Source organism: Streptomyces sp. RKAG293, from assembly GCF_023701745.1.
GTDB lineage: Bacteria > Actinomycetota > Actinomycetes > Streptomycetales > Streptomycetaceae > Actinacidiphila.
This window is the reverse complement of record NZ_JAJOZB010000001.1, coordinates 9,075,201-9,119,197: the sequence shown is the minus strand read 5'-3', so window position 1 is coordinate 9,119,197 and position 43,997 is coordinate 9,075,201. Positions and strand designations below refer to the sequence as shown.

The 43,997-nt window shown below is 69.1% G+C and carries 39 protein-coding genes and 6 pseudogenes (1 of these 45 only partly in view); 22 read left to right on the top strand and 23 right to left on the bottom strand.

What is annotated here, in order from left to right; all coding sequences use genetic code 11:
* Positions 1 to 171: 171 nt before the first annotated feature.
* Positions 172 to 545 (bottom strand): annotated as a pseudogene (locus LNW72_RS42220) (BTAD domain-containing putative transcriptional regulator).
* 986 nt (positions 546 to 1,531) lie between these two features.
* Between LNW72_RS42220 and LNW72_RS40190 the strand changes: the two are divergent.
* From LNW72_RS40190 to LNW72_RS40170, 5 genes and pseudogenes are all read left to right on the top strand, one after another.
* A pseudogene (locus LNW72_RS40190) lies at positions 1,532 to 2,357 on the top strand (2-amino-3,7-dideoxy-D-threo-hept-6-ulosonate synthase).
* Positions 2,354 to 3,456, top strand: a pseudogene (locus tag LNW72_RS40185) (3-dehydroquinate synthase II family protein). The pseudogenes LNW72_RS40190 and LNW72_RS40185 overlap by 4 nt, the downstream one beginning before the upstream one ends.
* Positions 3,457 to 3,836: 380 nt before the next feature.
* Positions 3,837 to 6,041, top strand: coding sequence for an FAD/NAD(P)-binding domain-containing protein (locus LNW72_RS40180; protein ID WP_250979957.1), 2,205 nt, complete (start codon positions 3,837 to 3,839; stop codon positions 6,039 to 6,041).
* Positions 6,042 to 6,410: 369 nt separating this feature from the next.
* Positions 6,411 to 7,802 (top strand): 3-carboxy-cis,cis-muconate cycloisomerase, encoded by a 1,392-nt coding sequence (pcaB, locus tag LNW72_RS40175; protein WP_374117102.1) that lies wholly within the window; start codon positions 6,411 to 6,413, stop codon positions 7,800 to 7,802.
* A 15-nt stretch (positions 7,803 to 7,817) separates the two neighbouring features.
* On the top strand, positions 7,818 to 8,237 hold the full coding sequence (locus tag LNW72_RS40170; RefSeq protein WP_250973508.1) for a hypothetical protein: 420 nt from the start codon (positions 7,818 to 7,820) through the stop codon (positions 8,235 to 8,237).
* 884 nt (positions 8,238 to 9,121) lie between these two features.
* On the opposite strand, the gene LNW72_RS40165 is transcribed toward LNW72_RS40170, so the two are convergent.
* Together LNW72_RS40165 and LNW72_RS40160 are read right to left on the bottom strand one after the other, a co-directional pair.
* Positions 9,122 to 9,466, bottom strand: coding sequence for a VOC family protein (locus LNW72_RS40165; RefSeq protein WP_250973509.1), 345 nt, complete (start codon positions 9,464 to 9,466; stop codon positions 9,122 to 9,124).
* Positions 9,411 to 9,824 carry an immunity 21 family protein gene (locus LNW72_RS40160; protein WP_250979967.1) on the bottom strand — a complete coding sequence of 138 codons (414 nt, stop codon included), beginning with the start codon at positions 9,822 to 9,824 and terminating at the stop codon, positions 9,411 to 9,413. Before LNW72_RS40160 ends, LNW72_RS40165 begins: the two co-directional genes overlap by 56 nt.
* 181 nt (positions 9,825 to 10,005) lie before the next feature.
* On the opposite strand from LNW72_RS40160, the gene LNW72_RS40155 reads away from it, so the two are divergent.
* The gene (locus LNW72_RS40155) at positions 10,006 to 10,476 is read left to right on the top strand and encodes a nuclear transport factor 2 family protein (RefSeq protein ID WP_250973510.1); all 471 of its coding nucleotides are present in this window, start codon (positions 10,006 to 10,008) and stop codon (positions 10,474 to 10,476) included.
* Between the two features lie 99 nt (positions 10,477 to 10,575).
* Here the strand turns inward: LNW72_RS40155 and LNW72_RS40150 are convergent, their stop codons facing one another.
* Positions 10,576 to 11,139, bottom strand: coding sequence for an NAD(P)H-dependent oxidoreductase (locus LNW72_RS40150; RefSeq protein WP_250973511.1), 564 nt, complete (start codon positions 11,137 to 11,139; stop codon positions 10,576 to 10,578).
* Positions 11,140 to 11,337: 198 nt separating this feature from the next.
* Here LNW72_RS40150 and LNW72_RS40145 point away from each other — a divergent pair, with 198 nt between their 5' ends.
* The gene (locus tag LNW72_RS40145) at positions 11,338 to 12,729 is read left to right on the top strand and encodes an IS1380 family transposase (protein WP_250979956.1); all 1,392 of its coding nucleotides are present in this window, start codon (positions 11,338 to 11,340) and stop codon (positions 12,727 to 12,729) included.
* A 583-nt stretch (positions 12,730 to 13,312) separates the two neighbouring features.
* On the opposite strand, the gene LNW72_RS40140 is transcribed toward LNW72_RS40145, so the two are convergent.
* Positions 13,313 to 13,828 (bottom strand): hypothetical protein, encoded by a 516-nt coding sequence (locus LNW72_RS40140; RefSeq protein ID WP_250979955.1) that lies wholly within the window; start codon positions 13,826 to 13,828, stop codon positions 13,313 to 13,315.
* Positions 13,829 to 14,185: 357 nt separating this feature from the next.
* Positions 14,186 to 15,538 carry a transposase gene (locus LNW72_RS40135; protein ID WP_250979954.1) on the bottom strand — a complete coding sequence of 451 codons (1,353 nt, stop codon included), beginning with the start codon at positions 15,536 to 15,538 and terminating at the stop codon, positions 14,186 to 14,188.
* 8 nt (positions 15,539 to 15,546) lie between these two features.
* Between LNW72_RS40135 and LNW72_RS40130 the strand changes: the two are divergent.
* A pseudogene (locus LNW72_RS40130) lies at positions 15,547 to 15,945 on the top strand (NADPH:quinone reductase); the annotation flags it as partial.
* 432 nt (positions 15,946 to 16,377) lie between these two features.
* Here LNW72_RS40130 and LNW72_RS40120 read toward each other — a convergent pair.
* Positions 16,378 to 17,568, bottom strand: coding sequence for an IS110 family transposase (locus LNW72_RS40120; protein ID WP_250980485.1), 1,191 nt, complete (start codon positions 17,566 to 17,568; stop codon positions 16,378 to 16,380).
* Positions 17,569 to 17,875: 307 nt separating this feature from the next.
* On the opposite strand from LNW72_RS40120, the gene LNW72_RS40115 reads away from it, so the two are divergent.
* Positions 17,876 to 18,139 carry a zinc-binding dehydrogenase gene (locus LNW72_RS40115; protein ID WP_250979953.1) on the top strand — a complete coding sequence of 88 codons (264 nt, stop codon included), beginning with the start codon at positions 17,876 to 17,878 and terminating at the stop codon, positions 18,137 to 18,139.
* Here the strand turns inward: LNW72_RS40115 and LNW72_RS40110 are convergent.
* Positions 18,102 to 18,560, bottom strand: a complete 459-nt coding sequence (locus tag LNW72_RS40110; RefSeq protein ID WP_250979952.1) for an SRPBCC family protein — start codon at positions 18,558 to 18,560, stop codon at positions 18,102 to 18,104. The genes LNW72_RS40115 and LNW72_RS40110 overlap by 38 nt on opposite strands.
* 611 nt (positions 18,561 to 19,171) lie before the next feature.
* Between LNW72_RS40110 and LNW72_RS40105 the strand changes: the two genes are divergently transcribed.
* Positions 19,172 to 19,321, top strand: a complete 150-nt coding sequence (locus LNW72_RS40105) for a hypothetical protein (protein WP_250979951.1) — start codon at positions 19,172 to 19,174, stop codon at positions 19,319 to 19,321.
* Between the two features lie 445 nt (positions 19,322 to 19,766).
* Here the strand turns inward: LNW72_RS40105 and LNW72_RS40100 are convergent, their stop codons facing one another.
* Positions 19,767 to 20,372, bottom strand: coding sequence for a dihydrofolate reductase family protein (locus LNW72_RS40100; RefSeq protein WP_250979950.1), 606 nt, complete (start codon positions 20,370 to 20,372; stop codon positions 19,767 to 19,769).
* A gap of 104 nt (positions 20,373 to 20,476) precedes the next feature.
* On the opposite strand from LNW72_RS40100, the gene LNW72_RS40095 reads away from it, so the two are divergent.
* Positions 20,477 to 20,929, top strand: coding sequence for a class I SAM-dependent methyltransferase (locus tag LNW72_RS40095; protein WP_250979949.1), 453 nt, complete (start codon positions 20,477 to 20,479; stop codon positions 20,927 to 20,929).
* A gap of 140 nt (positions 20,930 to 21,069) precedes the next feature.
* Positions 21,070 to 21,666: pseudogene (locus tag LNW72_RS40090) on the top strand (2-dehydropantoate 2-reductase N-terminal domain-containing protein); the annotation flags it as partial.
* 195 nt (positions 21,667 to 21,861) lie between these two features.
* On the opposite strand, the gene LNW72_RS41910 reads toward LNW72_RS40090, so the two are convergent.
* The 3 genes from LNW72_RS41910 to LNW72_RS40075 all read right to left on the bottom strand — a co-directional run bounded on the left by LNW72_RS41910 (position 21,862) and on the right by LNW72_RS40075 (position 25,135).
* Complete coding sequence (locus LNW72_RS41910) at positions 21,862 to 22,239, bottom strand: arabinofuranosidase catalytic domain-containing protein (protein WP_374117385.1); 378 nt, start codon at positions 22,237 to 22,239, stop codon at positions 21,862 to 21,864.
* A 102-nt stretch (positions 22,240 to 22,341) separates the two neighbouring features.
* The gene (locus tag LNW72_RS40080; protein WP_250979948.1) at positions 22,342 to 23,511 is read right to left on the bottom strand and encodes a glycoside hydrolase family 75 protein; all 1,170 of its coding nucleotides are present in this window, start codon (positions 23,509 to 23,511) and stop codon (positions 22,342 to 22,344) included.
* A 241-nt stretch (positions 23,512 to 23,752) separates the two neighbouring features.
* Positions 23,753 to 25,135, bottom strand: coding sequence for a CBM35 domain-containing protein (locus LNW72_RS40075; RefSeq protein ID WP_250979947.1), 1,383 nt, complete (start codon positions 25,133 to 25,135; stop codon positions 23,753 to 23,755).
* A gap of 815 nt (positions 25,136 to 25,950) precedes the next feature.
* On the opposite strand from LNW72_RS40075, the gene LNW72_RS40070 reads away from it, so the two are divergent.
* Positions 25,951 to 28,383 (top strand): CBM35 domain-containing protein, encoded by a 2,433-nt coding sequence (locus LNW72_RS40070; protein WP_250979946.1) that lies wholly within the window; start codon positions 25,951 to 25,953, stop codon positions 28,381 to 28,383.
* 375 nt (positions 28,384 to 28,758) lie between these two features.
* Here the strand turns inward: LNW72_RS40070 and LNW72_RS40065 are convergent, their stop codons facing one another.
* From LNW72_RS40065 to LNW72_RS40055, 3 genes are all read right to left on the bottom strand, one after another.
* Positions 28,759 to 29,457, bottom strand: coding sequence for an SDR family oxidoreductase (locus tag LNW72_RS40065; RefSeq protein WP_250979945.1), 699 nt, complete (start codon positions 29,455 to 29,457; stop codon positions 28,759 to 28,761).
* Positions 29,458 to 29,944: 487 nt separating this feature from the next.
* Complete coding sequence (locus LNW72_RS40060) at positions 29,945 to 30,301, bottom strand: DUF1036 domain-containing protein (RefSeq protein ID WP_250979944.1); 357 nt, start codon at positions 30,299 to 30,301, stop codon at positions 29,945 to 29,947.
* Positions 30,302 to 30,303: 2 nt separating this feature from the next.
* On the bottom strand, positions 30,304 to 30,507 hold the full coding sequence (locus tag LNW72_RS40055) for a hypothetical protein (protein ID WP_250979943.1): 204 nt from the start codon (positions 30,505 to 30,507) through the stop codon (positions 30,304 to 30,306).
* Positions 30,508 to 31,067: 560 nt separating this feature from the next.
* On the opposite strand from LNW72_RS40055, the gene LNW72_RS40050 reads away from it, so the two are divergent.
* The 3 genes from LNW72_RS40050 to LNW72_RS40040 all read left to right on the top strand — a co-directional run bounded on the left by LNW72_RS40050 (position 31,068) and on the right by LNW72_RS40040 (position 32,840).
* The gene (locus LNW72_RS40050; protein ID WP_250979942.1) at positions 31,068 to 31,565 is read left to right on the top strand and encodes a pyridoxamine 5'-phosphate oxidase family protein; all 498 of its coding nucleotides are present in this window, start codon (positions 31,068 to 31,070) and stop codon (positions 31,563 to 31,565) included.
* Positions 31,566 to 31,839: 274 nt separating this feature from the next.
* On the top strand, positions 31,840 to 32,568 hold the full coding sequence (locus tag LNW72_RS40045) for a PIG-L deacetylase family protein (RefSeq protein ID WP_250979941.1): 729 nt from the start codon (positions 31,840 to 31,842) through the stop codon (positions 32,566 to 32,568).
* A 92-nt stretch (positions 32,569 to 32,660) separates the two neighbouring features.
* Positions 32,661 to 32,840, top strand: a complete 180-nt coding sequence (locus LNW72_RS40040; protein WP_250979940.1) for a sporulation initiation factor Spo0A C-terminal domain-containing protein — start codon at positions 32,661 to 32,663, stop codon at positions 32,838 to 32,840.
* A gap of 142 nt (positions 32,841 to 32,982) precedes the next feature.
* Here LNW72_RS40040 and LNW72_RS40035 read toward each other — a convergent pair whose 3' ends face one another.
* Together LNW72_RS40035 and LNW72_RS40030 are read right to left on the bottom strand one after the other, a co-directional pair.
* A complete protein-coding gene (locus tag LNW72_RS40035) occupies positions 32,983 to 33,330 on the bottom strand; it encodes a transposase (RefSeq protein ID WP_250979939.1) in 348 nt (115 codons plus the stop codon).
* A gap of 83 nt (positions 33,331 to 33,413) precedes the next feature.
* Positions 33,414 to 34,109 (bottom strand): DUF899 family protein, encoded by a 696-nt coding sequence (locus tag LNW72_RS40030; RefSeq protein WP_250979938.1) that lies wholly within the window; start codon positions 34,107 to 34,109, stop codon positions 33,414 to 33,416.
* A gap of 298 nt (positions 34,110 to 34,407) precedes the next feature.
* Between LNW72_RS40030 and LNW72_RS40025 the strand changes: the two genes are divergently transcribed.
* Positions 34,408 to 34,821 (top strand): hypothetical protein, encoded by a 414-nt coding sequence (locus tag LNW72_RS40025; protein ID WP_250979937.1) that lies wholly within the window; start codon positions 34,408 to 34,410, stop codon positions 34,819 to 34,821.
* A 524-nt stretch (positions 34,822 to 35,345) separates the two neighbouring features.
* Positions 35,346 to 36,332, top strand: a complete 987-nt coding sequence (locus LNW72_RS40015) for an aldo/keto reductase (RefSeq protein WP_250979936.1) — start codon at positions 35,346 to 35,348, stop codon at positions 36,330 to 36,332.
* A 514-nt stretch (positions 36,333 to 36,846) separates the two neighbouring features.
* Here LNW72_RS40015 and LNW72_RS40010 read toward each other — a convergent pair.
* The gene (locus LNW72_RS40010; protein WP_250979935.1) at positions 36,847 to 37,215 is read right to left on the bottom strand and encodes a VOC family protein; all 369 of its coding nucleotides are present in this window, start codon (positions 37,213 to 37,215) and stop codon (positions 36,847 to 36,849) included.
* A 118-nt stretch (positions 37,216 to 37,333) separates the two neighbouring features.
* Complete coding sequence (locus LNW72_RS40005) at positions 37,334 to 37,492, bottom strand: hypothetical protein (protein WP_250979934.1); 159 nt, start codon at positions 37,490 to 37,492, stop codon at positions 37,334 to 37,336.
* Between the two features lie 274 nt (positions 37,493 to 37,766).
* Here LNW72_RS40005 and LNW72_RS40000 point away from each other — a divergent pair, with 274 nt between their 5' ends.
* Together LNW72_RS40000 and LNW72_RS39995 are read left to right on the top strand one after the other, a co-directional pair.
* Positions 37,767 to 38,021, top strand: a complete 255-nt coding sequence (locus LNW72_RS40000) for a hypothetical protein (RefSeq protein WP_250979933.1) — start codon at positions 37,767 to 37,769, stop codon at positions 38,019 to 38,021.
* Between the two features lie 544 nt (positions 38,022 to 38,565).
* Positions 38,566 to 38,968 (top strand): annotated as a pseudogene (locus LNW72_RS39995) (transposase); the annotation flags it as partial.
* 99 nt (positions 38,969 to 39,067) lie between these two features.
* Here LNW72_RS39995 and LNW72_RS39990 read toward each other — a convergent pair.
* The gene (locus LNW72_RS39990) at positions 39,068 to 39,223 is read right to left on the bottom strand and encodes a hypothetical protein (protein WP_250979932.1); all 156 of its coding nucleotides are present in this window, start codon (positions 39,221 to 39,223) and stop codon (positions 39,068 to 39,070) included.
* A gap of 204 nt (positions 39,224 to 39,427) precedes the next feature.
* On the opposite strand from LNW72_RS39990, the gene LNW72_RS39985 reads away from it, so the two are divergent.
* Together LNW72_RS39985 and LNW72_RS41475 are read left to right on the top strand one after the other, a co-directional pair.
* Positions 39,428 to 41,188, top strand: a complete 1,761-nt coding sequence (locus LNW72_RS39985) for a S8 family serine peptidase (RefSeq protein ID WP_250980483.1) — start codon at positions 39,428 to 39,430, stop codon at positions 41,186 to 41,188.
* 90 nt (positions 41,189 to 41,278) lie between these two features.
* Positions 41,279 to 41,719, top strand: coding sequence for a DUF6194 family protein (locus LNW72_RS41475; RefSeq protein WP_285369910.1), 441 nt, complete (start codon positions 41,279 to 41,281; stop codon positions 41,717 to 41,719).
* A gap of 85 nt (positions 41,720 to 41,804) precedes the next feature.
* Here the strand turns inward: LNW72_RS41475 and LNW72_RS39975 are convergent, their stop codons facing one another.
* The 3 genes from LNW72_RS39975 to lanKC form a co-directional block, all read right to left on the bottom strand.
* Positions 41,805 to 43,085, bottom strand: a complete 1,281-nt coding sequence (locus tag LNW72_RS39975; RefSeq protein ID WP_250979931.1) for an MFS transporter — start codon at positions 43,083 to 43,085, stop codon at positions 41,805 to 41,807.
* A 93-nt stretch (positions 43,086 to 43,178) separates the two neighbouring features.
* Entirely contained in the window at positions 43,179 to 43,301 is a 123-nt protein-coding gene (locus tag LNW72_RS39970) for a class III lanthipeptide (protein ID WP_250979930.1), read from the bottom strand.
* A 73-nt stretch (positions 43,302 to 43,374) separates the two neighbouring features.
* Positions 43,375 to 43,997, bottom strand: the final stretch of a protein-coding gene (gene lanKC / locus LNW72_RS39965) for a class III lanthionine synthetase LanKC (RefSeq protein ID WP_250979929.1). 2,056 nt of this gene lie beyond the right edge of the window; 623 of the gene's 2,679 nt are visible here — the last part of the coding sequence; the start codon falls outside the window, past its right edge; the stop codon is at positions 43,375 to 43,377.

The window sequence follows — 43,997 nt, the reverse complement described above, 5'->3', positions numbered from 1 at the left end:
GCCGTGCCTGAGGTGCTTGCCGTGCCGGGTGTGCGGCGCAGGTGCGGTGGCTGTTGTCAGTGAGGTGACTGTCGCCGGTGCGACGCCTGCGCCGGCACGGCCGGTGCCGCCCGCGCGGTGGGGCGGGCCGGCACGGCAGGTGTCGCCCGCGCGGTGGGCGGGCGGGGCGGGTCAGATGTCGCCGGTGTGCGATTTCAGGATGGCCAGTTGGAGTTGCTGGAGCGGGTAGCCCGGGTCCGATCCCGATCTCCGCCGCGAGCCGGACCCGCAGGTCGCTGAAGACCTCAGCGCCTCCGCGCGGCGTCCGCTCAGCGCCAGGGCCCGCATGTACTGGCGTGCAGCCCTCGTGGAGCTGATGCTCGCTGGTGAGCCGACCAGTTGGGCCGTGACCTCACGGTGCATCCCCTTCCTGATGCGTGCTTCGCTCAGTACGCCGATGGCGCCCAGCCGGGACTCCTCCAGCAGGCGGCGTTTGGCCTCGATGACCGGGCCGCCGGCACGTCCGCCAGGGCGTCGCCCCGCCATAGCTCCAGGGCCTGTTCCATGAGCTGGATGCCCGAGCGGTCGTCGCCGGCGGCGATCGCCTTGCCGCCGCGGTCGGTCAGGCCTGGAAGTCCAGCCAGTCCACCGGGCCGCACGCGCTGGTGAAGCTGTATCCGCCGGCCCGGGTCACCAGCGTGTCGCGGCGATGTCGGCCGACGGTCTGCCGGTGAGCTGCGCGAGGAGCTTGCGGCAGTTGAGGATGTAGGTCTGCAGGTCCGCAGCCCGGTCGCCGGTGGCCGCTCGTTCCACAGATCGCGCATCAGCGCGGGCACCGGGACCACCTGGTCGGTGTGCAGCAGCAGCATGGCCAGCACCGTGCGGACCTTCGGGGCGACCGCGACGTCGGCGGCCGATCCGGCGACCGCGATGCGCAGCGGGCCCAGCACCCCGAATTGCACGGGGCTACTTTCCTTATCCTTCTCATACAAGAAGCCGCGCTGCGGCAATTTGTCCGTCGGATGCTTGGAAACGTACACAGATACCCCCGTGGTGTGGACGCCCAGGCCGATCCGGCCGTCCGAAACTCAACGTGGTTTCAACATACGCATCGAATTCTCGATTCCTAGGGCGAAATTCGGCCATGTATACGTGAGGGAACTCGCGGCGAGGTCGAAGTCCGGTCGCGTGGAATTTCTCTTCAGTTGCACACGGCCGCGGACGGTTCCGCGCACCGGTAATTCTCTTCAGTTGCACACCGGTTGCCCACCGGGGGCGTGTCGAATTTTTACTATACGTTTCCCGTGGGGATGGTAGCGCAGTTCCTCCGCCCCCCACGGGGGTTCAGGAATTTCGCCTTCCGGGCTGCTCCGGGCGGCGCTCCGGCGTCCTGGTCTGGTGTTTGAACGTTTGTCGGGCGTTTCTTGTACAGCGCTTGCGAGGCTTCGGAACGTGCCGGGGGGAGAAATCGCTCCGCGGTGTAGCGGATGAGTTACGCCGTTGCGGCCCATTCGTCCTGCAGGACCCCCGAGCTCCCGACAAGGAGTGCCTGATGGTGCGATCCGCTCTTCCCGGTACCTCATTGCGATTGGCCAGACTGTCCGGACACGGGGATGGCCGCCTCCTCCTCGTTCCCCTCGATCATTCCGTTTCCGACGGGCCGATCGCCACGCCCGGCGGATTCGACAACCTGGTGCGTGACATCGTCGCCGGCGGGGCGGACGGAATCGTGGTGCACAAAGGGCGGGCCCGGCAGATCGACCCCCAGCTGCTGGCGTCGTGTTCGCTGCTGGTGCACCTGAGCGCCAGTACCGCCCACGGCCCGGACACCGATGCCAAGGTTCTGGTCGGCGACGTCGAGGAGGCGTTGCGGCTGGGGGCGGACGCGGTGAGCGTCCACGTCAACATCGGGTCCGTCACCGAGGGCGCCCAGCTCGCCGACCTGGGGCGGTGGCGGCCGCGTGCGGCCGGTGGGGCATGCCGCTGCTCGCGATGATCTACCCGCGCGGGCCGCGGATCACCGCACCCATCGCGCCGCAGCTGGTGGCGCATGTGGCGAACATCGCCGCGGACCTGGGCGCGGACCTGGTCAAGACGGTGTTCGCCGGATCCGTCGAACAGATGGCCGAGGCGGTTGCGGCCTGCCCGGTCCCGGTGCTGGTCGCCGGCGGCCCGGACACCCGCCAGAGCCTTCCCGACTTCGCCCGCACCGCGCTGGGGGCCGGCTGCCAGGGCCTGGCCGTGGGACGGCGGATCTTCACCGCCCCCTCGCCCGCGCAGGCGGTGCGCGAACTCGCCGACATCCTCCACCCCCGCTGACCGCGACGCTCCCCCTCCCTCTTCCCCTCCCGTCCTCACGATTGACAGGTGTGCTGTGAAGCTCAGTTGGATCGACATCCGCACCGTCGGCTCCGCGAAGCAGGCCATCCTCCAGGAGGCGCTGCACGCCCGGGTGGACGGCATCGTGGCCGACCGGCCCGACGACCTCGCCGGCCTGCCGCCCACCGTCCAGAAGATTCTCTTCCCGCAGGGCGGGGCGCTGCCCGAGGACTTCGGCGCCGCCGACATCGTCGTGGTCGACCCGGCCAAGCACGGCGAGCCCGCCGAACTGGCCGCCCGCCACCCCCAGATCGAGTTCGGCGCTTCGTGGAGATCACCGACGCGGCCACGCTGGAGGACGCCTGCCGCAGCGGGCGCACCGAGAAGTGGAGCGTGCTGCTGTTCCGGGACCCGACGAAGATCCCGCTGGAGATCGTGATCGCGGCCGCCGCGGCGGCCGAGGGCAGCCTGATCACCGTCGCGGCGGACGCCGAGGAGGCGGCGATCATCTTCGGGGTGCTGGAACTCGGCTCGGACGGGGTGATGATGGCACCGTCCCGGGTCGGGGATGCCACCGCGCTCAAGGCCGCGGCCCGCACCACCGTCCCCGACCTGGACCTCGTCGAGCTGGAGATCACCGCGACCGCGCATGTGGGGATGGGCGAGCGGGCCTGCGTGGACACCGCCACCTACTTCCGCCAGGACGAGGGCATCCTGGTCGGCTCGCACTCCAAGGGCATGATCCTGTGCGTCAGCGAGACGCACCCGCTGCCCTACATGCCCACCCGCCCGTTCCGCGTCAACGCCGGCGCCATCCACTCCTACACGCTGGCCGCCGACGAACGCACCAGCTACCTCAGCGAGCTGAAGGCCGGCAGCAAGGTCACCGCCGTCGACATCCACGGCAGGACCCGGCTGGTGACCGTGGGCCGCGTCAAGATCGAGACACGCCCGCTGCTGTCCGTCGACGCCGTCGCACCCGACGGCCGCACGGCCAACCTGATCCTGCAGGACGACTGGCACGTGCGGGTCCTGGGCCCCGGCGGCACCGTCCTGAACAGCACCGAACTCAAGCCCGGCGACAAGGTACTGGGCTACCTGCCGCTGCAGGACCGCCATGTCGGCTACCCCATCAACGAGTTCTGCCTCGAGAAGTGATCCCCCGCGGTCCGGGGCCGGGGGCAAGCCCGCCCCGCCCCGGACCGCGCCCGGCCCGAAGGGAGGACGCCCCGTGAGCGCGACCCAGTTCACCGTCCGCGTGGATACCCCCGTGAGCCCGCACCGGTTCACCGTCCGGGTGATGCCCCCGTGAGCGCGACCCCGTTCACCGTCCGGGTGGATACCCCCATGAACGCGACCCCGTTCACCGTCCGCGGGATGCCTCATGAGCGCGCACCGGTTCACCGTCCGCGGGGATGCCCCGTAAACGCGCACCGGTTCACCGTCCGCGGGGTCGGCGCCGTGAGCGCGCACCGGTTCACCGTCCGGGTGGATGCCCCCGTGAGCGCGACCCCGTTCACCGTCCGCGGGGATGCCTCATGAGCGCGCACCGGTTCACCGTCTGCGTGGTCGGCGCCGGACCACGCGGCCTGTCCGTACTGGAACGGCTGTGCGCCAACGAGCGGGCATCGGCCGCGAAGACGGCGCTGAGCGTGCACGTCGTCGACCCGGCCCGGCCCGGCGCCGGCCAGGTCTGGCGCACCGACCAGCCCCGTGACCTGCTGATGAACACCGTCGCCTCGCAGGTCACCCTCTACACCGACGACTCCGTGGAGATGGCCGGGCCGGTCACCACCGGCCCCAGCCTCCTGGACTGGGCCCGCCGCCTGGCCGCCCTGGACCGCCTGCAGGAGATCCAGGGCGGGTACGACGACCGCACGCTGGCCGAGGCCCGCGCCCTGGGCGCCGACTCCTACCCCACCCGCGCCCTGTACGGGTGCTACCTCGAGGACGCGTTCCGCCGGGTGGTGGCCGCCGCGCCCGCGCACCTGAGCGTGACCGTGCACCGCTCGCGCGCGGTGGCCCTGGACGACGTCGGCGGCGAGCACGGCGGTCTGCAGCAGCTGACGCTGGCCGACGGCACCCGCCTGCCGCACTGCGACGCGGTCGTGCTGACCCTCGGCCATCTGCGCTCCACGCGAACCGAGGCCATCGCCCGGCAGGCGGAGCAGCTGCGGCTGACGCACCTGGCGCCGGCCAACCCCGCCGACGTCGACCTGTCCGTGCTGGCCCCCGGTCAGCCGGTGCTGCTGCGCGGTCTGGGGCTGAACTTCTTCGATTACATGGCGCTGCTGACCACCGGCCGCGGCGGGGTCTTCGAAGACCACCGCACCCACCTGCGCTACCGGCCCTCCGGCCGCGAACCGCACCTGATCGCGGGCTCGCGCCGCGGCGTGCCCTACCACGCGCGCGGCCAGAACCAGAAAGGTGTCACCGGCCGCCACACCCCCCGGCTGCTGACCCCGCACAGGATCGGGGAGCTGACGTGGCGTCACCAGCACGAGGACCGGCTGGAGTTCCTCGCGAGCCTGTGGCCGCTGATCGCCCAGGAGGTGGAGAGCGTCTACTACGAGACGCTCCTTCGCGCCCAGGGCCGCACCGCGCACGCCGCCGGCCTGGTCACCGCCTACCTGCGGGCCGCCGACGGACCCGAGCGCTGCGCGGTCCTGGACCGGTTCGCCGTCGCACCCCGCGACCGCTGGAGCTGGGAGAGCATCGCCCACCCCTTCGGCACCGACACCTTCAGCGGCCCCGCCGCGTTCCGCGAGCGCCTGTTGGCCCACCTGGCCGACGACATCCGCCGGGCGCGGGCCGGCAACGTGCGCGACCCGCACAAGGCGGCGCTGGACGTGCTGCGTGACCTGCGCAACGAGATCCGGCTCGTGGTGGACCACGCCGGCCTGGACGGCGACTCCCACCGCGACGAACTCGACGGCTGGTACACCGGCCTCAACGCGTTTGTGTCGATCGGGCCGCCCGTCTCCCGCATCGAGGAGATGACCGCCCTGATCGACGCCGGCGTCCTCGACATCGTCGGCAGCAACATCCGCGTCACCCTCGACCCCACCGGGCCCGCGTTCCTCGCCCACTCCCCCGCCGTGCCCGGCGCCGTCCACCGGGCCACCGCCCTGATCGAGGCCCGCCTCCCGGAACCCGACCTGCGCCACACCGCCGACCCGTTGCTGCGGCACCTGCTGGCCACCGGACAGTGCCGGCCCTTCCGCATCCCCGCCGCCTGCGGGCGCCTCTACGAAACCGGCGGCCTGGACGTCACCCGCCGCCCCTACCGGCTCGTCGACGCCCAAGGCCGCCCGCATCCGCGGCGCTTCGCGTTCGGCGTGCCCACCGAAGCCGTCCACTGGGCCACCGCCGCGGGCGTGCGCCCCGGCGTCAACTCCGTCACCCTCGGCGACTCCGACGCCGTCGCCCGCGCCGTGCTGGCCCTGTCCCCGGCCCGCCCCCACACCCACGACCACGACCCGCTGCCCGACCACGCTCCCGCGAACGGACGGCGCACCAACCACGCTCCTGCGGACGGCCAACTCACCGAACACGCTCCCGCGGAGGGACGGCGCACCGACCACGCTCCCGCGAACGGCCGGCTCAGCGACGGCGCTCCCGCGGAGGGACGGCTCAGCGACCACGCCTCCGCGAACGGACGGCGCACCGACCATGCTCCTGCGGAGGGACAGCTCACCGAGAGCACTCCCGCGGACGGACGGCTCACCGAGGTGACGACATGACCCGGCACCCGCACCCTCGACCACCGGCGGCGCCCACCGGGCCGGACACCCCGCAACCCGCATCCGGGACGGCAGCCGCGCCGGGTGCCGCGCCGAGCACGGCAGACGGCCGCAAGGCCGCGCCCGGATCGGGGCGGCGTCCGGAGCAGTGGCCGCAACGGGGCGGTGCCGGCAACGGCAGCCGCGGCGGGTGCCGCGCCGAGCACGGCAGACGGCCGCAAGGCCGCGCCCGGATCGGGGGCGGCGTCCGGGGTGGTGGCCGGGGCCGTGTCCGCAGCAGCGCCTGCGGCGGCGTTGGTCGTAGGGTCGGGGCAGGTGGCGCCCGTGGCGGCGGCGGACCCCGGAGAGCCGCCGGGGTTGGATGCGGGGTTGCTGTCTCCCGTCCGGGCGGGCACTCCCGCCGAGGCCGCGGTGTGCGACACCGCCTGGCTGCAGGCGATGCTCGACGCCGAAGCCGCCCTCGCCCGCGCCCAGGCCACCACCGGCACCCTGCCCGCGACAGCGGCGAAGACCATCACCGACGTCGCGCACGCCGACCGCTTCGACCTGACCGCCCTGGCCCGCGGCTCCCGGCTCAGCGCCAACCCCGTCGTGGGGCTGGTCAACGCACTGACCGCGCTGGTCGCCGCGCAGGACCCCGCCGCGGCCGAGTACGTCCACCACGGCTCCACCAGTCAGGACATCCTCGACACCGCGGCCATGCTCGTCGCCGACCGCACCCTGCGGATCATCCGCGGCGACCTCACCCGCGTCATCGACGCCCTGACCGCCCTGGCCCGCGAACACCGCGACACCCCCATGGCCGGGCGCACCCTGGCCCTGCACGCCGCACCCACCACCTTCGGCCTCAAAGCCGCCGGCTGGCGCCACCTGGTCAGCGATGCCCGGCTGCGCGTGGACCGGCTCCTCGACGGCAACCTGCCCTTCAGCCTCGGCGGCGCGGCCGGGACCCTGGCCGGATACCTTCCGCCCGGCCCCCGCCCCGCACCCGACGACCCGCTCAACCAGCTGGACCGGCTGGCCGACGCGTACGCCGGGGAGACCGGCCTGGCCCGGCCCGTCCTGCCCTGGCACACCCTGCGCACCCCCCTCGCCGACCTCGCCGCGGCCCTGGCCTTCACCACCGGCTCCCTCGGCAAGATCGCCATCGACGTGCAGGGCCTGACCAGGACCGAGGTGGCCGAGGTCACCGAACCCGCCGCCGCCGGGCGCGGCGCCTCCTCCGCGATGCCCCACAAACGCAACCCGGTCCTGGCGACGTTGATCCGCTCCGCGGCCCTGCAGGTCCCGGTGATCGCGGCCGGCCTGACCCAGTGCCTGGTCTCGGAGGACGAACGCTCCGCCGGGGCCTGGCACGCCGAATGGGCCCTGCTGCGCGAATGCCTGAGACTGGCCGGCGGAGCCGCGCACACCGCCGCCGAACTCACCGCGGGCCTGGTCGTCGACCCCGCCCGCATGCACACCAACCTGCACCTGACCGGCGGCCGGATCGTTTCGGAACGCCTGACCCGGACCCTGGCCCCACACCTGGGCGCCCGCACCGCGAAGGACCTCATCACCCGGGCCTGCCACACCGCCGAGAGCACCGGTACTCCGTTGGGCGCGATCCTGGCCGGCGCCCCCGAACTCCACGGCCTGCTCGACGCCGCCGACCTCGCGGACCTCCTCGACCCCACCACCTACACCGGAGCCGCCGCCGCCCTGGTCGACGCCGCCCTCACCACCCCACCCCCGCGCCCCGTCACCGGACCCACGCCCTGAGGGGAATCTGCCGCCATGGACGCCACACCCAGCCCCCCGCGCGGACGCCCGGCCCTGCACAGCCAAGGACTGGCCCTGCGCTTCGCCCTGATCATCGGCGACACCCTCCTCGCCGACGCCCTCCACGTGTCCTGCCTGCTCGACACCATCGCCGTGCACTTCCCCGAGACCCGCATCCTGATCGGCCTGACCCGGCTGCCCCCCGGCCTCGACGCCAGCGTCCTGTTGGAATACCGCGCCGAACACCACCCCACCGCCGCCACCGGCCCCCGCCCCGACACCCGATGGCAACGCGTCCTGCCCGGCCGCCCCGGCAGCCCCCAACAACGCGAACACCTCCTACGCGAGATCCTCTCCGCCCGCACCCCCACCCCCCACCGCATCCTCCTGCCCCCCGCACCGACCGCACTACGCCTCCGCGCAGCCGCGATCTAACACCCACCACCCACCCCCAAGCACCGGACCTGGCACCGCTCCGGGCGGTAGGCGGGGTGGCGGTCCTGGATCCGGCCGTGGCGCCGGTCTTGGCGGCAGGACGGGGTTCCGGTCATGGCGGGAGGCGGGGTGCCAGTCATGGCGGGAGGACGGGGTGCCGGTCCGGACGCCGGTCGTGGATCCGGTGGTGGCGCCGGTCGTCGGGGGCAGGCGGGGTGCCCGGCGCACGACCGCGCAAGGACACGCATCGCACTGGCAGGGGCCGGCCGAGCGGGAGTCCGCGGATTCCACGGCCGCGTAGCCCCGGCGGATTCCACGGCTCCGTAATCCCGCGCCGGCAGGCCGGTCAGGCCGGTCAGGCCGGTCAGGCCGGTCAGGCCGGTCAGGCCGAGCGTTGAGCAGGCCGAGCAGGTCGAGCAGGGTCGGCCGCCCGGCCCGGCCGCCCCCACGACATCACCGCCGCCCGCCGCGACCGCATCCTGGCCCACCCGCATGCGGCCGGCCCCGGCGCCCTGGCCGGCCCGGGCTTCCTCGGCCTGGACGACGCCGGGGACGATCCGGTGGTCGTCACCGGCTTCCCGGCCACCCGCACCCACCGGCCCGCATCCGCCCAGGCAGAGGCCAACCGGGTCCTGGCCGCCGGACGCGTCCACGTCGAACGCGGCTGTGCCCACCGACCTCGCCACCGCCACTCGACGCGTTGGCAACGTGAGGGATCTAGCGGATCCTCACCAAGCCCCGTACCGGTCCCGCCCGCGCCACCCACCGGCTGCGCGCGCTGCTCGTCCGGACGAACATCGAGGCCACTGCCGACCATCGACCTCTACCGCAGGCAGTAGCCCACGAGCAGCACACGCCCCTGAACCAGCGTCACCGGAGCAGCGTCACCGGGCCGGGATCGGCTGCGTAAGGTTGACCGGGTTGCCGTCGGGGTCCTGGATGTGGGCGACGCGCTGTCCCCACGGCATGTCGTTGGGGCCGGAGCGGACCGAGCCGCCCAGCGCCTCTACCCGGCCGAGCGTCTCGTCGACGTCATCGACACCGATGCTGAGCAGGATCCGCGACGCCGCCGAAGTCCCCGCGTCCGCCTTCGCCACCAGCCCGAGGTCGGTGTCACCGATACGCAAACCGAGGTAGAAGGCCGGGCCTTCCGCCGGGACCCGGAAGACCTCCTCAGCGCCGAACAATTGCGTATAGAAGCCGACCAGAACGTCCTGGTCGGCAGTCATGATCACTGGCTGAACCCGGATGCACCGGTTGATGCCTGCTGAGCGTGGGACGCGGAAACAAAGAGATGCCTTGTGACCTGCGAGGATGGGACTTCTCTAGGGTTCCATCCGGCAAGTACAGCAAGGCATCTCTCACGTGCAATCCTCCCATGCCCCCGCAGCGGTCCTGGCGGCGTTCGATGACCCGACCCTGGTCGCCTACGGCAGTCTGGAGCCGCTGGTACGCCTGGCCGAGCGGTGCGGTCTGCCCGGCCTGGTCGGTGTCCATGAGCACCGCCGGGCTGTCCGTCTCCCAGGTTCCGCACTCCTGCTGCCCGCTCGCTGGGTCTGCGAGGACATCCTCGGCAGCCGCGAACAGGTCTGCCTCAGAATCGGCGGCGACCCAAGGGAGGAGGCCCGATATTCAGGGCAGTAACAGCTGCGAGCAGGCTCGTCGGCCTGGACAAGGGCTTGTGCGCTTTCCTCGCCTACGCGAGCCGGCGTGCGAGCACCTGGCCCCGCAGCGCTTTGCCTTAACGCCTGCGTCAAGGCTTATCTTCGTGGAAGCCGCTGCCACACACCCGTGGCAGTTGCTCCCTCGCAGAACGGAACAAACAATCATGCCCACTGCTGATCTCGGTGACCGTGCAGCGCTGGTCGAGCACGACCAGCGCTTCTTCAACGCGCTGGTCTCCGCCGACACCGCCTGCCTGGGCGAACTGCTGGCAGACGACTTCATCCTGGTCAGCATCGAGGACGGTTCGGTCGTCCCCCGATTCGCCCTGCTCGCTGCGGTCTCGTCCGGAACCGTCACATTTCCCGCCGTCGAGTCCTTCCCCGAGGAGGCTGTTGTCCGTCGCCACGGCGACGTTGGCATCGTGGTTGGGCGGACCAACATGAACTTCGCCAACTCTGATGGCACCACCTTCACCGCCGGAAGCCGCTACACCCACGTCTTCACAGCGGACTCTGCTGCAGGATGGCGCCTGGTCTCTGCCCAAGGCACCCGGATCACGTCCGCCGACGCGTGAAAGTGCAGCGGAGGTGGCCTGGCCGAACCTCGGCTGCGAGGGCAGGGCGGCGCCGCCGCAATCCGGCTATGACCGCAGACATGAATGACCTAACCGGCCCTATGCCTGCTCGGGCTTTGTCGCCGGTCCACGGGGACCTGCCAACAGGCCGAGCACGTGGGTGATCCGCTTGCGCGCCTCCGAATCGGCAATGACTCCGTCCGAGTCAGCCATCCTGTGGTCCACCGGAATTTTCGCGCACGCCTCCTCCACGATGTACGCGCCGGTGTAGCCGAGCACCGTCCGCAGCGTGGCCTCCGCACCCAGGCCACGGCCAGGAGCAGCCGCGTTCACCCAGGCCACGGGCTTGTCGCAGATCTCAGTACCGCCGACCGTCCAGTCCAGCAGGTTCTTGAACGAGCCCGGCAAAGTGCCTGCGTACTCCGGGGTGCAGATCAAGACCGCAGTTGCCTCGGCGATCGCCGCGCGCAACTCGGCCACCGAAGGCGGCAGCGGATCGGTGTCATCATCGGGATTGAAGTGCGGAAGCCTCCCCAGGCCGTCATAGAAGGCCGTGCGCAGATGCGACGGCGCCACGGCCTGTGCCGTGCGCAGCACAGTCTCGTTGGAGGAACCAGCACGCAGGCTTCCGGATAGCAAGAGAATCACAGGCGGCGTAGACATTCACCCAACCTACCGACCCGATGCCGTGAACCGAGCAAACAGCGAGTTCATGATTCGCCATGGACGTGGTCTGAACCCGGACGCACCGGTTGATCATGCCTGCTGAGCGTGGAACCCGGAAACAAAGAGATGCCTTGTGACCTGCGAGGATGGGACTCCCCTAGGGTTCCATCCGGCAAGTACAGCAAGGCATCTCTCGTGCAATCCTCCCATGCCCCCGCAGCGGTCCTGGCGGCGTTCGATGACCCGACCCTGGTCGCCTACGGCGGCCTGGAGCCGCTGCTGCGCCTGGCCGATCGGTGCGGGCTGCCCGGCCTGGTCGGCGAGCGAGTGCGTCTGCCCGTCACCGCCGACGGGGTGGGCGCGTTCCCGGCCGCGAAGGTGATGGCCCTGGTCGCGGGGATGGCGGCGGGTGCGGACAGCATCTCGGACATGGGCCGGTTGCGCCACGGGGCAATGGACCGCGTCTTCGGCGGCGTGCGCGCGCCCTCAACCCTCGGCTCGTTCCTGCGCGCGTTCACCCACGGACACGTGAAGCAACTGCACGCTGTCGGCCGCCGACTGCTGCCCCAACTCGCGTCCCACACCCCGTTGCTGCCCGGCGCGGCAACGGTGGCCTACCTGGACATCGACGACACGATCCGCCGCACCTACGGCTATGCCAAGCAGGGCGCGGGCTACGGGTACTCCAAGGTCAAGGGCCTGAACGCGCTCCTGGCCGTGCTCTCCACCCCACTCGCGGCCCCCGTCATCGCCGCCACCCGCCTGCGCAAAGGAGCCAGTGGTTCGGTGCGCGGGGCCGCCTCGTTCGTCGCCGAGGCCCTGCGCACCGTCCGCGCCAGCGGCGCGACCGGCCTGCTGGTGCTGCGGGCAGACTCCGCGTTCTACGCCAGCGAGGTCATCGCCGCCTGCCGCGCGCTGGGCGCCCGGTTCTCGGTCACCGCCCGGATGAACGCCTCGATCAAGAAGGCGATCACCGGCATCGACGAGGACGCGTGGACGGCGATCCGCTACCCGAAGGCGCTCTGGGACACCGAGGGGCAGTGCTGGGTCTCGGACGCGGAGATCGCCGAGGTCCGCGACTACACCGCGTTCACGTCCAAGCCGAAGAAGCAGCAGGTCACCGCCCGCCTGCTCGTGCGCCGGGTCAAGCGCCTCAACGCTGACGCCCAAGTCCAGGGCCAGGGCGAGCTGTTCAGTACCTACCGCTACCACTGCGCGTTCACCGACTCGCCCCTGTCGCTGGTCGACGCCGAAAGAGATCACCGCCGACACGCCATCGTGGAACAGGTGATCGCGGACCTGAAAAGCGGGCCGCTGGCCCACCTGCCCTCGGGCGACTTCCAGGCCAACGCCGCCTGGCTCGCCCTGGCCGCGATCACCCACAACCTGATGCGCGCCCTGGGCACCCTGGCCTCCACCTTCCACGCCAGAGCCACCACCGCCACACTGCGCGACCAGCTCATACGTGTGCCGGCCCGGATCGCACGCGGAGCACGACGGCTGACGCTCCACCTGCCCGTGAACTGGCCCTGGGCCGACGCCTGGTCGCAGATGTTCGCGGTGCTGCACGCGCCTCCACACCGCTGACGACCCATCCGAACCGCCCGCAAGGGCCCGAGACCTGTGGACATGTGGAAAAGCTGGGCAGACCAGCGGCTACCCCACACCCTCCTGCAACCGCCGGGCCAGCAACCGGCCACAAGACCCCGAAACGATCACTCGGAAATCAGACCGGTGCATCCGGGCTCAGTCACAGTCGCGCGGGGAGCCTTCTTGAGGGTCCGTCATGACCATGGCCGCTGTCACAAACAGTTCTCAGAAGTACCCCGAACGCACCTTTGAGTGAGAACGGTTTCTGCGAACCGAACCGGGGCTTCGCGGCCTGCGCGCGACCCTTTCTGATCTTGCTCCGGGAAAGGACCGTTTGTGAGAGCTGGCGCTCTCACAGCACAGCATGATCGCCGTCTCTCTCACCGGTGAAGTCCTTGGACGGCCGGGGAACCTTCGGCGCGATGCGCAATCCTGTCCGCCCCCGTCGTCGTCCTTGTCCAGCTCCGGCGCGGGCTGGACAAGGACGAGACCGACGCCGAGTGAACCGAGGCCGTCAGTCAACGGCACCAGAGCCGTGTCGTCAGCGTTGGCCGGAACGGTCGCACCGGCTCACGTGCGTCTAGGGGAACGGGATGAAGTGCCAGCGTTGGTGGGCGCGGCCTCGGGGCAGCATGCCGATTCGGGGCTCCGTGTCGCGGTCCATGATCGTGAGTACCGAGTCGGGCTTCTCCGTATGGAAGAGGTATCCATCGTCGGCCTGCCAGGTCGACACATCGCTGCGTCCCACGCCCCACATGTGCAGGGAGTCGTGTTCGGTTTCCCATTCCGTCTCAACCTGCAGGGCGAAGTGGCCCATGCTGGCCGCCTTCATGCGGCTGACGAGGTAGTTGTTGGGGGGACGATATTCCAGGTGGCTGGTGTCGAAGTACCAGCCCTGGAAGGCGTTGCCCGAGGGGGGCTTGGGGGTCTCCAGCCGTACGACCGGTGGTTCCGTGGTGCTGTACTCGATGGTTCCTCCTCCTGGGCCCAGTGATTGGGTGGAACTGGTCCCGCCGGGATTGGCGGCCAGACACAGCATCGCGTCCCTGTTCAGGAGGTAGAACTCTCCCTCGGGAAATCCGTTGGCCATACTCACCTTCCACTTCCTATGCGCTGGGATGGAACAGCGAAGAGGGCACGTCCGATCGAGCCGCCCGGCAACACGGGTCCCCGGCATGCAAACAACGGGATGCCATGACGGACGGGACCTTCCTGCGGAAGCTCCCGCCTGGACGGTACGACGCCCCGACACGCGATTCCCGCCGAAAGATCGAAAAGGAGCAGGATGGACGGCGGCCTGGGACAATGCCTCGCGGCAATCACGTCCAACTGTCGAGAAAGCGCCTGCCCTGGTGCGCCGGCCGGCTGAGCAGGCTCGTCCGCCCGCATCGTTCGGCACCGACCGCGCCACCAGAGAGCCCGGGATGCTTCGGCGTCCCGGGCAACGTCGTCTTCACGCGGGAATTGCAGCTGCCTCATCCTTCGGGACACGGGGGCCGAGCGCCGCCGCCCGGAGGGTCAGGTCCAGATCGAGGTGGCTGTTCATGTCCAGCTCGAAGCGGCCGTACGGATTCACGTGCGTCCAGAACAGCGGGGACAGCGCCCTCCGGTCCACATCGGTCAACCTGTCCGCCCACTTCGGATCGGCCAGGACCTCCTGCAGCAGCAGCGTGTTGACGTGCACCAACGCGGACTGGAGCAGGTGCAGCGCGAGCATGCTGACCTCCTGGGACTCCACATCCGCGCCAGCCAGGTCGCCGTCCTTGCCGTAGAAGAGGTCCTTGTTCGCTGAGTTCCAGTTCTCCACGACCTGGAGCCCTTCATGGATCTCGCGCCGCATCTCGACGTCCGCGAGGTAGCCGCACACGAACGAGGTCCGTACCGCCCGCCCGAGTTCCTCGATGGCCTGGTACGTCGGGTGTTTGGGACCGCCCCGGGTGAAGCAGCGCAGGACCTGCTCGGCCTCGGCGGTGCCCAGGCGCAGGGCGGTGGTGTACTTCACGATCCGGTCGTGCTGCTGGGAGATCAGCTCCCAGTTGATCGTCTTGGTGGACAGCACCGGCGCGAGGTGGGGCCAGTTCTCGTCCTGCCCGGCCGCCGGCCGGTAGAGCTTCGCGGAGCCGATGTTCTTCAGCCGGGGCATCAGCTTGAAGTCGAGCATGTGGGCGAAGGCGAAGCCGACAATGGAAGCGCCGTGGGTATCGGTGTATTGCCGGTCCACCTCCATGTCGGTGCAGTGCCGCAGCACGCCCTCGATCATTGAGGCGACCTCGGAGGCCGAACAGCTCTTGAGCTGGGAGTAGATGCAGACCGACTTCCGCTCCACATGCCAATAGATCATCACCCCGGGGCCGCGGTAGCGCTGGTGCCACTCGGTCATCAGGTTCGAGGACCAGGCGCCGAACTTGCGGCTATCGGAGGCACACGCGGTGCCGGCGCCCCACAACATCTCGTCCCGGACGGCGAAGGTGGCGTTCACCAGCTTGCGCAGGGCGCCGCGCATGTTGGCCCGGTTGACAAACAGGTGCCGCACCCGCCGCAGGGTCGCCTCGGACTCGCCGTGCTTGCCGGTCACCGCGACCAGCTTGATGCCCATGTTCGTGCCCAGCCCGAACAGCACCAGCAGCAGGCGGCGCCGCAGCACGTCCTTGGACAGGTTCTCCCTGGTGGCCACCGAGGTGAACTCGGCGATGAAGTCGGTGTCGAACTCGGCGTACTTCAAAATGATCAGGAGGTCGATGGTGCCCCAGCGCCGCTCGATCTCGCCCTTGATGGCGACCAGGGAATCCGGCTCCTCCTGCTTCACCCGCGGGCATCGCCCTGGACACCGGCGACCCCGCCGCAGCCATCCGCTCGTACGCGCCGCGGGGTGTCGACCGGATCATCGAGGTCGCGCTGTCCGACAACGCCGATCTCGACAACGCCGTCGCCGCCAACAACGCTGTCATCGCCGCCTATGCCACCCGCGCGGACCGCACTGAGATCCCTTTCTGGCCTCTGCTGTTCAACAACGTCACCCTGCGGCTGCTCGGCAGCAACGACTTCCCCGCTGAGGCCAAGCGCCAGGCCGCCCGCGACCTCAGCTCCGCCGCCGCCGGCGCCCTTACTGTCGCCGTCGGCGACTGTTACCCGCTGGACGACATCGCCAAGGCCCACGATCACGTCGACGCTGGCAGTGGCCACGGCCGCATCCTGGTCACCATCCCCTGCTAGCGCGGGTCGTAGTCCATGAGCACGAGACGGTCCCGTTCCAGCCACGACTCGAAGCCGACGTGCTGCCCGGTCGTCGCCGCCCAGCGCCCATCCGGTGGCCACCGAAACGGCCGTACAGGACGAGCGTCCTCGAACCTGACCGACACGCAGTCCAACAACAGCCGTCGTCGACCCTCGCGCCTGCCCTCCACGCATCACACCACGGCGTACGGCACGGCTCTGTTGGCCTCAGCCGATACCGGCATACGGCACCCCCAGCCTGCTCACCCCGCACGACTGGATTCACCGTCAGAGAAGTCAAAACGGCTGGCTTCGATGTCAAACGACTCGATCGGATGACAAAGGACAGGTGAGTTCTGGGGTCTGGCACAGATCTTGGGTGTTCCGTCTCAGTGAATCGTGACCGTTCTCATCGATTCCTAATGCTGTTTGTCAAGCCGCAAGGGCCGTCGGCGGCGTGAGTTCGTAGCACCGTCCGTCGCGCAGGAGGGCCCAGAGAACGTTGACGCGGCGACGTGCGAGAGCGAGGACGGCCTGGGCGTGGCGCTTGCCCTCGGCTCGTTTGCGGTCGTAGAACCGGCGGGACTCCTCGCACGTTCGGATGCTGAACAAGGTGGAGGTGTAGAAGACGCGTTGGAGGCGGCGGTTGTATCGCTGGGGGCGCCGCAGGTTGCCGCTGATCTTTCCGGAGTCCCGCGGTGCCGGCGCGACGCCGCCGAAGCCGGCGAGCCGGTCGGGAGTGCCGAAGACGGCCATGTCGCCGCCGGTGGCGGCCAGGAACTCGGCACCGAGGATGACACCCAGGCCGGGCATGCTGGTGATCACTGCGAACTGGTGGTGCTCGCGAAACCTGACCTCGATGAGCTTGTCGATCTCTGCGACCTGCTGGTTGAGACCCATCACCTCCGACGCCAGCGTGTGCACCATCCGGGCCGTCAGCCTCTCGCCCGGCAGGCTGGTGTGCTGGCGCTCGGCAGCCTCGACGGCTTCCTCGGCCAGCTGGTCGGCGCGGTAGACCTTGCGGTTACGCAGCCATGTTTCCAGCCTCTTGCGACCGATCCGGCGGAGTGCCGCCGGCGTCTGGTAGCCGGTCAGCAAGACGAGCGGCCCGGTGTTGGTGAGGTCGAGCACGCGCTCCAGGCCGGGAAAGATGCCGGTGAGCTGGGCGCCGAGCCGGTTGACGGTGCGGGTGCGGTCGGCGACCAGGTCCATGCGACGCCCGGTGAGGATCTTCAGATCGATGGCGGTCTCGTCACCAGCTCGTAAGGGGTGCAGGTCGCGGCGGATGCGGGCCTGGTCGGCGATGACGGCTGCGTCCTTGGCGTCGGTCTTGCCCTCGCCGCGGTAGCCCTCGGAGGCGCGGTGGATCGCCCTGCCGGAGAGGTAAAGCACCGGTTGGTCGTGGTTGAGGAGTATCGCGATGGCAAGCGCGGCTCCGCCGTCGGCCAGGTCGATGCCCCAGGTCACCTCGTCGCCCAGGGCCAGGACGTCGGCGAGCAGTTCGAGGAGTTCGGGTTCGTCGTTGACGACGCGTCGGGACAGCAGCCGATGGCCGCTCCCGTCGATCGCGACGCAGTGGTGATGGGCCTTGCCTGCGTCGATGCCGGCCCAGATCGCTGCCAGTGGTGCCTCCGTGCGGTGGGTGCTGATGCCTCCCGACGGACGACTTCGCTGTCGATTCCCTACGGAGCGATCATTCGCAATTCCTAATTGGCAGCCGAGTCGTCGTGGGACGTCGGGCGGCCAATCGAAGTGGAAGCCGCCACTCTTGGCTGTGATCCGCACAGATGCCTGTTCGAAACGGTGCTCTCGTTCCTGAGCCGCAAGGTTCGCTGGGCCGTCAGGAAGGCCGACGTGCACTGCTCGTTCTTCTTCATGCGCGCCAGCGGTGAACAACTAGCCCACCTCGCAGGCCGTCAGGAAGGCCGACGTGCACTGCTCGTTCTTCTTCATGCGCGCCAGCGGTGAACAACTAGCCCACCTCGCCGACCTGTACAACACCGGTGCACTCCATCCGGTCACCGACACCGTGTTCGCATTTGCCGAGACACCTCAGGCGATGGCGCCAAACTGGTCATCAGCCGCCCACCTACCCAGCAAGCAAGTCGGCCAGATCCTCACCCGACAGGACAGGCGTAACTTCTGCCGCAGGGGCGTCAGCGCGGGTCGATTGCTGCTTCGGCTGCTGCTTTGATCCGGGAGCCGTATTTGTCGGCGTCCTTGCGAGCAGCGGCGAGCGCGAGGCCGACGAGGAGCTTGCCCACCCCGTGGCCTTCCAGGACGTTGAAGATGCGGACCCGGGTTCGGCCGCCGGGCAGCGGCTCCAGATCGTAGCCGCCTTCGCGTGCCGTCACGTTGTTCTTCGACACCTCAGCCCACCGGATTTTCACCGGGGCTTCGAGGGCGGTGATGCGGAATTCTCTGGCGGTCTTCATTCCGGCGTCCTTGACGGTGCTCCGAAACATCGTGCCCTCGGCGGTCAGGGTGTCGGGGAACCGTTCGATCTTGAGCACACGGGGGCTGAACTGCGGATCGTTGCGTCCGTCGGCGAGGTAGGCGAAAACCCTTTCGATGGACCTGTCGACCTCGACCGTCGCTTCGAATTGTCCTGACATGACACTCCTGATCGGTCGACTCGGAGCTCGTCCGGCCGTCTCCTTTGGTAGACGGCCGCCGTACTGCGAGGCTGTGTGGCACGTGCCCCGCGCACGCGCGGAGCAGGGTGTCGTAGCGGCAGTGTGATCCTATGCAGTCACCGGGTATCTCGCGCGGTGATCAGCGCGGCCGCGAGTGAGCGGCCGTGCGAGGACAGGAAGCCGCCCTTATACGTGGGTGCGGCCTGGTCTCGGAGTGGCAGGTGGCCAGCGTGGCGTCGAGGTCCAGGACGCAGTACCTGCGCGCCGATGTCGGGGCCACTTCCGCAGCGAAGAACTACGCCAAAAGATGCCTTCCCGCGCGACCGGGGGTGGTCCGCCGGGTCAAGGCCCTGGCCCCCGCCTGCTCCTACACCCATACGAATGTTGCGAACTGGACCGTCAGGGCGCTGATCCCCCGTACTCGGACCCGGCCTGTCTTGCCATTGCGCTGGGCAAATGCCTGGTGCGGCAGGTCTCCATCGCCGAGGTGGGCATGAGCGCGATGCCCGCGCCGGACCCCGAAGTCGGCTTGGATTTCCCCCGATACCCATGCCTCCGCCCGGTGAGCCACCGCCGAGCACGGGAGCACCGTGGACCGCCGAACCTTCGTTCACAGCAGGCCGTTCGCGATCGGCGCGTTCGCGACCCCGACCCGCTGGCTCGCCAACCCCGCCGACCCCGGCCCCGCCGCCCGGATCAGCCGCCGCCCGACGAACGTCACGTCGGCCGCGCCGACCTGACCGACCTGCGGGAAGCCGCAGAGGAAGCCCGCCGAATGTGCCCTCACCGCACCGGGCGAGCAGCCCCGGGCCGCTGCGCGCCGACTGATGAACATGATCTGGATCAGCCTCGACACCGGAACCCTCAGCTCGCCAGGTGTCGCCCTCACTCGCCAGCTGAAGCGCTCAGGCACAGAAGGTGTGACTGAGCGCTTCAGCTGGCCCCAGGACAGGTAGAGCCCTCAGCTCGCGAGCCTCTGCCCAGCGTCCAGCGGCGCATCCATATCCGGAAGGTGGAACTTTGCGGAGACTGCGGCCTGGGAGGGCGTATGTGGGCTGACCTGCGACAGTTCAGGGCCAGGTGGGCCGGGCGTCCTGACGTTGGCCGATCGCCCCCTCCTAAGGTCTTGCCCCGCGCCCGTCGGCGCCGGCCTGGCAACCGTCCAGGCCGGCGGATGGGGCGAGGTCACGCGGGGACGCCGAGCGGCGGTTGCTCGAGCACGCGGGGCTTGTACTCGACCAGCTGGATGCGGCCGTCGAAGGTGCGGTGCTCGATCATCTCGAGGGCAACGTCCGGATAGCCGTCGTAGATGCGTTCTTCGCCCGTGGCCCCGGTGATCACCGGGAACATCACGACCCGGAAGCGGTCGACGAGTCCGGCTCGTAGCAGGGACCGGCACAGGCTGAGGCTGCCGATCGTGCTGAGGAGCCCCGAGCCACTCGACTTCATGGCGCGGACCGCCTCGACAGCGTCGTCGCGGACGAGCGTGGAGTTGGCCCAGGTCAGTGGCTCCTCGAGGGAGGAGGAGAACACCACCTTGGACGCTTGGGTGAGCTCGTCGACGGACGCCTCTTCTTCAGGCCTGAACTCGTCTTGGCCCTTCGGGACCTCGCCTGCGGCGAAGCCCGACATCAGGCGGTAGGTGTTCGCTCCCATCAGGTGGGTGGCCTCGGGCTGCTCGCCGAGCCATGCGAGGTACTCCGGGCCCTCGAGGCCCCAGAACCCGGGCCATCCCTCTCCCGACGCATAGCCGTCGAGGGAGGTGATGAAATCGACGAGAAGCTCCGACATGGTGGTGTCCTTTCATGGGGTGTCACGAGCTTGGACTGCCCGGGAGCAACAAACTCATCGGCCGCGCTGTCGCGTAACGAGGAAACGGCCCGGGCCACCTCCTGATGGACGCGGGCTGCGGAACCAGCGGCATCGGCCTGTGGCTGGCCCGCGCCCTCGCCCTGCGCCTGCGCCTGCGCCTGCGCCTGCGCCTGCAAGGCTTCGACCTGTCCCCCATCGCCGTCGCCCAGGCCACCGGCCACCGCCACCACTTCGGCATGTCCGCCGACCGCGCCACCTTCCGCGTCGCTGAACTGGAGGACACCGGCCTGCCCGACTCCATCACCCGCGGCATCGTGTGCGTGGACGCCCTCGGAGGAGCCACTGATCGGGGCGCGGCGGTGCGCGAGCTCGGCCGCGTCCTGGCCCCCGGTGGCCGGCTGGTCCTGACCCCGGCCACACGGCCCGGCAAGAACCCCGTCTGGCAAGAACAGCCCCGCGCCGCCGGCCTCACGGTGGAGCACCTCGACGAGCGCCCGGCCGAGCCCGCAGTGTGGGACCGGCTCTACCGGCTGTGAATCGCCCACGCCGACGAGCTGCGCCACGAGCTGGACGAAGCCCCGGCGGGGAACATGCGGCGTGAGCCGCACCATGTGCTGCCCACGCTGCCCGGCCGCTTCCCCGGCGACGGGCCTGTGCCCGATGAGGGGACCTCGAGTTGAGTCGGCACCGTTCCGCCCGCGCGGCGGTGTTCTCGGCCGGGTCCTGGGGTACCGCCGTTGCCAAGATCCTGGCCGACGCCGGCACCAGCGTCATCGTGCACGCCCGCCGGAACGAGATCGCCGACGCGATCAACACGGTGCACCGCAACCCGGGCTACTTCCCGGATGTCGAGCTGCCCGCCTCCCTGACGGCCACGACCGACCCGGCCGTCGCGCTGGACGGCGCGGACTACCTCGTGCTGTCCATCCCCGCACAGTCCCTGCGGAGCAACCTCGCCGCGTGGGCGCCGCACATCGGTCCCGACACCGTGATCGTGTCGCTAATGAAGGGCATCGAGGTGGGCAGTGGGGAGCGGGCGAGTCAGGTCATCACTGAGGTGACCGGCGTGAGCGCGGACCGGGTCGCGGTGTTGTCGGGCCCGAACCTGGCGCGCGAGATCATGGACGGCCATCCCGCCGCCGCCACCATCGCCTGCACCGGCGAGGGCGCCGCCCGCCGCTTCCAGCAGGCGTGCCACACCCCCTATTTCCGGCCCTACGCCAGCACCGACGTGATCGGCTGCGAGCTGGGCGGTGCGGTGAAGAACGTCATCCTCGACGAGGCCGCCGCCGCGCTGATGCAGCGGCCCCCCAAACCCGAGCGCTGACCCCCGGCGCCCCAGATCACGGGGCCGCTCACCCATCACTTTCACCTCCCACCCGGAGGCTCCCGCCCATGCACGTGTCCGTGCTGTCCGCTGCCCAGATCGCCGTCACCGCCGCCCTGGCGGCGTGGATGATCACCGGCTTCACCCGCCTGCCCGCTGCGCCTTCTCCGGCGCACTGAGCGCGGTGTCCCGGATCTCGAACGCGCCGCTGGGCCCACGTCCGTGGCGCACGCTCAGGAGAGGGCTGGGCCGTGGCTGCGGGTCCTGCCCCTGGGTGTCGTTCGCCGTCGACGCGTTCGGCACGTCCAGACCCCTGCCGAGACCTACCCCGTGCAGCTCTCCCGTGCCCGACCCGGTGGCGGAGGTGCCGTGATCGACCGATGTGATGTTGGCCTGGACCGCGTTCTCGGTGGCGTCCGAGGGGTGGCCGGAGGTCATGACGCCCTCGTAGAACAGGCCGGCCGCGCCGATGCTGAGGTCACCGCCGATGCCGAGGGTGATGGCACCCTGCTTCTTCATCGGGTGTAGCCCGCGACGTCGGGACCTGGTTTCGGCACCTCTGTAGTGACGGTCATGACCGGCGGCCCCCACGGCCACCGGTCATGACCTGGCAGTGGGTCCTCAGACGACGATGCGGTCGAGGTTGGGTGCCCCGGCGGAGGGGTTGGAGAACTTGATGGTGTTGTTTCCGGCCTTGAGCTGGACGGTGACGTCCTTGGTGACCACGGTGTTGTAGTCGGGTGTCGCGGGGAAACTGACGGTCTGGTTCACACCGTTGACGGTCACGACCGCGGAGCGGGACTGGCCGACACTCATGAAGGAGACGCTCATCGTGTAGCTACCCGCAGCCGCCTCTGCGACGTTGTTGAACGTCGCGGTGCCACCGCTGCCCAGGTAGCTGAGCTTCTTCCCACCCGAGCAGTGCGCACAGCTGGTGATCGTCGTCCCACCGGCCAGAACCGACGCCTCTGCCTCGTACGACTTGTTCCCACCGGTCGGCGGGTCAGTGGGCGGGTCGGTCGGCGGGTCGGTGGGCGGCGTGCCGCCGTTCATGCTGGAGCCGAGGGTGTCCAGAGCCTTTTGGACCAGGGCCTGGGCGTTGGCGTTGAGGTTGGCGTTGGTGCCGTTGACGACCCAGGACGGACCCGAGAACATCGCCAGGGTCACGCCGTTGTCGACGCCACCGGTGGTGCCGCTGCTGGGTATGCCGAGCAGCTGGGCTGCCTTGACGGACGCCTCGCCGAGTTCGCGGGAGTCGTTGTCGGAGGTGTCCTGGCCGTTGGCGGTCTGGGTGTCGCCGAAGATCGAGCCGATGACCTTGCCGTTGTAGAACATCAGCGCGAACTGACGCCCTGACATGCCGTGTTCCTTGAAGTAGAAGTGCGGGCAGGGGGTCTTGCGGTCCCAGCAGTCGTCGCCGAGGACGTAGAAGGGGACCTTGTGGGCGCCCAGCGCCTGGCCGTTGCTGTCCTCCCAGGTCGTCTCGCCCTGGTGGTCGGGGTCGGGGTCGGGGTCACTGCCGTCGGTGTCGATGGCCATGCCGGAGCTGTAGGTGTAGATACCCGGCGCGACCTGGAAGACGTTCACGTCGGCGTGGGTCATGGTGTTGATGTGGGGCTTGGTGTTGACCTTGTTGGCGGCCGTCGAGTTCTGCTGGATGCCGGCCAGCACCTGGGCGGCGGTGTAGGAGGTCGCGGCCGGTGCGGCCTTGACCGTTGCGGATGTCGTGGCGGCGTCGGCATGGCCGACGACAAGGGGGATGGTGAGCGCGGTGGCTGCGGCGGCTGCCACAACGAGGCGCGTACGGATCGATGACATAGGGGTGTGGGACCTCCATTGTGTGGTGGCAAAGCCTCTTGACGAGTCAGAGCAAGTGCGACTCTCGTCGCGCAGTTGCCTCGCCTCATCAATCGGCCATGCCAGATCGATACTTCCGAGGGACAACCGACTCGTGATCTTGAGCGGAATCGGTCCTCGCATGGATCCTGTGCCGGCCGCGGTGGTGATCCTGGCTCCGGCTCCCGTTGAGCTGTCAGACGACGATGCGGTCGAGGTTGGGTGCCCCGGCGGAGGGGTTGGAGAACTTGATGGTGTTGTTTCCGGCCTTGAGCTGGACGGTGACGTCCTTGGTGACCACGGTGTTGTAGTCGGGTGTCGCGGGGAAACTGACGGTCTGGTTCACACCGTTGACGGTCACGACCGCGGAGCGGGACTGGCCGACACTCATGAAGGAGACGCTCATCGTGTAGCTACCCGCAGCCGCCTCTGCGACGTTGTTGAACGTCGCGGTGCCACCGCTGCCCAGGTAGCTGAGCTTCTTCCCACCCGAGCAGTGCGCACAGCTGGTGATCGTCGTCCCACCGGCCAGAACCGACGCCTCTGCCTCGTACGACTTGTTCCCACCGGTCGGCGGGTCAGTCGGCGGGTCAGTCGGCGGGTCGGTCGGCGGGTCGGTCGGCGGCGTACCGCCACCGGTGATCTTGTTGAAGATCCGGGAGTAGGCGTAGCCGCTGGCCTTGTCGTAACTGTGGACTTCCCAGAAGGACAGTTCCTGGACGCCGTTGGTGGCAGCGAAGGCTTCCAGCGTGGCGGCGTCGGCCTGGGTGAAGTTCTCGTTGTCGTCGTTCTTGCCGGCGATGGGGGTGAGGCCCATACGTCCGTATGCCTGTGCGGTGGTGATGCCGTAGAGGCTTGCGAGTTGTGCGGCGGTGCCCTTGGCTGCGGACAGGGAGTCGTTGAGGGCGTTCTCGCCGTCGCCGAAGTCCATGGTCATGATGTTGACGAGGTTGATCTTGACGCCCTTGCTCTTGGCGTCCTTGAGGAGGTTGAGGGTGTCGGATTCGAGGCCGGAGGGGTCCACGGCCAGGGTGTAGTCGACCTCGATGTTGGGGTTTTGGGTTTGGAGAGCGGCCAGGGCCTGGTTGCGGCGGGCGTTGACCGCGGTGTTGCCCAGGGTGCTGCCTTCGATGTCGAAGTCGAGGCGGGTGATGCCGTAAGTGCTGGCGACGTTGGCGTAGGCGGCGGTCAGTGAGGAGACCGAGGTGCAGGTCTGCGCCAGTTCCCCGCCCTCGGCGCCGCCGAAGGAGATGATGACGTTGCCGCCGGCCGCCTTGAGGTCGTTGACCTGGGAGGTGAAGGCGCCCAGTGCGCTGTTGCCGGCCTCCCACTGCGGAGTACAACCGGACTTGGGAATCAGGAAGGCCAGGGTGTAGTTCTTCAGCCCGGTGGCCCTCATGTCTGCTGCGATGTCGCCGGCTGTGTCGCCGGCGAGCTCCAGGTAGGGCGCGGCGTAGTGGGCCGGGAACGTGTTCATTGCCTGGGGGCTGGCGTTGGCGGTCGCGTTGATGCCCATCGCCACCGCTGCCACCGGCAGCGCGGTGGCGATAAGCCCCTTGGTGAGTCGTGACCATGTCACGGATGTCCTCCAGGTGAGGTCGGGACGGGGCATCCCCCAAGGGGGTCGGGCTCCCGGTCGGTGTCGCGGGACCGGAACGTGTGCGGAGCGGATGCTCCGAGAGAGCCGATGGAGCACGGTGTCCCAGCGAGGGGAGCTGCGATATCTGGTGCCTCGACGGAACCGTTGGGCTTGCGGACGTAGCTCGGGAGGACGCCTTCAGCTGAGTCGAGCTGACGAGTGGGTAAGAAACGGCGCGGGGCCGGGTGTAGTGGAGTTGACCCCGCGGCGCGCAGTCAATCCCTCCCGGGCAGCGCCCGTCAAGCAGTTGGGAAGGAAACTTTCCTAATAATTAACCCCCACTGCGCCCCAGAGGTGGACCAGGGCGGAGGAGCAACTGCCTTCATGGGCGTTTCGACGCCTCGCCGAGGCACTCGGCCTCCCGCCCTCGCATCACCATCGGCGGGCGCCCGGCATTCCGCCGTGGAACCGCCGACGGAATCCCCGCATCCACGGCCGAGGCGGTTGCTTTGGAGAAAAGGTGTTCATGTGGATGAATCGTGTTCAACCTCTTGACTACCGCAGGGCCTGGGAAGACTCTGGGCGAGATACCAGTTAGGAAAGTTTTCTTACCATCCATCAGGCGCTCGCGTTTGCGCGGTCGATCGGCACGTGGCACGGGCTGCTCCACCCTGCTTCAGCCGCCGGAACACGGCGGGACCCACCTCGACACGTCGATCCCGCAGCTGTCGATACGGCCCGCCCGCGCGCCCGGCACCGCGTCCAGCCGTGCGGTGCCCGACCCCTACGTCCGCCCCTCGCGTTGGGACACCCCCATGCCATCGAACAGAAGACGCCGACTGGCATTCGGCGGAACCCTGGCCCTGTTGGCCGCCGGCGTCGCGGCGGCCGGCTGGACCGGCGTCGCTGCCGGCACCGCCGGTGCATCCGCCGCGCCCCCCGGCGTCACCCCCGTGCCCGTGCAGCGGGCACTCGACCTGTCGGCTGCCAACCGCCGCGCCCCGCTGCCGGGCATGCCCGACTGGAGCAAGGCCGGTTACCTCGGCGGCCAGCCACTACCCGGCGCTTCCGAGATCAACCCGTCGACGTCCTGCCAGATCACACCGTCCCAACTGGCTTCCGGCTACGGTGTGGTGCCGAGTGACAGCAAGGATGATACGAACGGCATCCAGGCCGCGATCGACAAGCTGAAGAGCACGTGTTCGCCGACCGGCTCGTACACCAAGCTGTCGCTGATCTCGTTCCCGGCCGGCGTCCTCAACGTCTCCCACGAGATCGCAGTGGACGCCAACTACACCATCCTGCGGGGCGCCGGCAGCGATCCGACGACCGGTACGTCCTTCGAGTACCGGCCGGATGCCAACACTCTGTACGACACCCTCACCCCGGACGGCACTGACTCCGACGGCGACAACATGACCTCGGGCGACGGCAAGATGGGCTGGGCGTGGCCCGGCACCGGCCTGTTCCGGGTCAGTTCCCGTACGGTCGATCCCTCCTACCAGGCGGAGTACAACGCCGCGCCGGCGAACCGCAAGGAGATCTTCCTAGGCTCCATCAACCAGCAATGGAAGGCCGGCGCCAAACTGCGGGCCAAGCCGGGCGAGACCACGTTCGCCGCTCGGCAGGGCGACACGGTCGTCTACCTGGCGACCAGCGCCAAAATGACCGGTTTCAAGGTCGGCGGCTTCGTGAATATGATGGCCGCCAACTCACAGAAGTTCTACCAGTCGATGGACGCGGTCAGCACGACCTTCCCCGAAGAGAACCTGCAGATGCGGCAGCAGATCTTCACGATCAGCGCGGTCGACGCCACCAACCACACGGTCACGGTCGACAAGCCGCTCGAGTACGACATGCCGATCGACTCCACCTCCGACGGCTCGGCACCGATAGACGGTGCGGTCTACGCCAGCAAGGCATCGCCGCTGGTCGAGCCGGTCGTCGGAGTCGGCCTGGAGAACTTCTACATGACCCAGCCGATGTCGAACCTCAACCAGGCCGCCTCGGTCCAGAACTACGGCAACATGGACCCGCACGCCGAGATGAACGGCATCGTTCTCAAGTGGGCGGTGAACGACTGGGTCCGGGGGGTCCGGACCTACATGACCGGCTCGCACCCGATCGTCACCGAAGAGGCCAAGAACCTGCAGATCCAGGACAACTTCCTGGACGGTTCATGGAACAAGGGCGCCGGCGGCCGGGGCTACTTCCGCGGCTCACGGGTCTGGGACTCGCTCTACGCCAACAACGTCACCCGCAACCTGCGGCACTTCACGTTCCAGTGGTCGGCGTCGGACAACGTGGCAATCGGCAACGACATCGACTCCGACTTCAACCTGCACGGCGGGTACGAGCGCCGGAACCTGATCGAGCTCAACACGCAGGCCGTGCCGTACGACCACCGCGCCGGCAACTGCCAGTCCAACTGCGGTGACGACGGCGGCGCCAACACGACACCCGACACCTCGAACTGGTACCCGATCTACTGGACCGCAGGTCAGAAGGGCGTCAAGTGGTCGGGTGCAACCGGACCGCAGAACGTCTTCTTCGACAACACGATGACCAAGCAGTTGTCCACCGGCGGTCCGTACCAGCCGTACTACCCGCTGAAGAACACGATCTACCAGTTCGGCGTGGCCGGCCCGTCCGGCGGCGCCTACCACCCGCTCGACGTGGGCGGCACGCCGATCGCCGACTGGGCGAAGAACGAGCAGAAGGACTACACCGGCGGCCACGGCGTCGACGCGTCCCGGACCGACACCGGTCAGTCGCTCTTCCTCAAGACGGTGGGCCCGGTGATCCCACCCACGGGCACGCCCACCCCGACCCCGACGGACACGCCCACGCCCACGGATACTCCGACCGCGACGCCGACGACCACCCCTTCCCCCGGCAAGTCCTACGAGGCGGAGAAGGCGACCCTGGGCACCGGCACCACGGTCACCAACTGTGCACACTGCTCCGGCGGTAAGAAGATCAGCTTCCTGGGCAGCAGCACCTACTCGGTGACCGCACCCGCCACCGGCACCTACCCGATGACCATCTACTTCATGAGCGTCGGCAGCATCCACACCGCGACCGTGACCGCCAACGGCGCCACCCAGACAGTGAACTTCCCGGCAACGCCGGACTACAACACCGTCGTCACCCTGAGGGTCCAGGTACCCCTGAAGGCCGGCACCAACTCCATCGCCATCACCAACGCGGCGGGCACCGGCCCCAACCTGGACCGCATCGTCATCTGATCCGCGGACCCCCCCAGGGTCACCCGCGACCTGGGACCGTTTCCGAGGCGTGCGGCTGGTGCCGACGGCGGCTCCGACAGCGTGACGCTGAGGGCGGCGGTCGCAACGCATGAGCGGGCAGGACGACGAGATCGCGTTGGCCTGCCGGCCAGGCGTGCGGGCTCCGTGCAGGGGAGGCACCGCGATGAGGACTCCCCCAATGACCGGGTTCCTACCCGCGCCAACCGGCGCGGTCGGCCAGGTCGCCGGTGTTGGCGACCTGGCCGGTGGAGCCCATATCGGTACCGGTACTGCCCGACGGTCATCCCGGCGTGGCGGAGAGCAGGACCGCAACGAAACAAGGCGCCTTATCGTACGGTCGTTGGGAGCGCGGCGTCAGCCGAGCTGCCCGGTCGGCCGCATGGTGATGTGGTTGATGTCCACGCCCGCGGGCTGGTTGACGGCGAAGACGATCGTGTCCGCGATCTGCTCGGCGGTCATCGTCGGCGTCGCCTCGGGGGTGCCGCCGCGCTCGTCCCAGAACGGGGTGTCCACCACTCCGGGGGCGACGACGGTCACGCCGACTCCGTCCTTGCCGACCAGCAGCCGGGTGTTCTCGGCCAGTGCGTGCGCGGCCCACTTGGTGACCGAGTACAGGTTGCCTGGCGTGTTGCGTACCCCGGCGACCGAACCGATGATCACGATCCGGCCCTTGGACTCCCTGAGGTGCGGCAGGGTCTCCCGCACCAGCAGGGCCGGGCCCAGGACGTTGGTGAGGACCATGGCGCGCATGTCCTCGGGGGCGTGGCTCTCCAGGTTGCCGGGCAGTGAGAACCCGGCGTTGGCGATGACGTTGTCCAGTCGGCCCCACGCGTCCACAACGCGGCGCACGGCGGAGGCGACGTCGTGGGCGTCGCTGGTGTCTCCGGTGATCGTCAGCAGCCGCTCTCCCGCTGCGGCCGAAGCGGCGAAGGTGGTCAGCTTGTCCGCGTCACGTCCGGTGACGGCCACGCGGTGGCCCTGCTTGAGCAAGGCGCGGGCGGTGGCGGCACCGATTCCGCTCGAGCCACCGGTGATCAGCGTGACGGGTTCCATGGGACGGCCTCCTCGGCGATATGGTCATCGGGGCGCCGCCAGGGTCTGGATGCCGATGAACGCGAGGTGGCGTGTGAGGTCGGCCGACTCCGGCTCGCCGGTTCCCCGAAACGCCTGCAGTATACCCAGCGATCTTCCTGCCGAGCCGGTACGCCATCGCTGACCGGCCACGATGCCGTACGAAGTGGCCGAACCCGCGCTGCCGGCCCTCATGTTGGGCCCTGCGCGGCGCGGAGGGCCCAAGCTGCGCTCACGCTCCCGGTCCGGCAGGCATGACGGAGAGGAGTACGCGAGGGACCAGGGGTTGGCTGTGATCATGTCTCGCGTGTTCTTCGCGGAGTCTCGAGGTGCCGTTCCCTCATCTGGCCGGTCTCGTGATGGAGTTGGTGGATCGGGCTGCGGCCGGAGTTGTCACGTTGCATGCGCGGGCCCGCTCGGCGGGTGCGTACTGTCCCCATTTCGGTGTGCCTCGGACCGGGTGCGCCCGTCAGGGCCCGACGACGTTGATCGTATGATTGATCGAGGTCACCGGCGCGATTACCTTTTTCATACCGAGCAGCCGGGAGTCGGTGCTCCCCGTGTTCCAGCACCATTCGAATGCCTGGTCCGGAGCTGGGGTGAAGAATTCGCCACCCCAGCTCAGACTTCTGTCCTGATTCTCCGCGAAAAAGAAGTACTTCGCCCCGTTGACCGGGCCGGAACGCACCTTCAAATCTGTGTGCGGAGTGACCATGAACCATCCGGTCTTCGACCACTGGTCACCCTTTGACGCGCAGTCGCTGTCCGAATAAGCGTAAGCGAACCAAACAGTCGTCGACGTGCTGTTCTGGAAGTAGAGTCCCACGGTCATCCCTCCTGCGGTGTGGGGTCGTCACCGCGGCCGTCGTCGTCGGCGTGGTCGCTCTCCACGCCGGGACGGTGGTCCTCACCGCTGGAGACTTCCGTAGTCCGATCCATCGGGACCGCCGCGTCCGTCCGGTCCGGACCGCGTGATCGCTGGTGTTCGGCAGCCTCGTCCGCAGTCCAGGCCCGCGACAATTTCTCTGCCATATGCGACACCCTTCCATCTCTTGATAGGCCGAGAGATGCTCAAGTCGCCATTCTGCAGGAGTTCCGTTGATAGCGTTCCGCATCGCTTCGGTTGAGGCTGCTGGGAACGGGCGTGTTGTCGGTTGATTCTGTTTCACCAGAACCGAAGCGCCCGCCGGGCTCGCCGCTCCACCAGCGTTGTGGGCGCATCTCCCATATCCAAACTAGCTTCAACGCATTCGCGTCGCATCTGGACGCGTGATCAGGGGAGATCCGACCCCGATTACAGGACGTCAAGTCGCCAATCCCAAGAAGTGCGAGCGGGGCCTTGGAACGTGCCACGCGGTGCTCGTGCGCGATCTGGAGAGGCGGCGTTAGCGGTCACTGCAGCGGTCGATCTCCGGGGTCCAGAGGACCTCCCCGTCCTCGCCTTCGACGAACAGTGCCTCGTGGCGCTCGGCACCAGAGCGTTTTGAGAATTCGTGCGCCTGGGATGTCGAGAACGGGCGGCCGGCTCCGTCCCGGGGGCACGAGCGGCCTCGAGCCGGCCGCTCCACGACCTCGACGAAGGAGCGATCACCATGCAGCCGACCGAGATCACCGGGATCCTGAACCGCCCGATCAGCCAGGAGCTGCTGGCTCGCGACCTGACCCGGCTGGCCTATGTCGCCACGGACGGCACCCCGCGCAGTATCCCGATCGCGTTCACCTGGAACGGCTCGCAGATCGTCCTGTGCACCACGAAGAACGCCCCGAAACTGCCCGCACTGCGCAAGAACCCGATCGTTGCCCTGACCATCGACACCGAGGTCCACCCGCCGAAGATCCTGCTCCTCCGCGGGCGGGCCGAGCTGGACGTCGTCGACGGCATCCCGGAGGAGTATCTCCAGATGAACGGCAGTTACGCGATGACACCCGAGCAGCGCACCGAGTGGGAGGCCGAGGTCCGCTCGCTGTACGACGGCATGGTCCGCATCGTCATCACCCCGACCTGGGCGAAACTCATCGACTTCGAAACCACCCTGCCCACCGCCGTCGAGGAGCTGATTCGGCAGCGCGCCGAACGTCAGTGCGCCTGAAATCACCGCGAGCCAAACAGAATCGCTGCTTGAGGCCACCGCCTTCGAAAACAGCGTGGCAGCTCTGCGGTACGAGATCAGGAAATGGGCCGAGACTCCGCTCGATCGAAGAATCCGAACGCCTGCGAAGCTGCTCGTTTCGAGCAGCGGCCGGCGGCCGCTCTTCCGCTACCGGCCATCGGCCCTCACGTCGGGCTCCGCACATCGCGGCTCCGCACCGACACGGGCACAATCCCGATTCCAACTCGACCGGACAGGCCCTAACGTGGCGGAAATGACGGACCAACTGACACCCATGCCCGATGACTGGCAGCGCGCACTGGCCATCGTCGCCCACCCTGACGACCTGGAGTACGGAGCCGCCGCGGCGATCGCCCAGTGGACCGCGGCGGGACGAGAGATCACCTATCTGCTGGTCACCCGCGGCGAAGCCGGGATCGACGGCCTCGAGCCGAAGGAGTCGGCCCGAATCCGCGAGGCCGAACAGCGGGCCAGCGCAGCCGTGGTCGGTGTCACGGCGGTGGAATTCCTCGACCACCCCGACGGCGTCATCCAGGACGGCGTCGAACTGCGCCGCGACCTGGCCGCGGCGGTCCGCAGGCACCGGCCCGAGCTGCTCATCACGCTCAACCACCACGACACATGGGGCGGCACGGCCTGGAACTCCCCCGACCACCGAATCGTCGGCCGCGCCACACTCGACGCGGCGGGTGACGCGGGCAACCGCTGGATCTTCCCCGACCTGCCGGACGCGCCGTGGGACGGCGTACGGTGGGTGGCCGTGGCCGGGTCCCCCCAGGCCACGCACGCGGTGGAGGCCACACCTTCGGGAGCGGAGCGGGCGGTGGCTTCGCTGGCGAAGCACCGGGCGTACATCACGGCGCTCTCCGACCAGTCCCCGAAGGACTACGCCCAGTCCTTCCTCCAGGGCATGCTCGACATGGCCGCCGCACGCTTCGGGGGCGTCCCAGCGGTGACGTTCCAGGTCTACCCCCGATACTGAACTTGATTGAGTGATGCCGGGGACCGTTGCAGGGTGGTGGGAGGCTCAGCCCACGTCTTCCCAGTGCGCCGGCGCACAAGGATGATGTTCACGTGATTCGAGATCTGCCGCCGTTGCCGTCGCCCCGGTACGCCGTGGTCCATATCGGCTGCTCATCAGAAGTGCCCGCCGAGATCGCCGCCGATCTGCGGCAGATCGGCGTCCCGGCAGGGCTGATCGGTTACGAGTACCAGCCGCTGACCGAGACGGTGCTCCTGGGCGGGGATCGGTGAGAGCGGGTCGGTGGTCTTCGGGACCAGCGGCCTGTTCGGCCACATCGCCATCGATGTGGCTTCGCGTCGCGTAGTACAGATCCCCACGACCGAGTCGGCGACTGCCTGGCATGTGAACCGGGACCTCGCTTGAGCCGACGTTTCACGGCTCGGGTGATCTGAGCGAGGTCCGCGGCGGCCAGGTTGTCGATCTCGCGTTTGACCAGAGACCGGATGCCTTCCTGCGGTTGAGGTCGGGCGCGTAAGGGGGCAGGTGAAACTCCTTAAGCCACTCGGCGTTCGCCTCAATGAACTCTCGGACACCTGCAGTCAGGTGACGGCGAAGATTGTCCCTGACCAGCACGATCGGGCCGCAGAGCTGGATGCGGGCGCGGACGATCAGGTCGCGGAAGGCGCGCCGGCCGAAGCCCTTCGGCTTGTCCTTGCGGCCCCGGTACTCGCGGATCGGGTAGATCAGCCGGGACCGCTCACCGGACTTGCAGCAGGCCATGCCCGACATCGAGACCCGGCCGGAGCCGCGGCCGCGCACCCGGACGACTGGTGTCGTCGCGAACAGACCGGCGGACCGGCGCGTCAGACGCCGCCCTCACCGTACGCCGCCGCGATCTCTTGCGGTGTCGCCCAGCGGCTGTAGGTCGGTGACTGGGGCCAGCCTTCGGGGGAGTCCTGCCATTCCTCCTGGCGGCCGTAGGGCAGGAGGTCGACGAGGGCGAACAGGTAGCTCAGCTGCTCGGTGCCGCGGCCGTCGGTGTGCCAGGTGCGGTACACCGTGTCGCCGTCGCGCAGGAACACGTTGACCGCGAAGCCGCCGTTCGGCGGGGCGCCGATGTCGCTGCCGAACGTGCTGTTCGCCGTCGAGTACCACGTCATGGTGTTACCCACCTTGCGCCGGTAGGCGAGCGCTTCGTCGATCGGGCCTTGGGTGACGATCACGAACCGGGCGTCGAACTTCTCCAGGCCTGCGAGCCGGGTGAACTGGGAGGTGAAGCCGGTGCAGCCCCCGCACTGCCACTCGGCGCCCTCGTGCCACATGTGGCTGTAGACGATCAGCTGGGGGTGATCGCCGAAGATGTCGGCGAGCGGGGTGGGTCCCTCCTCGCCCTCCAGTACGTAGCTGGGCATCTCCACCATCGGCAGCCGGCGGCGTTGGGCCGCGACGGCGTCGAGCTCGCGGGTGGCGGCCTTCTCCCGCACGCGCAGAGCGGCCAGCTCCTTCTCCCAACTGGAGGAGTCGACGACGGGGGGCAAGGCGTTGTTGCTGGTGGACATGTTTCCTCCGAGTGGTCGGGTGCCCTTCTGGAGGTACCGACTCCCCGTCCGACCAAAACTCATCGGCGATTCGGAAAGAGCGGAGAGATGCGTTTTGGTACCCGTTGGTGAGATCAGGCATGGCGCGGCGGACTTTGTCCTGGATCTGTAACGGCGTCGAGCGAGTTGTGACGGGCAGGGTGGCCGGCTCATCTGGGTAGGCAGCGAGGCGCACCGGGCGCCTCGCAAAGGGTTGGGTCTCGCCGAACGGAGGAGATCCACGGGAGGGAAGTCCATGACCAGGACGGAGAAGACCGGGATGAAGAAGACCGGGATGAAGGCGCGGGGCGGCCGGGTGGCTGTGATCGGTGCGCTGGGTCTCGTTTCAGTGGCTCTGGCCGCAGCGCCGGCGTTCGCCAAGGGCTCGGTGGACATCACGGCGCCGTCCACGGCCCACGTGGGCAAGACCATCACGGTCACGGCGCAGGGCGGCGACGACAGCGCCGGCTACCTGCATCAACTGTGTGTGGAGGAGAACGGCTTCGGCGAGGGGTGGCACCAGGAAACCTGCAGCGCCGCGGTCAAGGGCGATGCGCGGGTCACCGCACGGGGCACGTCCGCGCGTCGCGGCGATCTGCGATTCCGCGCGGTACTGTACGGATTGACCAGCACGCACGACCGGAAGCCCGTGCGCCTGCACGCCTCCGACGTGGTGACGGTCCACGTCCGCTGAGCGGGCGGCACAGCCAGTCGATCGGTCGGTGGCAGCCCCGTGGGTCGAGCTGGGTCGGAAGGCCGCGACCCACGGCGCTGCCATTCCTAGTCACCGCCACCGGAGTTGCTGTTCAGGCTCCGGCGGCGGCGCCTCCTGGAGCGGCGCAGCAACCCGCCCGCGGTGAGCGTCATACTCGCCACGGCGCGTACCCACCGAGGCCCGCCGCGCTCGGCCCACACCACACAGACGCATCCCACGGCAGCCACAACCAAGAGACCGACCAGCACCACCGGAACCAGCACGTTCCCCACCTCTGCATCCACTCGAACGGTCACGATCGGGCGACACCCGGCGCAAGGCCTCGTCGACGACACCCCTTCACACCGCCCAGTCTTGCAGCTCACCGCCCCACGACCCTGATCGGCCTTGCCGCGACCGGCGGCGCCGCCTCATCCGCAGCGTGGTTGACATAGAGAGCACTTCAACACCGAGACTCCTGCTCACTGCCTCGGCCCGACAGGCCGAGCGGAGAGGGGACAGCCATGAAGTACCGCGTCATCGGACAGAACCCGGACACCCGCCGTAAGGTGAGCGTGCTGAGCCTGGGGGCGATGCTGTTCGGCACGGCCACCGACGAGGCGACGTCGTTCGCGATCCTCGACCGGTACGTCGAAGCCGGCGGCACGTTCATCGACACGTCGAACAACTACGCGTTCTGGGTCAACGGCAGTCAGGGCGGAGAGAGCGAGCAACTGCTCGGACGCTGGCGGCGCAGCCGCGGCATAGGGGACGAGATCACTCTCGCCACGAAGCTCGGCGCCCGGCCACTCGCGGCCGGCACCAGCTACGTCGACAACCCGGAAGGGCTGTCGATCAAGGCGATCCGGGAGGCGGCGGAACGCAGCAGGGAACAGCTCGGGATGGACACGCTGCATCTGCTGTACGCACACATCGAGGACTCGACGGTGCCACTGCAGGAGACCGTCGAGGGCTTCGCCGAACTCGTCGCCGAAGGCACTGTGGGCCTGCTGGGCGTGAGCAATCACTGGATGTGGAAGGTCGAACGCGCCCGGAACATCGCCCGGGCGGCCGATCTGCCGGGGTACGAGGTCCTGCAGTACCAGCACAGCTACCTGCGCAAGCGCGCCGACCTCCCGGGCCAGCTCTCCCAGGACGGCGATCAGGGCGTCGTCGCCGGTGACATGCTCAGCGCTCTGCGGGAGGATCCCGAACTCACGTTGGTCGCCTACTCCCCGCTGCTGGGCGGTGCCTATGTCCGTGCGGACAAGCCGCTGGGCCCGGTGTTCGAGCACGCGGGCACTCCGGTGCAGCAGGCGGTACTGCGGGAAGTGGCCGAGGAGGCCGGGGCGACCGTCAACCAGGTGGTGCTGGCCTGGCTGATCGGCGCCGAGATTCCAGCGATCCCCCTGGTCGGCGCCTCATCGGTTGCGCAGCTGAACGACAGTCTGGCCGCGGTGGACCTCGAGCTCACGGTGGAACAGCGAGCGAGGCTGGACGCGGCGCGCTGAACCGCCCCCGAGCGGTATCCGCTCGCACGGGCCGGCGCGGGTGGGAAGTGCGCCACCGCCGCTCCTCGGATACAACGGTGCGGTCCCCGGGAGGCGTCCGGGGGCCGCAGGGCTCCTGCCTCCTTGTGAATGGCGTAAGGAGTCGCTGCCACGGTTACCCCATAGGGCCATCACGACCACCATGTGTAACCGCGAAGGATCGAGATGGGCGCATCTGACGATGGGCAGGGACCGCGCCGGCCGCCTCCCCAACCGCACGATGCCCGGGTGTTCGCAGGATCTGCAGCCATGACCGTCAAGCGGAACGCCACCTCGCTGGAGACCGTCGGCATCGCACTCGGCTGCAGTACCGCCGAAGCCGGAACCCGGCTGCGGGCGGACTACCGTGACTACTGACCGTGTCGCCCCGGAGGTCCCCCGGCCCGATTCCTACCAGGGGCCTCCACACGCCAAGGCCGGGAACGCCGAGTCCGCTGAAACGTGGGCGGTTGTCGGGTGGGAGGCTGCGAGCGGTTCAGCTTCCGGTCAGGCAGAAGGGATGCCCGGCCGGGTCGGTGAAGATCCGCCACCTGTCGCCGCCCGGTTGGTACTCCGGCTTGGACGCGCCCAGCTCCAGCAACAGGGCCTCGGCCTCGTTGAGATCATCGACTGCGAAGTCGAGGTGGGACTGTTGCGGCACGTCCTGGTCCGGCCAGCTCGGGGCCCGGTAGTTGTCGACCCGTTGGAAGCCGATGAACAGCCCGTCCTCACGGACGAGGCCCGCGAAGTCATCGTCGGACTTGGGGTGAAGTTCGAGCCCGGTGGCCTGCCGGTAGAACGCGGCCAACGCCTGCGGATCAGGGCAGTCGAGTGTTATCGCCGTCAGTTTCATCTGCGGGGGCATGGCTACTCCGTCACGGCCATCACGCTTTCGAGTACAGGTCGCGTCACACCATACTGATCAGCTTCACCCCTCGTGACCTGGCTCTGACGTCATCGACGGTTCCCACGCCCACGCAAGATCACGAAGCCGCACTGGAGTGCTCACGCCCGTCGTTCTCGGCATCGATTTCGGCGACCGCATCCCTGTCCAGAAGGTCGACGTCTGCGCCCATGCCATCCTCGCGCGACCCGCGCTTCTCGCCCAGGAGGGTACCTGTCAGACCTTCGACGAGGTTCACCACCAGCCCGTCACGGCCTTTGGCGTGGCCCGTCGGAGTGCCGTCTCAGCCGGGGTCACGAGGAACGGATCCTCGTCAACGGCCAGGAACACATCATCAAGCTCGGCGTTTGGATCACCGACACCAAGAGCCGCCGGAACAAGCTGAACCGTGGAGCAGCGCGCCACCCTGGTGGAGTCGGGGATGCAATGGGCGTGACATCAGCCGTAGTTGCCGGTCGCACAGGAGAGTTCTTGCCTGCCGAGCAGCAGCGGCCTGGCAGGGAAGAGACCCCATGCTTCAGAAGGCCGTCAGAGTGGTAGACGGTGGTCGGGTCATCCGGGTTCACATAGAGGTCGCCGTGTTCGTGGCCATCACAGCCGTCAGCACGCTCAGCGGTGGTGGGGGCCTCGGTAGTACTGCAAGTGCGGTCAGGTTCGTGCTCTCGCGGTACTCGAGCAAGGGGGGCGACGCGCCGAAATGGTTTGTCGCGAGGTCGGACGTCGACGACGATCACCGCATGACGACCGGAAAGGGCCATGCCCTCTAGGCGCCCCGCTCCCCTTTCCAGCGCTCGCGCGCCGCCGACCGCGGCTCACCGCAGCGCCCGATGGCCGTGACCGCTCACCCAGGAGAGCCCGCCCGTGCAGAAGACCGCCCTCACTCCCTACGCCCGCCTCCCCCGCCGCGGCTCGCGCCCGCCGGTACGGGGAGCACGTCCTTCCCTTTCCAGCTGATCTCCGCGTCCGGGCGCGGCCTGCGCGAGGTCCTCGGCCCGATGGGCGTCACCGCACAGCAGGTACGCCGTCCGGTACAGAGCCCGCCCTCGCTGCTCCGCAGCCTCCTCGAAGGTCAACTGAGTCATGTCTGCGCTTTCACCTCGGACTGGGTCGGCCCTTCTCCTATCCAAATCTGCGAGCCCGGGGAAAGGTTGAGCTGATTCGCCAGTTGATCGGCGATGCGCCGGCGTAGTCGCGCCAGGCCCTGCACCGGGTGAACGGCGGGTGGAGCCGGTCTCAGGCCGGTGCTGGGGCTGCGCGTCCGGGACACCGGACCGATCCGGCCGCGCTGCCGGCGTTGATCAGCGGGAGGTGTCCGTCGGCCTACTACTGGCGGTGCTCGTGACCGCGGCCAGCGGCCAGCGGCCAGGACTCGATCGCCGCCCAGGCCCTCATCGAGCACGTGGCAGCAGAGCATCCGACCGTCCGCAAACCCTGGGTTGACGGCGGATACCGCCAGCAACTCATCGAACACGCCGCCGCCCTCGGCATCGACATGCACATCGTCCGCCGCGACCCCAACACCAGAGGACTCACCGTGCTGCCGCGCCGGTGGACGGTCGAGAGAACCCTGGGCTGGCTCATGCAACACCGCCGACCGACCCGCGACTACGAAGCTCGCCCACACCGCTCCGAAGCCATGATCCACCTCGCGATGATCAACCTCATGACCCGCAGACTCACCGGCGAATCCACCCCAACATGGCGCGGCGCATGAACCAGACCCAACCCGGCAATCCAGGACGAAAGTGCGGGACGAGACACCCTCTCACCTCTGATGGGGTGCGGCGAGTTGCACGCCGTACGCCGTGGGGAATCACACCCGGGTCCATCCGGCCCGCGGCAGGGTGATGCGGTCGACCGGCCCCTCAACTCGCAACCGGGGCAGCCGCCGCCAGGTCTGCCCGATACGCACACAGGGAGCGGTCACCCGGTGCATCTGCTCGGTGGTGGCCATCCGGTACTGCGTCACTGCGCCAGCACCCCCAGCAGGGCTTTTCAGCCATTCCCCTATAACGTCGCGGCTCGGAAAGGTACTTCCGTACAGGAGGACCCGTCTGACATCTTGCATTCACCACTCGTTTCGTACGGCCCGGCCGGTGCTCTCAGCACGACCGGGCCGTCTCCGGAGGACGCATTGATACCCCACATATCCAGCCGCCCCAGACGCACGCTGGTGCTGGCGGCCACGCTCGGCGCCGCCCTCGCGTTCGGCGCCACGGGCGCCCTCGCGGGCACCCTCCCCGTCGCCCCCTCCACCGCGCCGGCCGCCAAGGCCCACGTTCCGGGCGCCGTGCCGGCTTCCCAGAGTGCGACCTGGGTGGCCGGCACGCGTGCCTACCTCGTGATCACCGCCCCCGGTGACAGTTCGGCGGTCCGCTCCGCGATCGCGGCCAACGGTGGCACCGTCTTCTCGAACTTCGACGCCATCGGCGTGATCGTCGCCCACTCGGCGTCCAGCGGATTCGCCGCCACCATGCGCGGCGTCGCCGGCGTGCAGCAGGTCGGCGCCACGCGCACCTCGGACGTCCCGGCCGACGCCTACAACCCGGCGCTCCCGGCCAATCCGGCTCAGGCCTCGACCCCGGCCGGAGAACCGGTCCGGGCCGACATGAGCCAGATCAAGGCCGACCAGGCCTGGGCCGTGAACCCGGGCTCCGCCTCAGTCAAGGTCGGCATCCTGGACACCGGTGTGGACGACCAGCACCAGGACCTGGCGCCCAACTTCGACGCGGCCGACTCGGTCTCCTGCGCCTACGGCAAGCCCGACACCCGTGTCGGCGCCTGGCGGGACGTCGACACACACGGCACCCACGTAGCGGGCACCATCGCCGCGGCCAAGAACGGCAAGGGCGTCGTCGGCGTGGCCCCCGGGGTGAGGATCTCCGCGGTCCGGGTCGCCGAGCCGGGCAACTCTTTCTTCTTCGCCGAGAACACCATCTGCGGCTTCGTCTGGGCCGGTGACCACGGCTTCAAGGTCACCAATAACAGCTATTACACGGACCCGTGGCAGTTCAACTGCCCGGACAACATCGACCAGGCCGCCATCATCGAGGGCGTCAAGCGCGCCCAGGAGTACGCCGAGGGCAAGGGCTCCCTCCAGATCGCCGCCGCGGGCAACGAGAACTACGATCTCGCCCACAAGACGACCGACTCCGCGAGCCCGAACGACTCGACGCCGGTCACCCGCACCATCACCAACGCCTGCCTCGACATCCCGACCGAGCTGCCGGGCGTGGTCACGGTCGCGGCCAACGGCACGGGCGTCACCAAGGCCTCGTTCTCCAACTACGGGCAGGGCGTCATCGACGTCGCGGCGCCGGGCAGCAACGTGTACTCCACCGTCCCCGGCGGCGGCTACGGCAGCAAGAGCGGCACCTCGATGGCCACCCCGCACGTGGTCGGCGTGGCGGCACTCATCGCCAGCGCCAACCCGGGCATCACCCCGGCGCAGATCCGCGCCAAGCTGGCCGCCCTGGCCAACGACATCGCCTGTCCCTCGGACAGCCGCTGCACGGGCACGACGGCAAACAACTCGTTCTTCGGCGAGGGACAGGTCGACGCCCTCAAGGCCGTCGGGACCACCCCGCCGCCCGGCAAGTACTTCGAGAACCTCGCGGACTTCGCCATCAACGACAACGCGACCGTGGAGAGCCCGATCGCCGTCACCGGCGTGACCGGCAACGCCCCGGCCACCCTCAAGGTGGGTGTGGACATCAAGCACACCTACATCGGTGACCTGAAGGTCGACCTGGTGGCGCCGGACGGCACCGTCTACACGCTGCACAACCACGCCGGCGGCAGCGCCGACAACATCGCCCAGACCTACACCGTGAACGCCTCCTCGGAGGTCGCGAACGGCACCTGGAAGCTGCGCGTCAACGACAACGCCGCCTCCGACACAGGCAAGATCGACGCCTGGAACCTGACCTTCTAGCGCAGGGCCCGGCAACGCCCGCGTACAGCACGCACTGCGCCGGCGACAGCTCCGCGGCCGCGGACAAGGCGGGCTGCGGTCTGTACAGCCATGGCTGCGAACTGCTGGGCGGCAGAGGGCACATGGGCCCCGACCGCGGCGTACTCCGCGGTCGGGGCGACCCTGCCGGAGGCATCCAGGAAGGCCGCGGACGGCCTGGGGCCGGTGTCCAACTCACCGTGCGCCTCCCTGAGGAGTTGCAGGGCCGTGTCCGCGCTGCCCGTACGGTCAGCGCGGACACGGCTGCGCGCGCCGCGGCCCCGAGGAGTGGCGGCCGGCTCGACCGCGCGGACCATCTCGGCGCGGATGCGGGCGCGCGTCCGCGTCACCGATGCTGTGATCGCACACCCCGTCCACGGATCCGTTGGCTGGCTCGCGGTGGTGAATCCGGGCCGGCGGACCGATGCGGCAGTCCGCGAGCTGCTCCGCCAAGCCCACTACCTCGCACGTTCGCGCTATGAGCGTCGAACGGACTCGACGACGAGCGGATAGGAAACATCGCCGTCTGAGGCAGGGCCCCAGTCCTGCTTCGTCCGCAAACGCTCTGCTTCTTGAGTGTGGGCCGTCCGTCGCGCCGTCAGTCCGCCTCGGCCGGCTGCGGTGGTGATGGGGCGGGCTGGGCCGCCAGGGGCTGCTTCCGGAGGTCGGGGATGTGGCGCAGGCTGCCGCCGAGCGTGCTGTAGAGCGCGAGCGCGGCCAGCAGTGCGGCGTTGGCGAGGAGTGCGGTGGCGGGGGGGAAGGTATTGAGGAGCACACTCGCCGTCAGTGGCCCGAAGGGCATGATCAGCGCCGGGATGATGCCGCACGCGGTCTGCACCCGGCCCTGGAGGTGGTCGGGGATGCTGTGCAGCATCGCGGCGGAGATCACCGTGTTGGCCGCCGGAGTCGCCAGACTGCACAGGGTGATGATGAGGACCGTGGCCGGCAGCCCGGCGTCGAGGGCCAGCAGTGGGGTCAGTGCGGCGGTACTCCAGCAGACGGCGAGTACCAGAGTGCGCGGCGAGAGCGTTCTGCCGGCGCGGGGGCTGGCGAGCGAGCCCAGCAGGTTGCCGGCCCCCGACATGGCGATGATGAGGCCGTTGTGGAAGCCTGCTCCGCTGCTCGTCGAGCCCTGGGCGATCAGCACCAGGACGATGCCGCTGAAGGCGAAGTTCACAATGGCGGCGTTGACCAGGGTGTATCGCAGGAACGGGCTGCGGCGTACCTCGGCAAGACCGGTCGTCAGGTCGCGCAGGAACGCGGGCCGGGCCGTCGGGCCGTCACCGGGGGCCTCGCGTGGCAGCCGGACCCCCAGGAGGCAGGCGGCGGACGCAATGTACGACGCCGCGTCGACGATGAACGGCAGCGCAGGCGCGATGGTGTAGAGCAGGGCCCCCAGCATCGGGCCGGCCAGCGTGACGGCCGCGGCACGTGCCTGGCTCAGCGAGACGGCCGTCATGAGTTGCCCGGGGGGTACGACGTGCCGCAGCGCGGCGGAGGCGGCGGGGCCGAACGGAGCGCTGAGCACGCTGTTGACCACCGCGAGCAGCACGGCCGGAAGCAGCGACACCTGGTGCAGCACCACAGCGAAGGTGAAGGCGGTGAACGCGAGCGCCCGCGTCACGTCGCAGGCGAGCAGCACCGCCTTGCGCGGCAGCCGGTCGACGAGGACGCCCGCAGGCAGGCCGGCGAGCAGGGACGCGGCGGTCTCGGCGAAGGTGACGAGGCCGAAGTCGGTGACGGAGTGCGTGGATGCGAGCAGTACCAGGGGCAGTGCGATGTACGAAGCCTGCGAGCCGAATGCGGAGAGGGCGTGCGCTGTCCACAGGCGCTGGTAGTCACGGTTGCGGTGAAGCGGGGTTGACGCGGCGTCTTCCACGACGGCCTCTCCTCGGACGGTGCACGGCACGGGCCACGACCGGGCGGCCGGTATCCGGGGATACCGGCCGCCCGGCAGGCGGTTCGGGGTGGATCAGAGGACAGCGAGGGTCGGCTTGGTGTCGTTGCAGTGGTTGCTGATGGTGCTCCAGCCGGCCAGCTCGCTGCCTTCCGGCTCGTTCACGGACAGGTTCTGGAGCTCGAGGATCTCGGACATGACGGTGACTCCTTGGGTGATGGAAATGTGCTCTCTCCGACGGTCGTCGGGGAGTTCTGAGGACCCCTGAGGGTCAGTGCACCGGGCTCGGTGCGGGGAGCGGCCCGCCTGCGGAGGCGTGCGGGCCGGGCGGACGGGCCACGCCGGCGGCGGCACCCCGGCCCAGTGGGCCGCTCGGGGCCGGCGGCCCGCTCCGTCCGGTGCGGGTCAGGTGGGGCAGGCCGGGCAGCCTCAGCGGAGCGCCGCTCGCGGCGTGCAGGGCCAGCAGCACCCCGGCGGTTCCGGTGGCGAGGTCGGTGGACAGCCGGTAGAGCTGGTCCCCGGGGAAGGCCGGGCCGTCGGGGCCGGGAACAGCGTGCCAGGCGAGCAGCCGCTGGTGGCGCGCCGGCGCGGGGTCCGACTGCGGGCTGTGCGCGGCCAGTACGGCCAGCAGTCCGGCCCGGCCGTTGAACAGCCCGCCGCACAGCACGAATTGGGCGCGAGCCGCCAGCAGGATGCCGCGCAGCGCGGTCGCGAACTTCTCATCGTGCCGGTGACGCAGGTAGTGCCCCAGCACCAGGCCGATGCCACTGCCGCCCGCGGCGAGATAGGGCAGCATTCGCGCGCCGTCCCGCAGGTTGACGGCGCCGTCCTCGCTGGTGTGGCAGTGGGCGAGGTCGGCCCGCAGGGCGGTCGCGGCGAGGTCGAGGTGGGCGG

Bases quoted from the DNA above. Each gene is read 5' to 3' on its own strand.
- LNW72_RS40180 (WP_250979957.1), top strand. From the start codon at position 3,837: ATGAGCGCGCACCGGTTCACCGTCTGCGTGGTCGGCGCCGGACCACGC.
- LNW72_RS40170 (WP_250973508.1), top strand. From the start codon at position 7,818: ATGGACGCCACACCCAGCCCCCCGCGCGGACGCCCGGCCCTGCACAGC.
- LNW72_RS40165 (WP_250973509.1), bottom strand. From the start codon at position 9,466: ATGACTGCCGACCAGGACGTTCTGGTCGGCTTCTATACGCAATTGTTC.
- LNW72_RS40150 (WP_250973511.1), bottom strand. From the start codon at position 11,139: ATGTCTACGCCGCCTGTGATTCTCTTGCTATCCGGAAGCCTGCGTGCT.
- LNW72_RS40110 (WP_250979952.1), bottom strand. From the start codon at position 18,560: ATGTCAGGACAATTCGAAGCGACGGTCGAGGTCGACAGGTCCATCGAA.
- LNW72_RS40100 (WP_250979950.1), bottom strand. From the start codon at position 20,372: ATGTCGGAGCTTCTCGTCGATTTCATCACCTCCCTCGACGGCTATGCG.
- LNW72_RS40095 (WP_250979949.1), top strand. From the start codon at position 20,477: ATGGACGCGGGCTGCGGAACCAGCGGCATCGGCCTGTGGCTGGCCCGC.
- LNW72_RS41910 (WP_374117385.1), bottom strand. From the start codon at position 22,239: ATGAAGAAGCAGGGTGCCATCACCCTCGGCATCGGCGGTGACCTCAGC.
- LNW72_RS40070 (WP_250979946.1), top strand. From the start codon at position 25,951: ATGCCATCGAACAGAAGACGCCGACTGGCATTCGGCGGAACCCTGGCC.
- LNW72_RS40065 (WP_250979945.1), bottom strand. From the start codon at position 29,457: ATGGAACCCGTCACGCTGATCACCGGTGGCTCGAGCGGAATCGGTGCC.
- LNW72_RS40055 (WP_250979943.1), bottom strand. From the start codon at position 30,507: ATGGCAGAGAAATTGTCGCGGGCCTGGACTGCGGACGAGGCTGCCGAA.
- LNW72_RS40050 (WP_250979942.1), top strand. From the start codon at position 31,068: ATGCAGCCGACCGAGATCACCGGGATCCTGAACCGCCCGATCAGCCAG.
- LNW72_RS40045 (WP_250979941.1), top strand. From the start codon at position 31,840: ATGACGGACCAACTGACACCCATGCCCGATGACTGGCAGCGCGCACTG.
- LNW72_RS40035 (WP_250979939.1), bottom strand. From the start codon at position 33,330: ATGGCCTGCTGCAAGTCCGGTGAGCGGTCCCGGCTGATCTACCCGATC.
- LNW72_RS40030 (WP_250979938.1), bottom strand. From the start codon at position 34,109: ATGTCCACCAGCAACAACGCCTTGCCCCCCGTCGTCGACTCCTCCAGT.
- LNW72_RS40025 (WP_250979937.1), top strand. From the start codon at position 34,408: ATGAAGAAGACCGGGATGAAGGCGCGGGGCGGCCGGGTGGCTGTGATC.
- LNW72_RS40015 (WP_250979936.1), top strand. From the start codon at position 35,346: ATGAAGTACCGCGTCATCGGACAGAACCCGGACACCCGCCGTAAGGTG.
- LNW72_RS40010 (WP_250979935.1), bottom strand. From the start codon at position 37,215: ATGCCCCCGCAGATGAAACTGACGGCGATAACACTCGACTGCCCTGAT.
- LNW72_RS40000 (WP_250979933.1), top strand. From the start codon at position 37,767: ATGCTTCAGAAGGCCGTCAGAGTGGTAGACGGTGGTCGGGTCATCCGG.
- LNW72_RS41475 (WP_285369910.1), top strand. From the start codon at position 41,279: ATGGCTGCGAACTGCTGGGCGGCAGAGGGCACATGGGCCCCGACCGCG.
- LNW72_RS39970 (WP_250979930.1), bottom strand. From the start codon at position 43,301: ATGTCCGAGATCCTCGAGCTCCAGAACCTGTCCGTGAACGAGCCGGAA.